Annotated in this window: 55 protein-coding genes (1 of these 55 cut by a window edge); 21 read left to right on the forward strand and 34 right to left on the reverse strand. The window is 68.5% G+C overall.

Annotated features, from left to right (window positions below):
* The 4 genes from ACLD0U_RS13170 to ACLD0U_RS13185 all read right to left on the reverse strand — a co-directional run.
* A protein-coding gene (locus ACLD0U_RS13170) for a Re/Si-specific NAD(P)(+) transhydrogenase subunit alpha (RefSeq protein ID WP_410340883.1) crosses the window boundary here: on the reverse strand, positions 1–1,090 show its 5' portion. It extends 467 nt beyond the left edge of the window; the window shows 1,090 of its 1,557 coding nt (coding positions 1–1,090); its start codon is at positions 1,088–1,090; the stop codon falls past the left edge of the window.
* A gap of 180 nt (positions 1,091–1,270) precedes the next feature.
* The gene (locus tag ACLD0U_RS13175) at positions 1,271–2,881 is read right to left on the reverse strand and encodes a cytochrome b/b6 domain-containing protein (protein ID WP_410340884.1); all 1,611 of its coding nucleotides are present in this window, start codon (positions 2,879–2,881) and stop codon (positions 1,271–1,273) included.
* Between the two features lie 2 nt (positions 2,882–2,883).
* The gene (locus ACLD0U_RS13180; protein WP_410340885.1) at positions 2,884–3,852 is read right to left on the reverse strand and encodes an electron transfer flavoprotein subunit alpha/FixB family protein; all 969 of its coding nucleotides are present in this window, start codon (positions 3,850–3,852) and stop codon (positions 2,884–2,886) included.
* Between the two features lies 1 nt (position 3,853).
* The gene (locus ACLD0U_RS13185) at positions 3,854–4,627 is read right to left on the reverse strand and encodes an electron transfer flavoprotein subunit beta/FixA family protein (protein ID WP_179409865.1); all 774 of its coding nucleotides are present in this window, start codon (positions 4,625–4,627) and stop codon (positions 3,854–3,856) included.
* Positions 4,628–4,741: 114 nt separating this feature from the next.
* On the opposite strand from ACLD0U_RS13185, the gene ACLD0U_RS13190 reads away from it, so the two are divergent.
* Both ACLD0U_RS13190 and ACLD0U_RS13195 read left to right on the forward strand, forming a co-directional pair.
* A complete protein-coding gene (locus ACLD0U_RS13190) occupies positions 4,742–5,278 on the forward strand; it encodes a MarR family winged helix-turn-helix transcriptional regulator (RefSeq protein ID WP_206551122.1) in 537 nt (178 codons plus the stop codon).
* Positions 5,278–5,736 (forward strand): SRPBCC family protein, encoded by a 459-nt coding sequence (locus ACLD0U_RS13195; RefSeq protein ID WP_410340886.1) that lies wholly within the window; start codon positions 5,278–5,280, stop codon positions 5,734–5,736. Before ACLD0U_RS13190 ends, ACLD0U_RS13195 begins: the two co-directional genes overlap by 1 nt.
* Positions 5,737–5,871: 135 nt before the next feature.
* On the opposite strand, the gene ACLD0U_RS13200 is transcribed toward ACLD0U_RS13195, so the two are convergent.
* From ACLD0U_RS13200 to ACLD0U_RS13260, 13 genes are all read right to left on the reverse strand, one after another.
* Positions 5,872–6,309 (reverse strand): putative immunity protein, encoded by a 438-nt coding sequence (locus ACLD0U_RS13200; protein ID WP_410340887.1) that lies wholly within the window; start codon positions 6,307–6,309, stop codon positions 5,872–5,874.
* Between the two features lie 8 nt (positions 6,310–6,317).
* The gene (locus tag ACLD0U_RS13205) at positions 6,318–7,109 is read right to left on the reverse strand and encodes an enoyl-CoA hydratase-related protein (protein ID WP_179409862.1); all 792 of its coding nucleotides are present in this window, start codon (positions 7,107–7,109) and stop codon (positions 6,318–6,320) included.
* A 185-nt stretch (positions 7,110–7,294) separates the two neighbouring features.
* Entirely contained in the window at positions 7,295–8,197 is a 903-nt protein-coding gene (gene mmsB, locus ACLD0U_RS13210) for a 3-hydroxyisobutyrate dehydrogenase (protein ID WP_206822409.1), read from the reverse strand.
* On the reverse strand, positions 8,194–9,390 hold the full coding sequence (locus tag ACLD0U_RS13215) for an acyl-CoA dehydrogenase family protein (RefSeq protein WP_206822410.1): 1,197 nt from the start codon (positions 9,388–9,390) through the stop codon (positions 8,194–8,196). Before ACLD0U_RS13215 ends, mmsB begins: the two co-directional genes overlap by 4 nt.
* Positions 9,391–9,399: 9 nt before the next feature.
* Positions 9,400–10,902, reverse strand: coding sequence for a CoA-acylating methylmalonate-semialdehyde dehydrogenase (locus ACLD0U_RS13220; protein WP_410340888.1), 1,503 nt, complete (start codon positions 10,900–10,902; stop codon positions 9,400–9,402).
* A 140-nt stretch (positions 10,903–11,042) separates the two neighbouring features.
* Positions 11,043–11,486: a hypothetical protein gene (locus ACLD0U_RS13225; protein ID WP_410340889.1), complete on the reverse strand. Its 444-nt coding sequence runs from the start codon at positions 11,484–11,486 to the stop codon at positions 11,043–11,045.
* A gap of 301 nt (positions 11,487–11,787) precedes the next feature.
* A complete protein-coding gene (ppsA, locus tag ACLD0U_RS13230; protein ID WP_410340890.1) occupies positions 11,788–14,175 on the reverse strand; it encodes a phosphoenolpyruvate synthase in 2,388 nt (795 codons plus the stop codon).
* Between the two features lie 22 nt (positions 14,176–14,197).
* Positions 14,198–15,034, reverse strand: coding sequence for a pyruvate, water dikinase regulatory protein (locus ACLD0U_RS13235; protein WP_224818015.1), 837 nt, complete (start codon positions 15,032–15,034; stop codon positions 14,198–14,200).
* A gap of 86 nt (positions 15,035–15,120) precedes the next feature.
* Positions 15,121–16,302: a thiolase family protein gene (locus ACLD0U_RS13240; RefSeq protein WP_206822413.1), complete on the reverse strand. Its 1,182-nt coding sequence runs from the start codon at positions 16,300–16,302 to the stop codon at positions 15,121–15,123.
* Positions 16,302–17,492: a bifunctional 2-methylcitrate synthase/citrate synthase gene (locus tag ACLD0U_RS13245; protein WP_224818017.1), complete on the reverse strand. Its 1,191-nt coding sequence runs from the start codon at positions 17,490–17,492 to the stop codon at positions 16,302–16,304. The genes ACLD0U_RS13240 and ACLD0U_RS13245 overlap by 1 nt, the downstream gene beginning before the upstream one ends.
* Positions 17,493–17,510: 18 nt before the next feature.
* On the reverse strand, positions 17,511–18,410 hold the full coding sequence (gene prpB, locus ACLD0U_RS13250; RefSeq protein ID WP_179409853.1) for a methylisocitrate lyase: 900 nt from the start codon (positions 18,408–18,410) through the stop codon (positions 17,511–17,513).
* Positions 18,410–19,927 carry an MmgE/PrpD family protein gene (locus tag ACLD0U_RS13255; protein WP_410340891.1) on the reverse strand — a complete coding sequence of 506 codons (1,518 nt, stop codon included), beginning with the start codon at positions 19,925–19,927 and terminating at the stop codon, positions 18,410–18,412. Before ACLD0U_RS13255 ends, prpB begins: the two co-directional genes overlap by 1 nt.
* Positions 19,927–20,589 carry a GntR family transcriptional regulator gene (locus tag ACLD0U_RS13260; RefSeq protein ID WP_410340892.1) on the reverse strand — a complete coding sequence of 221 codons (663 nt, stop codon included), beginning with the start codon at positions 20,587–20,589 and terminating at the stop codon, positions 19,927–19,929. The genes ACLD0U_RS13255 and ACLD0U_RS13260 overlap by 1 nt, the downstream gene beginning before the upstream one ends.
* 195 nt (positions 20,590–20,784) lie before the next feature.
* Here ACLD0U_RS13260 and ACLD0U_RS13265 point away from each other — a divergent pair, with 195 nt between their 5' ends.
* From ACLD0U_RS13265 to ACLD0U_RS13290, 6 genes are all read left to right on the forward strand, one after another.
* Positions 20,785–21,114, forward strand: a complete 330-nt coding sequence (locus ACLD0U_RS13265) for a PadR family transcriptional regulator (protein ID WP_274367736.1) — start codon at positions 20,785–20,787, stop codon at positions 21,112–21,114.
* 1 nt (position 21,115) lies between these two features.
* Positions 21,116–21,487 (forward strand): DUF1048 domain-containing protein, encoded by a 372-nt coding sequence (locus ACLD0U_RS13270; RefSeq protein WP_179409850.1) that lies wholly within the window; start codon positions 21,116–21,118, stop codon positions 21,485–21,487.
* Complete coding sequence (locus tag ACLD0U_RS13275) at positions 21,484–22,281, forward strand: ABC transporter ATP-binding protein (protein WP_410340893.1); 798 nt, start codon at positions 21,484–21,486, stop codon at positions 22,279–22,281. The genes ACLD0U_RS13270 and ACLD0U_RS13275 overlap by 4 nt, the downstream gene beginning before the upstream one ends.
* Positions 22,278–23,045: an ABC transporter permease gene (locus ACLD0U_RS13280; protein ID WP_410340894.1), complete on the forward strand. Its 768-nt coding sequence runs from the start codon at positions 22,278–22,280 to the stop codon at positions 23,043–23,045. The genes ACLD0U_RS13275 and ACLD0U_RS13280 overlap by 4 nt, the downstream gene beginning before the upstream one ends.
* 70 nt (positions 23,046–23,115) lie before the next feature.
* Positions 23,116–23,631 carry a hypothetical protein gene (locus tag ACLD0U_RS13285; RefSeq protein WP_410340895.1) on the forward strand — a complete coding sequence of 172 codons (516 nt, stop codon included), beginning with the start codon at positions 23,116–23,118 and terminating at the stop codon, positions 23,629–23,631.
* A 57-nt stretch (positions 23,632–23,688) separates the two neighbouring features.
* Positions 23,689–25,026, forward strand: a complete 1,338-nt coding sequence (locus ACLD0U_RS13290; protein ID WP_410340896.1) for a DUF222 domain-containing protein — start codon at positions 23,689–23,691, stop codon at positions 25,024–25,026.
* 63 nt (positions 25,027–25,089) lie between these two features.
* On the opposite strand, the gene ACLD0U_RS13295 is transcribed toward ACLD0U_RS13290, so the two are convergent.
* Positions 25,090–26,052, reverse strand: coding sequence for an EamA family transporter (locus tag ACLD0U_RS13295; RefSeq protein ID WP_410340897.1), 963 nt, complete (start codon positions 26,050–26,052; stop codon positions 25,090–25,092).
* Between the two features lie 48 nt (positions 26,053–26,100).
* On the opposite strand from ACLD0U_RS13295, the gene ACLD0U_RS13300 reads away from it, so the two are divergent.
* Entirely contained in the window at positions 26,101–26,628 is a 528-nt protein-coding gene (locus ACLD0U_RS13300; protein ID WP_179409845.1) for a CGNR zinc finger domain-containing protein, read from the forward strand.
* The gene (locus ACLD0U_RS13305; protein WP_410340898.1) at positions 26,625–27,644 is read left to right on the forward strand and encodes an acetylxylan esterase; all 1,020 of its coding nucleotides are present in this window, start codon (positions 26,625–26,627) and stop codon (positions 27,642–27,644) included. The genes ACLD0U_RS13300 and ACLD0U_RS13305 overlap by 4 nt, the downstream gene beginning before the upstream one ends.
* Here the strand turns inward: ACLD0U_RS13305 and ACLD0U_RS13310 are convergent.
* The 5 genes from ACLD0U_RS13310 to ACLD0U_RS13330 form a co-directional block, all read right to left on the reverse strand.
* Positions 27,637–27,996 (reverse strand): VOC family protein, encoded by a 360-nt coding sequence (locus ACLD0U_RS13310; protein WP_179409843.1) that lies wholly within the window; start codon positions 27,994–27,996, stop codon positions 27,637–27,639. The genes ACLD0U_RS13305 and ACLD0U_RS13310 overlap by 8 nt on opposite strands.
* Positions 27,997–28,073: 77 nt before the next feature.
* Positions 28,074–29,408 (reverse strand): sulfatase, encoded by a 1,335-nt coding sequence (locus ACLD0U_RS13315; protein WP_410340899.1) that lies wholly within the window; start codon positions 29,406–29,408, stop codon positions 28,074–28,076.
* A 9-nt stretch (positions 29,409–29,417) separates the two neighbouring features.
* Complete coding sequence (locus ACLD0U_RS13320; protein ID WP_224818025.1) at positions 29,418–30,347, reverse strand: carbohydrate ABC transporter permease; 930 nt, start codon at positions 30,345–30,347, stop codon at positions 29,418–29,420.
* Between the two features lie 9 nt (positions 30,348–30,356).
* Positions 30,357–31,316 (reverse strand): carbohydrate ABC transporter permease, encoded by a 960-nt coding sequence (locus tag ACLD0U_RS13325; RefSeq protein ID WP_274367746.1) that lies wholly within the window; start codon positions 31,314–31,316, stop codon positions 30,357–30,359.
* Positions 31,313–32,596 (reverse strand): ABC transporter substrate-binding protein, encoded by a 1,284-nt coding sequence (locus ACLD0U_RS13330; protein ID WP_410340900.1) that lies wholly within the window; start codon positions 32,594–32,596, stop codon positions 31,313–31,315. Before ACLD0U_RS13330 ends, ACLD0U_RS13325 begins: the two co-directional genes overlap by 4 nt.
* Positions 32,597–32,824: 228 nt before the next feature.
* Between ACLD0U_RS13330 and ACLD0U_RS13335 the strand changes: the two genes are divergently transcribed.
* Genes ACLD0U_RS13335 through ACLD0U_RS13345 form a run of 3 tightly spaced genes read left to right on the forward strand, consistent with a single transcriptional unit; the run spans position 32,825 to position 36,401 of the window.
* Complete coding sequence (locus ACLD0U_RS13335; protein WP_179409839.1) at positions 32,825–33,955, forward strand: substrate-binding domain-containing protein; 1,131 nt, start codon at positions 32,825–32,827, stop codon at positions 33,953–33,955.
* 41 nt (positions 33,956–33,996) lie between these two features.
* Positions 33,997–34,989, forward strand: a complete 993-nt coding sequence (locus tag ACLD0U_RS13340) for a Gfo/Idh/MocA family protein (protein WP_410340901.1) — start codon at positions 33,997–33,999, stop codon at positions 34,987–34,989.
* Positions 34,986–36,401, forward strand: coding sequence for a sulfatase-like hydrolase/transferase (locus ACLD0U_RS13345; RefSeq protein ID WP_410340902.1), 1,416 nt, complete (start codon positions 34,986–34,988; stop codon positions 36,399–36,401). Before ACLD0U_RS13340 ends, ACLD0U_RS13345 begins: the two co-directional genes overlap by 4 nt.
* Before the next feature lie 19 nt (positions 36,402–36,420).
* Here the strand turns inward: ACLD0U_RS13345 and ACLD0U_RS13350 are convergent, their stop codons facing one another.
* Positions 36,421–37,818: a sulfatase gene (locus ACLD0U_RS13350; protein ID WP_410340903.1), complete on the reverse strand. Its 1,398-nt coding sequence runs from the start codon at positions 37,816–37,818 to the stop codon at positions 36,421–36,423.
* Positions 37,819–37,900: 82 nt separating this feature from the next.
* Positions 37,901–38,506: a glucose-6-phosphate isomerase family protein gene (locus ACLD0U_RS13355; protein WP_179409835.1), complete on the reverse strand. Its 606-nt coding sequence runs from the start codon at positions 38,504–38,506 to the stop codon at positions 37,901–37,903.
* An 89-nt stretch (positions 38,507–38,595) separates the two neighbouring features.
* Here ACLD0U_RS13355 and xylB point away from each other — a divergent pair, with 89 nt between their 5' ends.
* From xylB to ACLD0U_RS13375, 4 genes are read left to right on the forward strand one after another with little or no spacing between them, the layout of a single operon-like run.
* Positions 38,596–40,125, forward strand: coding sequence for a xylulokinase (gene xylB / locus ACLD0U_RS13360; RefSeq protein ID WP_206821572.1), 1,530 nt, complete (start codon positions 38,596–38,598; stop codon positions 40,123–40,125).
* Positions 40,125–41,075: a phosphoglycerate dehydrogenase gene (locus tag ACLD0U_RS13365; protein ID WP_410340904.1), complete on the forward strand. Its 951-nt coding sequence runs from the start codon at positions 40,125–40,127 to the stop codon at positions 41,073–41,075. The genes xylB and ACLD0U_RS13365 overlap by 1 nt, the downstream gene beginning before the upstream one ends.
* Before the next feature lie 9 nt (positions 41,076–41,084).
* Positions 41,085–42,038 carry a shikimate dehydrogenase family protein gene (locus tag ACLD0U_RS13370; protein WP_410340905.1) on the forward strand — a complete coding sequence of 318 codons (954 nt, stop codon included), beginning with the start codon at positions 41,085–41,087 and terminating at the stop codon, positions 42,036–42,038.
* Entirely contained in the window at positions 42,038–42,994 is a 957-nt protein-coding gene (locus ACLD0U_RS13375) for a phosphotriesterase (RefSeq protein ID WP_410340906.1), read from the forward strand. Before ACLD0U_RS13370 ends, ACLD0U_RS13375 begins: the two co-directional genes overlap by 1 nt.
* 66 nt (positions 42,995–43,060) lie before the next feature.
* Here ACLD0U_RS13375 and ACLD0U_RS13380 read toward each other — a convergent pair whose 3' ends face one another.
* The 7 genes from ACLD0U_RS13380 to ACLD0U_RS13410 all read right to left on the reverse strand — a co-directional run bounded on the left by ACLD0U_RS13380 (position 43,061) and on the right by ACLD0U_RS13410 (position 50,531).
* A complete protein-coding gene (locus ACLD0U_RS13380) occupies positions 43,061–44,056 on the reverse strand; it encodes an ABC transporter substrate-binding protein (protein ID WP_206821568.1) in 996 nt (331 codons plus the stop codon).
* Between the two features lie 138 nt (positions 44,057–44,194).
* Positions 44,195–45,226, reverse strand: a complete 1,032-nt coding sequence (locus ACLD0U_RS13385) for an ABC transporter permease (protein WP_410340907.1) — start codon at positions 45,224–45,226, stop codon at positions 44,195–44,197.
* Positions 45,223–46,728, reverse strand: coding sequence for a sugar ABC transporter ATP-binding protein (locus tag ACLD0U_RS13390; protein WP_179409828.1), 1,506 nt, complete (start codon positions 46,726–46,728; stop codon positions 45,223–45,225). Before ACLD0U_RS13390 ends, ACLD0U_RS13385 begins: the two co-directional genes overlap by 4 nt.
* 159 nt (positions 46,729–46,887) lie before the next feature.
* Positions 46,888–47,757 (reverse strand): sugar phosphate isomerase/epimerase family protein, encoded by an 870-nt coding sequence (locus tag ACLD0U_RS13395; RefSeq protein ID WP_179409827.1) that lies wholly within the window; start codon positions 47,755–47,757, stop codon positions 46,888–46,890.
* A gap of 65 nt (positions 47,758–47,822) precedes the next feature.
* Complete coding sequence (locus ACLD0U_RS13400) at positions 47,823–48,242, reverse strand: RbsD/FucU family protein (protein ID WP_179409826.1); 420 nt, start codon at positions 48,240–48,242, stop codon at positions 47,823–47,825.
* Between the two features lie 26 nt (positions 48,243–48,268).
* Positions 48,269–49,243 carry an aldo/keto reductase gene (locus tag ACLD0U_RS13405; RefSeq protein WP_410340908.1) on the reverse strand — a complete coding sequence of 325 codons (975 nt, stop codon included), beginning with the start codon at positions 49,241–49,243 and terminating at the stop codon, positions 48,269–48,271.
* Complete coding sequence (locus ACLD0U_RS13410) at positions 49,236–50,531, reverse strand: L-fuconate dehydratase (RefSeq protein ID WP_410340909.1); 1,296 nt, start codon at positions 50,529–50,531, stop codon at positions 49,236–49,238. Before ACLD0U_RS13410 ends, ACLD0U_RS13405 begins: the two co-directional genes overlap by 8 nt.
* 123 nt (positions 50,532–50,654) lie before the next feature.
* On the opposite strand from ACLD0U_RS13410, the gene ACLD0U_RS13415 reads away from it, so the two are divergent.
* The 3 genes from ACLD0U_RS13415 to ACLD0U_RS13425 all read left to right on the forward strand — a co-directional run bounded on the left by ACLD0U_RS13415 (position 50,655) and on the right by ACLD0U_RS13425 (position 53,458).
* A complete protein-coding gene (locus ACLD0U_RS13415; protein WP_410340910.1) occupies positions 50,655–51,515 on the forward strand; it encodes a fumarylacetoacetate hydrolase family protein in 861 nt (286 codons plus the stop codon).
* Positions 51,512–52,264 (forward strand): SDR family oxidoreductase, encoded by a 753-nt coding sequence (locus ACLD0U_RS13420; protein WP_206821561.1) that lies wholly within the window; start codon positions 51,512–51,514, stop codon positions 52,262–52,264. Before ACLD0U_RS13415 ends, ACLD0U_RS13420 begins: the two co-directional genes overlap by 4 nt.
* 432 nt (positions 52,265–52,696) lie before the next feature.
* Positions 52,697–53,458 (forward strand): DUF559 domain-containing protein, encoded by a 762-nt coding sequence (locus ACLD0U_RS13425; RefSeq protein ID WP_410340911.1) that lies wholly within the window; start codon positions 52,697–52,699, stop codon positions 53,456–53,458.
* A 186-nt stretch (positions 53,459–53,644) separates the two neighbouring features.
* Here ACLD0U_RS13425 and ACLD0U_RS13430 read toward each other — a convergent pair whose 3' ends face one another.
* Complete coding sequence (locus ACLD0U_RS13430) at positions 53,645–54,502, reverse strand: amidohydrolase family protein (RefSeq protein WP_410340912.1); 858 nt, start codon at positions 54,500–54,502, stop codon at positions 53,645–53,647.
* A gap of 65 nt (positions 54,503–54,567) precedes the next feature.
* Here ACLD0U_RS13430 and ACLD0U_RS13435 point away from each other — a divergent pair, with 65 nt between their 5' ends.
* Entirely contained in the window at positions 54,568–55,248 is a 681-nt protein-coding gene (locus ACLD0U_RS13435; protein WP_410340913.1) for a FadR/GntR family transcriptional regulator, read from the forward strand.
* 15 nt (positions 55,249–55,263) lie between these two features.
* On the opposite strand, the gene ACLD0U_RS13440 is transcribed toward ACLD0U_RS13435, so the two are convergent.
* Positions 55,264–55,920 (reverse strand): transaldolase family protein, encoded by a 657-nt coding sequence (locus tag ACLD0U_RS13440; RefSeq protein ID WP_179409820.1) that lies wholly within the window; start codon positions 55,918–55,920, stop codon positions 55,264–55,266.
* Between the last annotated feature and the right edge of the window lie 54 nt (positions 55,921–55,974).

Here is a 55,974-nt window from a genome sequence, read left to right on the forward strand (position 1 = left end):
CACCGTCGCGCACCACGGTGACCGCGCGCTGCACGACATCGTCGAAGTCGATGGTGAGCGTGCCGTCCTTGCCCGGGGTGAGCAGCGCGACCAGGTTTGCGACGTTGGTGCCGTACAGCTGCGAGGCCTGCGCGGCCAGCCGCGAGGCGAGGTCGGTGTAGCCGAGGATGATCACGCCGTTGTCGGTGACGACGCGCTCGCCCGCCACCGAGCCCTCGACGTTGCCGCCCTGCGCGGCGGCCATGTCGACGATCACGCTGCCCGGCTTCATCTGCGCGACGTCGGATGCTGTGATGAGCCGGGGCGCTGCGCGCCCCGGGATCAGCGCGGTGGTGATGATGATGTCGACGTCGGCGGCCTGCTCGGTGTAGATCTCGGCGGCGCGGCGGTCGTAGTCGGCGCTGGTGGCCTTGGCATAGCCGTCGGTGGATTTCTCGACCGCGACGTCGACGGCCAGGTAGGTGCCGCCGATCGACGACACCTGGTCGGCGACCTCGGGGCGCGGATCGGTGGCGCGCACGATGGCGCCGAGGCTGGATGCTGCTCCGATCGCGGCGAGTCCGGCGACACCGGCACCGGCGACGAGCACCTTCGCGGGCGGCACCTTGCCGGCCGCCGTCACCTGCCCGGTGAAGAACCGGCCGAACTCATGGGCGGCCTCGACGACGGCGCGGTAGCCCGAGATGTTGGCCATCGAGCTGAGCACGTCCATCGACTGCGCGCGCGAGATACGCGGAACCGCGTCGAGGGCGAGCGCCGTGATCCCGCGCTGGGCGAGCTTCTCGATCAGTTCGGGCTTGAGCGCGGGTGAGAGCAGCGCGATCAGGGTGGCTCCGTCGGCCAGGGCGGCGATTTCAGCATCCGATGGCGGGTTCACCCTGAGGACGACGGGGCTGCGCCACGCCTGCTCCGGTGCGACGATCGTCGCACCGGCCTGCCGGTACTCGTCATCCGGGTACGACGATCGCTCGCCCGCCCCGCTCTCGACGGCCACTTCGTAGCCGAGCTTTCTCAGGGTCTGCACGGTGGCCGGGGTGGCAGAGACACGCGTCTCCTCCGGGCCTTCCCGCACGATTCCGATCTGCGTCACTGCGATCCTTCCGTCCCGACATCACTGTCGGCCTCAGCGTTTTGCTCAGACTACTGACCGATCGAGAAGGAATGAGGGGAAATCTGCTCTGTGACCGCTGAAAATCAGGCGAAATTGATCAATGGAGAAAGCGAGAGGCCCCCGTGCTCAGCACGGGGGCCTCTCAAGAAATGCGTGGCGTCAGCGCCCGGAGACCTGCCCGAACAGCTTCGCGATCGGCGCCAGCACCAGCGGGCGGGCGGCGAACCAGCCGGCAGCGACCACGACCATGGCTCCGACGAACACCCAGAAACCGGTCCAGACATCCGCATAGGCGATGCCATCGACCGAGCCCTGCGCAGCGAACATGTGGTTCAGGTTGCGCAGCGCACCGGTGAGGAACACCAGCGCGACGTGCACGATGATGAACGCCACGAAGTACAGCATGACGGGGAAGTGCAGGGCACGCGCCCACTCGACCGGGTAGGCCTTCGACAGCTTCTCGGCCTTCTTCGGCCACAGCCCCGACATGCGGAACCCAGTGATCACTGCAAGAGGCGCGGCGATGAACACCGTCGTGAAGTACGCCAACTGCTGCAGGCTGTTGTAGTTCACCCAGCCATTCTCGGTCGGCCAGTCGAGCGAGATGTACTGCAGCAGGGCCGAAAGCGCGTTCGGGAAGACCTCCCAGCTGGTGGGCACAATGCGCACCCAGTGGCCGGTGACGATGAGCAGCACCACGAAGATCACTCCGTTGACGATCCACAGGATGTCGAGCGACTGGTGGAACCACAGAGTCAGGCTGATCTTGCCCTTGCTGTTGCCGCGCGGCGCCCAGAACACGGTGGGCCGCTTCTCGGTGCGCACCCCGAGCCCCGAACGGATGATCAGCACCATCAGGAAGATGTTGAAGAAGTGTGCCCAGTTGACCCACGGCGCGAAGCCCGGTTCGGTCTCGAACGCGGGGTGGTACTCGCCGGGGTAGGCGGCCAGGAAGTCCTGCATGAACGGCAGAGTGAGGAACGCCCGCATCAGGAACACCCCGGCCGCGGCCAGCAGACCGAGCGAGGCGAGACCCAGCAGTCCGCCAATGGCCTGCGGCCACGTCGGGCGCAGCCTCGACGGCTGCGCGACGGGCTGCGAAGCGTGCCGCGGCGCGCGTCCCTGCCAGACGGTGCGGGTGAACGGCAGCGGCGTCGACAGGTCGGGGCGGTCGGATGCCACGGCCACCGCGGTCTGGGTGGACGGGGCTTCCGTCACCGGAGCCTCGGCGACAGCATCCGACGACGCGACGACCGCGGCGACCGAAGCGGTACCGGCGGGCGGCCACGGGTCGCCGCCGGCGACGCGCGGCAGGCCGCGGCGCAGCTCGGCGCCCGGCGCGGTGGCGGCGGCGGTCGCCTGGGGCGCGGCAGCTGCCACCGGGGCGACGGCCGGCTCGGGCGCCTCGGTCACGACCGGAGCGGGGGCGGCCATCGCGGGTGCCGGAGCAGGGGACGCCGGAGCAGTGGATGCCGGCGGCCAGGGGTCTCCCCCGGCAACGCGCGGCAGACCACGGCGCAGACTGGCGCTCGGTGCTACGGCGGTCGCCAGCGCAGCACTCGCCGGCGCAACGCCGCCCGATGCAGCAACAGGCTCGGCCGCGGGCGCGGCGGGAGCGGACTCCACTGGCGCGGGCGCGGCGGCAACCGCCTCCGCAACCGGCATATCGTTCACGTTGTCAGCGCCCTCGACGGTCACCTCGGTGACGGGAGGCCAGGGCTCTCCGCCGTTGATCCGCGGCAGTCCGCGGCGCAGCATCCGCGTTCCCATGGTTAGTTCTTCCGCGCTTCGAGCGCCTCGATCAGCTGCGGCACCACGGTGAAGACGTCACCGACGATGCCGAAGTCGGCGACGTCGAAGATCGGCGCCTCGCCGTCCTTGTTGATCGCGACGATCGTCTTGGCGGTCTGCATGCCGGCGCGGTGCTGGATCGCGCCCGAGATACCGAGCGCGATGTACAGCTGCGGCGACACCGAGACGCCGGTCTGACCGACCTGATGCGCATAGGGGATGTACCCGGCGTCGACCGCCGCCCGCGAGGCGCCGATGGCGGCACCCAGCGTGTCGGCGAGCTGCTCGACGAGCACGAACTTCTCCTTCGAGCCCAGGCCGCGGCCGCCCGAGACGACTCGCGCGGCACCACGCAGCTCGGGACGCGACGAGGTCTTCTCTTCGCCCACGATCTCTCCGGTGCTCGCGGCGACCGCATCGGACGCGGTGACCGCGAGCTCCTCGACCGTGAGGTCGGCGGCCTCGGCGCGGGCATCCACAGCGCCCTGACGGACGGTGATGACCGGGGCACCGAAGGTCGGGGCCGAATCGGTGAGGAACGAGCCGCCATAGACGGAGTGCTGGGCGGTGACGCCCTCGTCGTCGCGGGAGACGCCGATGGCATCCACCGACAGGGCGAGCTTCTCGCGCACGGCGAAACGTCCGGCGACATCGCGGCCGGCGATCGAGTTCGAGATCAGCACGGCATCGGGCTTCACCTGTGCATAGGCGGCCTGCAGCGCGTCAACGACCGGGACGGTCAGCTTGCCGGCGTCACCGGCGGCCGTGAGCACGACCTGCGCTCCGGCCGCTGCGGCGGCATCCGCCGCGGCGGGGCTGCCACCGACGATCAGCGCGACGGGAGCGCCGATGGTGGATGCCGCACCGATGAGCGCCGCAGTGCTGCTGGCGGCATTGCCGGCGGGGTCGACGTCGACGAGGACGAGGATCGGGTTCGCGGGGTACGCCATGTCACACCAGCCTGTTCTGTGCGAGGAACTCGACGAGCTGAGCGGCGGCGTCGCCCTCGTCGGTGATCTTGACCCCGGCCGCCCGCGGGGGCTTCTCTGCGACCGTCGTCATGATCGCGCGGGGCGCCAGAGCGGGATCCGCCGAGACGCCCAGGTCGGCCAGCGAGAGCACCTCGAGCGGCTTCTTCTTGGCCGCCATGATGCCCTTGAAGTTGGGGAAGCGCGCGTCGGGCAGCGCCTCGGTGATCGAGATGACCGCGGGCAGTGCCGCGGTGATCTGCTGCGTGCCGTCGTCGCCGGTACGGGTGCCGACGACCTGTGCGTCGGAGATCTCGATCTGGCTGAGCGCCGTCGCCTGCGCGAACCCGAGGTGCTCGGCGAGCATGGCGGGGATGACACCGCCGGAACCGTCGGTCGAGAGGTTGCCGGTGATGACCAGGTCAGGCTCACCGCGGCGGATCGCGGCGGCGAGCACCTCTGCGGTCAGCGTGAGGTCGGCGCCGCGCAGATCCTCATCGACGACGTGCACGGCAGATGCCGCGCCGATCGCCAGGGCACGACGCACGGATGCTGTCGACGACTCCGGCGCCATCGAGAGGGCGACCACCTCGGTGCCGGCGTTCTTGTCGGCGTACGAGAGCGCGGCTTCGAGAGCACGCTCGGTGATCTCATCCAGCACGACATCACCCGAACGATCAGCCAGTCCCGTCTCGAGATCGAGCTTTCGGTCACCGTAGGTGTCTGGCACTTCTTTCACCAGGACATAGATCTTCATCGAGCCTCCTTACGCCGGATTCGAGTCTACCTGCGAGCGTACCTGAGATTCAGTTCCGCAGCCGGTGAAATTGAGTATCAGTCGGACTCGATGGCGACCCGATACCGTGGCTCTATGGCCCGCCCCCGCCCTCTTCCCATCGATCCGCTCGCCGAGGCGAAGCGGCAATGGCTCGCGCACGGCTGGAACGATGCCGCCGAGGGCATGGCCGTGGTCACCTCGATCATGCGCGCCCAGCAGCTGCTGCTCGCACGAGTGGATGCGGCACTCAAGCCCTTCGGCGTGACCTTCGCGCGCTACGAGGTGCTGCGTCTGCTCGCCTTCAGTCGCACGGGCACCCTGCCGCTGTCGAGCGTCGTGGCCAGGCTGCAGGTGCACGCTACGAGCCTGACGAGCACGGCCGAGCGCCTCGTGCGCGACGGCCTGGTGCGCCGTGATCCGCACCCGCACGATGGCCGCGCCGCACTGTTGACCCTCACCGATGCCGGCCGCGATCTCGTCGAGCGTGCCACTGCCGCGCTGAACACCGAGGTGTTCTCCTCGCCCGGGCTGGCCGCCGACGACGCCAAGGAACTGGTCGGCATCGTCGCGCGACTGCGCAAGAACGCCGGCGACTTCACCGACCCGCGCCCGCTGCCCGAGCCGCTCTAATGCCGCGCTTCGTCCTCGAGCGATTCGTCCCGGCGGCGCCGTCCGAGGTGTTCGACGTCTCACTCGATGTCGGCCTGCACCTGGCATCTCAGCGCAGCCACCGCGAGCACGTCGCTGCCGGACGCACCGCGGGGATGCTTGAGGAAGGCGAACAGATCACGTGGAGCGCGCGCCACTTCGGCGTTCGGTTCCGCATGACCTCGATGGTCTTCGACGTCGACCGCCCCCACCTGTTCCGTGACCGACAGACGGCCGGACCGTTCGCTTCCTTCGCGCACGCACACGAGTTCAGTGGCGTCGACGGCGGAACTCACATGCGCGACACGATTGACTTCCGCTCCCCACTCGGCTGGGTTGGCAGAATCGTCGACGCGGCCGTCATGCGCCGCCATCTGATCGCCGTCATTACCGAGCGCAACGATGCGATCAGCGCGCGTTTCGCTGGTCCTAGCGACTGACCCACGCCCGCTGCCCGAGCCACTCTGAGCCGCTCTGGCCGCTGACCACACCGCCGAGAAACCATCTGTCGTTTGAGAAACCACGTGTGACGTGGTTTCTCAAACGGGAAGTGGTTTCTCACTGGAAGGGTGCGCTCAGTCGCCCTCGTACACGTACTGGTCGAACCGCTCAGGCACACGCTGACGCTGCCAGGCGAGCTCCTCGTCGCGCCGCTCACGGTCGCCGGGGAACGCCTTGGCCGTGTACCGCGGCACCTGGCGGGCGTGCCCGGCCATGTGCGCGACGGCCGCGGCCTGCCCGCACACCCGCGCCGCGGCGATGGCCGACGCCTCAGACGCCTCGCGCGCGGCCGCGTGGCTACCGAACGACCGCTCACGCACCTCGTCGATCGCGAGTTCTCCGCGGATGAACGCCTGCGCCGCGTCGAGCGCCTCGCGAGGTCTGCGGTCGTCGGGCCGTTCCTCGAGGAAGAACGGCAGCATCCGCTCTGCGCACGCCACGGTCCATTCCACCAGCTCGCGGCGATCGTGCTCGGAGAGTCTGAGGTCTGCGTCGTCGGGCTGGCTGTTCACGGTCGATCTCATCGGTGCTGGAAGTGAGGGGGGCGCTTCTGTCGAAAAGCGGCCATCCCCTCCTTCTGATCTGCGGTGTCGAACAGTGCGGCGAACTGCTGCTTCTCGACGGCAAGTCCCGCCTCGAGGGTCGTCTCCATGGCAGCATCCAGCGTCGCCTTCGCCGCGTACAGCGACGGCAGCGACTTCGACGCGATCGTCTCGGCGAGCGTCGTCGCCTCGGCGAGCAGATCGGATGCCGGAACCACGCGCGACACGAGGCCGATGCGTTCGGCCTCGTCGGCCGCGATCATGCGTCCCGACAGAATCAGTTCGGCGGCCTTGTAGTACCCGACCGCGCGGATGAGGCGCTGGGTGCCGCCCATGCCCGGCACGACACCGAGGTTGATCTCGGGCTGACCGAAGCGTGCCGAGTCGGCGGCGAGGATGATGTCGCACATCATCGCCAGTTCGCATCCGCCGCCGAGCGCGTACCCCGAGACGGCGGCGATCACCGGCGTGCGGACGGCCGCGAAGCGGGTCCAGGCGCCGAAGTGGTCGGTGTCGAGCATCTCGGATGCCGTCTTCGACTCCATCTCTTTGATGTCGGCCCCGGCGGCGAACGCCTTCTCGGATCCGGTGACGACGATCGCGCCGATCTCATCGCTGGCGTCGAAGATCTCGGCAGCTGCGGCCACTTCTTCGGACACGAGGCCGTTGAGGGCGTTGAGCGCCTCGGGCCTGTTGAGGGTGATCCAGCCCACCCGTCCTCGCTGTTCGACGATGATCGTCTCGTACTCGGCGACGTTTCCTTCAGGCATGTGCGCTCCCTCCGCCGCGTCCCTGCGGCGCTTCCAGTATCTCAGTCCCTCGCGCCCCCGCGCGCACTCCGCCCTCCCCACATGACTCCCGTCTATTCGTCACAAACCCCGGCTATTCGGCCCGAATAGGGGCGTTCTGTGACGAATAGACGGATGCCGGGAGATGCAGCGCGGGGTGGGGCGGGTCAGGAGTCGGTGGCTCGGATGTCGGTGATGATGCCCGAGAAGTCCCGGGCGGCGCCGTCGCCGGCCGCGAACGCGGCATAGATCTGCTGGGCGAGGCGGCCCATCCTGGCATCCGTCGATGTCTGTTCGATCGCCTGCAGCGCCAACCCCAGGTCTTTGGCCATCAGCGCGCCCGCGAAACCCGGCTGGTAGTCGCGGTTCGCCGGGCTCGTCGGCACCGGACCCGGCACCGGGCAGTTCGTCGTGATCGACCAGCACTGCCCCGACGCCTGCGAGACGACGTCGAACAGCGCCTGGTGCTCCAGCCCCAGCCGCTCGCCCAGCACGAACGCCTCGGCGACGGCGATCTGCGACACCGCGAGCACCATGTTGTTGCAGACCTTCGCGGCCTGCCCCAGACCCGGCCCGCCGCAGTGCACGATGCGCTTGCCCATCGCCTCCAGCAGCGGCAGCGCGTCGGCGAAATCGGCATCCGACCCGCCGACCATGAACGCGAGGGTGCCGTTCTCGGCGCCGACCACCCCGCCCGAGACCGGCGCGTCGATGTTCCGGTGGCCGGCGGCGAGCGCCAGCTCGTGCGCGGTGCGAGCCTCATCGACGGCGATGGTCGACGATTCGATGAACAGCGTGCCCGGCGCGGCAGCGGCGAGCAGCTCGTCCTGATAGGCGGCGATCACGTGCCGCCCGGCGGGGAACATCGTGATGACGACGTCGGCGCCGGCGACAGCATCCGCACCACTGTCCGCGACCGGGATGCCCGCATCACGCGCGGCGTCGACCGCGGCGGGCACCAGGTCGAACCCGTGCACGTCGTGCCCGGCCTTCACGAGGTTGAGCGCCATCGGCAGGCCCATGTGGCCGAGGCCGAGAAAGGCGACCTTCTTCGATGCCGACGCGGTCATGAGGCACTCCGCGCCTGAGCCCGCTGCTGCGAGGCTGATCCCGCAGGACGCAGCATCTCGCGTCCGACGATGAGTCGCATGATCTCGTTCGTCCCTTCCAGGATCTGGTGCACGCGCAGGTCGCGCACGACCTTCTCGATCCCGTAGTCCTGAAGGTACCCGTAGCCGCCGTGCAGCTGAAGGGCCCGATTGGCGACGTCGAAACCGGCGTCGGTGGCGAAGCGCTTGGCCATCGCGCAGCGCATCGTGGCATCCGGCGCCTTCTCGTCGACCGCCTGCGCACCATCGCGCACCATCAGGCGCGCGGCCTGCAGGTCAGTGCGCATATCGGCGATTGCGAACAGGATCGACTGCTTCTCGGCGAGCGGCTCGCCGAAGGCGACGCGCTCGTGCACGTACTGCACGGCGCGTTCAAGCGCCCACTGCGCGCCGCCCAGCGAGCAGGCGGCGATGTTGAGCCGGCCACCGTTGAGCGCCGACATCGCGATCGCGAATCCTCGCCCCTCGTCGCCGAGCATCGCCGATGCCGGCACCCGCACACCGTCGAGGATCACCGGACGGGTCGGCTGCGCGTGCCAGCCCATCTTCTTCTCGTGCGCGCCGAAGCTCAGGCCGTCGGCATCGCCCGGCACGAGGAAGGCGCTGATGCCCTTGGCGCCCGGCTCGCCGGTGCGGGCCATCACCACGTACACGCCGGCCTCGCCCGCGCCCGAGATGAACTGCTTCACGCCCGTGATCAGGTAGTCGTCACCGTCGCGCGTCGCGCTGGTGGTGATGTTGGCGGCATCCGACCCGGCGCCAGGCTCGGTCAGGCAGTAGCCGCCGAACTGTTCCATCGCGGTGAGCTGCGGGAGCCACTGTGCGCGCTGGGCGTCGTCACCGTAGGTGTCGATCATCCAGGCGACCATGTTGTGGATCGAGATGTACGCGGCCACGGCCGGGTCGCCCTTGGCGAGTTCCTCGAAGATCGCCACGGTGTCGATGCGGCCGAGGCCCGTGCCGCCGAAATCCTCGCGGACGTAGATGCCGCCGAGCCCCAGCTCACCGGCCCGGTGCAGCGACTCCCGCGGGAAGATGTGCTTCTCGTCGCGCTCAGCGGCGTGCGGCGCCAGCTCGGTTTCGGTGAACTCGCGCACGGCGTCGAGGATCGCCTCGCGCTCTTCGGCGGTGACGGAGGTGTTGATCATGGTCATCGTGTGTTCCTAGTTCATGGTGGGGATCACGAAGCTGGCACCGTCACGCACGCCGTGCGAGGGCCAACGACTGGTCACCGTCTTGGTCTTCGTGTAGAAGCGGAAAGCGTCGGCACCGTGCTGGTTCAGGTCGCCGAACCCGCTGCGCTTCCAGCCGCCGAACGTGTAGTAGGCGATCGGCACGGGGATCGGCACGTTCACGCCCACCATTCCGACGTTCACGCGCGCGGCGAAGTCGCGCGCGGCGTCGCCGTCGCGGGTGAAGATCGCGACGCCGTTTCCGAACTCGTGATCGGATGCCATCGCCAGCGCCTGCTCGTAGTCGGCGGCTCTGGCGATCACGAGCACGGGCCCGAAGATCTCCTCACGGTAGATCGCCATCTCGGTGGTGACGTGGTCGAACAGGGTGGGGCCCAGGTAGAAGCCGCCCTCGTGCCCGTCGACGGTGATTCCCCGGCCGTCGGCGAGCAGCGTCGCGCCCTGGTCGATGCCCTGCTGGATGTAGCCGGCGACCCGATCGACGGCCGCACTGTTGACCAGCGGCCCGTAGTCGGCGCCCTCAGACAGCGACGGACCGACGTTCAGGGCGGCGACGCGCTCGGTGAGCTTGGCGGCGAGGGCATCCGCCGTTTCTTCGCCCACCGGCACCGCGACCGAGATGGCCATGCAGCGTTCACCGGCCGAGCCGTAGCCGGCGCCGATCAGGGCGTCGGCTACCTGGTCGAGGTCGGCGTCGGGCATCACGATCATGTGGTTCTTGGCGCCGCCGAAGCACTGGGCGCGCTTGCCGTTGCCGATCGCGGTCGTGTAGATGTACTCGGCGATCGGCGTGGAGCCGACGAAGCCGACCGCCTGGATGCGCGGGTCGCTGATCAGCACGTCGACGGCCTCTTTGTCGCCGTGGACGACGTTGAAGACTCCGGCGGGCAGCCCCGCTTCGAGGAATAGCTCGGCAAGGCGCACGGGGACCGAGGGGTCGCGTTCGCTCGGCTTGAGCACGAACGCGTTTCCGGATGCCAGGGCGGGGCCCGCCTTCCAGAGCGGAATCATGGCGGGGAAGTTGAACGGAGTGATGCCGGCGACGACGCCGAGCGGCTGGCGCATCGAGTAGACGTCGATACCGGCGCCGACACCGGTGGAGTACTCCCCCTTGAGCAGGTGCGGTGCTCCGATGCAGAACTCGATGACCTCGATGCCGCGCTGGATGTCGCCCTTGGCGTCGTCAAAGGTCTTGCCGTGCTCGCTGGAGAGCAGTCGGGCGAGGTCGTCCATGTCGCGGTTGACGAGTTCGACGAAGCGCATCAGCACGCGTGCGCGCTTCTGCGGGTTGGTCGCGGCCCATTCGGCCTGTGCGGCCTCGGCATTCGCGATCACAGCGCGCACCTCGTCGGCCGAGGCGAGCGGCACGTGGGCCTGCACGGCTCCTGTGCTCGGGTCGAACACGTCGGCGACGCGTCCACCGGTCGGGTCGACGTGCTTTCCGCCTACGAAGTGGGGGATCATTCGGGTCATTGTGCTGACTCTCCTCTGTGCCTTCTTTGGCACAGTGTCATGATACTCGGCCCTCAGTGGATTTACTAGGGAGCCCTAGTAAATCCACTGAGGGCGCTCCCTCGACGTTCAGCGGGCCTCCGATTGAGAGGCCGTCCGACTCAGACGTAGTCGTCAGGATGCATCTGCCGGACACCCCGCTCGAACAGCGTGAACTGCGCCCGGAGCGGGACGTCGAGCGCCTCAGCCTGCTCGGCCATCGCACGCGCCCAGGCACGGTCGATCTCGCGCGGCTCGTGCAGTCCGGGGTGCTCCCACACCAGCACGACCTGGGCGTTGCCGGTCATCTCGCGCATGGACCCGATGCGGTGCATGAGCAGATGCCCGTGCGATACCTCACCGAGGTCGTCGACGCGCACGCTCTCGCCCGGATCCTCGGGATAGTCGGCCATCGGCATGAGCGGATCGCCGAGGCAGCCACGTTCGTCGATGAACAGCAGCCAGAACTGTCGCTGGTTCGCTTGGCGCAGGAGCAGCTCGATCATGTCGCGCAGTTGGTCGTCGGTGTGCAGCACGCGGTCTCGCGGCGATTGCTGAGTTTCCATGCGCACCACACTGTCGCGCGCGCCTCGCCGGCGTCGTCGGATTCGCCTCATTGTGGACAACTCTTCGGAACCGCCCGCCTGTGCACGAAGACTCGTCAGGAGTTCGCCCGCCGTACACCCACCGGCCACCTGCGCCCTCTAGAAAAGAACCCGCGCGACGGAAGACAGATCGGAATCGGGTGTCGTCGGAACTCGCGCCGCGGTGAGTGCGGTCGCAGCCTCCCGCCGCGGTCTCAGACCGCGAGACCCCCGCCGAATCGGGTCGGCGGGGGTCTCTTCCGTCTCAGGAATCGGATGCCGGCTACGCCGTGGCATCCACCGATCGCGCCGCCAGCCGCATCCACGTCTCGACGACGGTGTCGGGGTTCAGCGACATCGACTCGATGCCCTGGTCGAGCAGCCAGTCCGCGAGGTCGGGGTGATCCGACGGGCCCTGTCCGCAGATGCCGACGTACTTGCCGCGACGCAGGCACGCCTCGATCGCCATCGCGAGCATCTTCTTGACGGCTGGATCGCGCTCGTCGAAGGTGGATGCGACCAGTGCCGAGTCGCGGTCGAGCCCGAGCGTGAGCTGGGTCATGTCGTTCGACCCGATCGAGAACCCGTCGAAGTGATCGAGGAACTCATCGGCCAGCAGTGCGTTCGAGGGCACCTCGCACATCATCACGACCTCAAGACCGTTCTCACCCCGGCGCAGTCCGTTTGCTGCCAGCATCTCGACGACCGCGGCACCCTCGGCAACGGTGCGCACGAACGGGATCATGACCTTGACGTTCTGCAGGCCCATGTCGTCGCGCACGCGGCGGATCGCCTCGCACTCCATGTCGAAGCACTCGCGGAACTCGGGCGAGATGTACCGCGAGGCACCGCGGTACCCGATCATCGGGTTCTCCTCATGCGGCTCGTAGCGCTCCCCGCCCAGCAGGTTGGCGTACTCGTTCGACTTGAAGTCGCTCATCCGCACGATCACCGGCTCGGGCGCGAACGCCGCGGCCAGCATGCCGATACCCTCGGTCACGCGCTGCACGAAGAACTCCCGCGGCGACGGGTAGGCGGCGATGTGCTCAGCGACCTGGGCCTGAAGATCGGCGGGCAGGGCGTCGTACTCGAGCAGCGCGCGGGGGTGGATGCCGATCTGGCGGTTGATGATGAACTCCAACCGGGCCAGCCCCACACCCCGGTTGGGCAGACGCGAGAACGAGAACGCCTGATCGGGAGTGCCGACATTCATCATGATCTTGACCGGTATCTCGGGCATCCGATCGAGCTGCGTCTCCTCTTCGCGGAACTCGAGCAGGCCGCGGTAGACGAACCCGTCGTCTCCCTCGGCGCACGACACGGTGACGTCGAGGCCGTCGGGGAGCACCCGGGTGGCGTCTCCCGTGCCGACGACGGCGGGAATGCCCAGTTCGCGCGCGATGATCGCAGCATGGCAGGTGCGGCCGCCGCGGTCGGTGACGATCGCCGAGGCCTTCTTCATGATCGGCTCCCAATCGGGGTCGGTCATGTCGGCGACCAGCACGTCGCCCGCACGGAAGGCCGCCATATCGTCGAGGGAGCGCAGCACGCTGACCGCGCCCGAGCCGATCTTCTGCCCGATCGCGCGTCCAGTCGAGAGCACCTCGGCGCGCTCACCGAGCACGAATCGGCGCATGACGTTGGCGTCCGTGCGCGAGACCACCGTCTCGGGGCGCGCCTGCAGGATGTAGAGGCGGCCGTCGACGCCGTCGCGCGCCCACTCGATGTCCATCGGGCGGCCGTAGTGCTGTTCGATCGTCACGGCGTGGCGGGCGAGTTCCTCGACTTCAGCATCCGAGATGCTCAGCAGGCGGCGCTCGGCGGCCGGGACGTCCTCGAAGACGGTCGTGCCGCCCACCTGCGCACTTTCGGTGTAGCGCATCGCGACGGCCTTCTCACCCACCGCGCGCTTGAGGATCGCCGGTCGTGACGCCGCCAGCGCGGGCTTGTACACGTAGAACTCGTCCGGGTTCACCGCCCCCTGTACGACGGCTTCGCCCAGCCCGTACGAGCTGGTGATGAACACGGCGTCCTCGAAGCCCGACTCGGTGTCGACGGTGAACATGACCCCGGAGGCCCCGATATCGGAGCGCACCATGCGCTGCACGCCGACCGAGAGCGCGACGTCGTGGTGGTCGAAGCCGTTGTGCACGCGGTACGCGATGGCACGGTCGTTGTACAGCGATGAGAAGACCTGCGTGACGGCCTGCAGGATGTTCTCGATCCCCGAGATGTTCAGGAAGGTCTCCTGCTGGCCGGCGAACGAGGCGTCCGGCAGGTCTTCGGCGGTCGCCGATGACCGTACGGCCCAGGAGACGGCATCCGGGGTCGGGTCGTTCTCGACGAGGTGCGCGTAGGCGGCGCGGATGTCGTTCTCGATGTCCGCCGGAAGGGGCTGCCGCTCGATCCACTCGCGCACCGTCGCGCCGACGCGGGTGAGCTGGGTGACATCGTCGACGTCGATCGCCTCGACGGCCTCGCGGATGCGGGTGTCGAGCCCGTCCGAGGCAAGGAAGGCCCGATAGGCGTCGGCTGTGGTCGCGAACCCACCCGGGACGCGCACGCCGAGATCCGAGAGGTGCGAGACCATCTCGCCCAGCGAGGCGTTCTTGCCCCCGACCTGGGGGAGGTCCGTCATCGTGACCTCGTGGAACCACAGGATGTTGCTCATAGCGCTGCTACTTTCGCTCGGGTCACGCACGCAGCTTCATGGTCTGCATGATGACCGCGGACATCTCCTCGACGCTTTTTGTCGAGGAGTTCAGGAACGGGATTCGGTGTCGGCGGTAGAGGTCTTCGGCGCGGCGCAGCTCGAGCGTGCACTGCTCGAGGCTGGAGTAGCGCGAGCTGGGGCGGCGCTCGTGGCGCACCTGGCTCAGGCGCAGCGGCGTCGTGGTGAGCCCGAAGCAACGCGGGCCGTACTTCGCGATCGGACGCGGCAGCGCCTCGCTGCCGAAGTCGTCGTCGGTGAGCGGATAGTTCGCGACGCGCAGCCCGTGCTGCAGGGCGAGGTACATCGTGGTGGGCGTCTTGCCGCAGCGCGACGGCGCGATGATCACGACGTCGGCCTGGTCAAGAGCGCGCGAACTCTGCCCGTCGTCGTGCTCGATGGCGTACTCGACAGCACGCATGCGTGCGAAGTAGCGGTCGGTGTCGCCGAGGCCGTGGTAGTTGCCGAGTTGCTCGGAGGCCGTCACGCCGAGAGCGTTCTCGAGCTCGGTGAGGTGTCCGGCGAGCAGGTCGATGACCGTCGCGCCCGAGGCGCTGAGGATGCCGCGCAGCTGGGCGTTCTTCACGGTGATGAACAGCAGGGGGTCGTGTCCGCGCGCGACGTCGGCATCGATGCTCGCGACGACCGAGCGCGCCTCGGCGTCGGTGAGTACGAACGGGATCGTGTGCCGCAGAAAGCGGATGCCCGGAAAGTTCGCCAGCAGTGCGTTGCCGAGCGTCTCTGCGGTGACTCCGGTGCTGTCCGAGACGAAGTACGCAGCACGCGTACCGGCGACGGGCGCGGAATCAGTAGGGGGCACGTTCCCACCGTATGGAAGGAACATGCCCCCTTACCAACGAATTCACCCGAAGGTTTTCGTGGTTTTACGATTTGTGAAGAACTGCGCTACGCGAGGCGCTCCACAATCAACGCGTTGGCCATGCCGCCGCCCTCGCACATCGTCTGCAGCCCGAGCGTGCCACCCGTCTCATCGAGATGGTCGAGCAGCGTGCCGAGCAGGCGCGTGCCCGATGAGCCCAGCGCGTGCCCCAGCGCGATCGCTCCGCCGCGCGGGTTGAGCCGGTCGGGATCGGCTCCGAGCTCGGCGGCCCAGGCCAGCGGCACCGAGGCGAACGCCTCGTTGACCTCGTACGCATCGATGTCCGAGATATCGAGCCCGGCGCGCTCCAGCACCCGACGCGTCGCGGGGATCGGTCCGGTGAGCATCATCAGCGGGTCGTCCCCGACCACGTCGAAGGCGCGCAGTCGAGCCCGCGGGCGCAATCCGAGCTGCTCGGCACGGTCGGCGCTCATCATCAATGCAGCCGAGGCCCCATCGGTGAGCGGCGACGAGTTGCCCGGCGTGATGCGCCAGTCGAGCTCGGGAAAGCGTTCGGCCAGGGCATCCGTGCGGAACGACGCCGGTAGGCCGGCGAGCTTCTCGGCTGTGGTGCCGGCCCGCACCGTCTCATCGACGCGGGCCTCCGGCGCCTCCGGAACGGCGACCACCGTGCGGTCGAAGAACCCGTCCGCCCACGCCTGCGCCGCCCGGCGGTGCGACTCGGCGGCGAACGCGTCGAGTCGGTCGCGGTCGAAGCCCCAGCGCTGGGCGATCAGCTCGGCGCTGACGCCCTGGTTCACCAGACCCTCGGGATACCGCGCGCGCAGGCGCGGCGACATCGGCGAACCACCCGTGGCCGACGAGCCCAACGGCACGCGGCTCATCGACTCCACTCCCCCGACGACCACGATGTCGCTCTCGCCGGCCATGATCCCGGCGGCAGCGAAGTGCACGGCCTGCTGACTCGACCCGCACTGGCGGTCGATCGTCGTCGCGGGCACGCGCTCGTCGAACCCCGCGGCGAGCACGGCCTGACGGGCGATGTTCATCGACTGGTCGCCGACCTGGCTGACGCAGCCCAGCAGCACGTCGTCGATCTGCCCCGACTCGAGGCCGTTGCGCTCGAGGATCTGCTGCAGGACGCCGGCGGCCAGATCGACCGGATGCACGCCAGACAGCATCCCGCCAGGTTTTCCGCGCCCCACCGGGGTGCGGACCACATCGACGACGACGGCCTCGGTGCTCATCAGCCCGCGGCTTCCTCGGCGCGCTCCTGCACATCGATCGCCGCCGTGTCGGGCACGTACTCGGCGATGTGGCGCTCATCGACGCCGACGTAGGCCGACAGCGGGCGGATCAGCGCGTTCGAGGCCTGCTGTTCGAGGACGTGCGCGGTCCATCCGGTGATGCGCGCCGCGATGAACAACGGCGTGAAGGTGAGTGTGTCGTAGCCGATCAGGTTGTACGCCGGGCCCGACGGGTAGTCGAGGTTCGGGTAGATGCCCTTGCGCGAGACGAACTCGTTCTCGAGCGTCTCATAGAGCTCGGCGACATCGGGGCGGTCGTAGTGCGCGACGAGGGTGTCGAGCGCCGCCTTCATAGTGGGCACGCGCGAGTCGCCGCGCTTGTACACGCGGTGGCCGAAGCCCATGATCTTGCGCTTCTCGGCGAGGGCGGCATCCAGCCAGCCGACGACCTCGGAAGCCGATCCGATCTCATCGAAGATGTGCATGACCGCTTCGTTGGCACCGCCGTGCAGCGGGCCCTTCAGCGCGCCGATCGCACCGACGACCGCCGAATACAGATCACTCAGCGTCGAGGTGATCACCCGGGCGGTGAACGTCGAGGCATTGAAGGAGTGCTCTGCGTACAGGATCATCGAGCGGTTGAACGCGTCGACGACGACCGGGTCGGGCTCTTCGCCGAACGTGAGCCACAGGAAGTTCGCCGCGTAGTCGAGGTCGTCGCGCGGATCGATCATCGCCTGCCCACGGCGGCGACGCTGACCGTACGAGACGATCGCCGGCAGCACGGCGAACAGCTGCAGGCTGCGCTGCAGGTTCTGCTCGGGGGTGCCGACGGCATCGAGCACGTTCCCGGTGCCCGCGGTCTCGATCGCACCGATGACGCTGACGGCGGTGCGCACCTCGTCCATCGGGTGCGCGTCGAGCGGCAGCGCATCGATCGCCGCCTTCACCTTGGGCGCAAGCGCGCGGTGCGCACGCTCGGTCGCGCGGAAGTCTGCCAGCTGTGCGGCCGTGGGCAGCTCGCCGTGCCACAGCAGGTAGGCGACCGCCTCGAACGGCTGGGTGGCCGCGAGCTCCTGCACGGGATACCCCCGGTACAGCAGGCTGTTGGTCTCTGGATTGACCTTGCTGATCGCCGTCACATCGGCGACGACTCCGGCCAGCCCCTTCTTGATCTCGGTCTCGCTCATTCCGTCACTCCCTCGTGTTCAGCGATCGATGGTGAAGTTGAAGACGCCCGAGTCGAACCGGTTGTACGACTCGTAGTCGATCAGGTCGTAGAGATCGGCGCGGTGCTGCATCTCGCCGAGCTTCGAGGTCAGGTGGCCCTCGTCGATCAACGTATCAAGGGCACGACCGGTCGCGCCCATCGCGATACGCAGCATCGACACCGGCCAGATGACGATGTTCACGCCGACGTCACGCAGCTGATCGACGCTGAACAGGTCGCTCTTGCCGAACTCGGTCATGTTCGCCAGGATCGGCACGTCGACGGCGGCGCGGATCGCGGCGAACTCGTCGAGCGAGCGCATCGCCTCGGGGAAGATCGCGTCGGCACCGGCATCCACCAGCGCCTTGGCGCGGTCCTTCGCCGCCTCCAGCCCGTCGACGGCGGCGATGTCGGTGCGCGCCATGATGAGGAAGTTCTCGTCACGACGCGCATCGACGGCGGCGCGGATGCGCTTGACCGCGGTGTCGGCGTCGACGACGGCCTTGCCGTCGAGATGTCCGCAGCGCTTGGGGTTGACCTGGTCCTCGATGTGGGCGCCGGCGATACCAGCATCCTCCATCGATTGGATCGTGCGCGCGACGTTCATCGGCTCGCCGAACCCGGTGTCGGCGTCGATGATGGTCGGCAGGTCGGTCATGCGCGAGATCTGCTGCCCGCGACCGGCGACCTCGGTGAGCGTGGTCAAGCCGATGTCGGGCAGTCCGAGGTCGGCAGAGAGCACGGCGCCCGAGATGTAGACGCCCTCGAAGCCCTTCTGCTCGATCAGGCGTGCGCTGAGCGGGTTGAACGCACCGGGAAAGCGCAGCAGCTCACCCGAGGCCAGGCGCTCACGGAACGCCCGGCGCTTCTCGTGCGCGGGAACGGTCGAGTACAGCATCAGAACAGCCCCTTCGGGGCGTCGGCGGATGCCAGCAGGCCGGGCTTCGCGATGATCGACAGCTCGGCGACCTCGTCCGCGGTCAGCTCGGGCAGGCGCTGGACGAGCTCGAGGAAGCGGTCGATCTCTGCCGGCTCGAGCACGGGCTCGGCGAGGATGCGGAACTTGTTGATGTAGTTCTCGCGGGCGAACGGGCGGGCGCCCAGCGGGTGGGCATCCGCGACGGCGATCTCGTCGATCACCTTCGTGCCGTCGTTCATCGTGATCTCGACGCGACCGCCGAAGGCCTTCTCGCTGATGTCGAGCGAGTGGTAGCGCCGCGTCCACTCGGCGTCCTCGACCGTGGTGATCTTGTGCCACAGCGCGACCGTGTCCTCACGGGCGGCCCGCTCGGGAGCGTACGAGTCGACGTGGTGCCAGGTGCCGTCCTGCAGCGCGACGGCGAAGATGTACGGGATCGAGTGGTCGAGGGTCTCGCGCGATGCCGTCGGGGCGTACTTCTGCGGGTCGTTCGCCCCCGAGCCGATCACGTAGTGGGTGTGGTGGCTGGTGTGCAGCACGACGCTGTCGATGGCCGAGGTGTCGATGCCCTCGCGGTGCAGCTTGCGGGCGAGGTCGATCCACGCCTGCGCCTGGTACTCGGCCGAGTGCTCCTTGGTGTACGTGTCGAGGATGGCCCGCTTGGCCTCGCCGGCGGCCGGCAGCGGCACCTCGTAGGCCGCGTCGGGTCCGTCCAGCATCCACGCGATCACGCCGTCTTCGCCTTCGTAGATCGGCGACGGCGAGGTCTGGCCGCGCATGGCACGGTCGACGGCCTCGACAGCCATCTTGCCGGCGAAGGCCGGGGCGTGAGCCTTCCAGGTCGAGATCTCACCCTTGCGGCTCTGCCGGGTGGCGGTGGTGGTGTGCAGCGCCTGCGCGACCGCCTGATAGATCGTCTCGGCGTCGAGGCCGAGCAGGGTGCCGATGCCGGCCGCGGCCGAGGGGCCGAGGTGGGCGACGTGGTCGATCTTGTGCTTGTGCAGGCAGATCGCCTTCACCAGGTCGACCTGGATCTCGTAGCCGGTGGCGAGTCCGCGCACCAGGGCGCGTCCGTCGCTGCCGACGTGCTGCGCGACGGCCAGGATCGGGGGGATGTTGTCGCCGGGGTGCGAGTAGTCGGCGGCCAGGAACGTGTCGTGGTAGTCGAGCTCGCGCACGGCGACGCCGTTGGCCCAGGCGGCCCACTCGGGGCTGGTGCGGTGGTCGAGCTCAGCGCCGAAGACGGTGGCGCCCTTTCCGCCGGTCGAGACGGGGTGGGCGAAGGCCTGAGCCCGGGCGGCGTTGATGGGTGCGCGCGTGAGAGAGGCCGCGGCGACCGAGGCGTTGTCGATGATGCGGTTGATGATCATGTCGACGACGGCGGGCTCGACCTCGACGGGGTCGGTGGCGACCTCGGCGATCTTCCAGGCGAGCTGTCCCTCGCGGGGCAGGTTCTCTTCGGAGCGGTAGACGCGAACAGGGTGGTTGACGGTCATCATGTTCCTTCCGGGGACTCGAGCGATTCGAGGATGCTGTCGAGGGCGTTGTGCAGGTGGACGTGGGTGGCGTGGGCAGCGAGCTCGGCGTCGCGGGATGCCAGGGCGCGGGCGATCAGGTGGTGCTCGCTGGCGGATGCGGCCAGCCGCTCGGGCTTGTCGCGCGCCATGCGCCGCACGCGCACGAGGTGGGTGCGCACGGTGCGCAGCGCCGAGCTGAGGTAGTCGTTGCCGACGGCGGCGTCGAGCGCGGCGTCGAAGCGCGCGATCAGGGCGTAGTACGCGTCACGCCCCTCGGGGCGGTCGAGGTCGACGCGGGCGAACTCGTCGGCGAGCTCGCGGAACAGCACGGCATCGCCGCGCGTGGCCGCGAGCCGTGCCGAGGTCTCTTCGAGTGCGCGGCGGATCTCGAACAGCGATCGGATGTCGTCGGCGTCGAGATCGGCGACGACGGTGACTCGCGGCGATTGCTGCACGGCGAGCCCTTCGGCGGCGAGTCGGCGCAGCGCCTCGCGCATGGGCGTACGGCTCACTCCGAGGCGCGCCGCCTGTTCGACTTCGGCGAGCACGGCACCAGCGGGAAGGATGCCGGACTGGATCTCATCGAGCAGCACCGCGTAGGCGCGGTCGCTGGCGCGAAGAGACTCGACGGTGGTGCTCACGGGATCAGCGTATACACAAACCCGCGCTTATACCAGCGTCGTTCACCGACCAGCCCACTTGCGTATACATAACCGGGGCGCGGCGGGCACTGGCGCACCCCTGCGACTTTCTGCGATCCGGGGGTTGCACTCCCACTACTCAGCGGTACTATGTAGTGGTAGTCAGTATCACTGAGTAGTACGCGGAGGTGCCGGATGGGCAGACAGATGACAGAGATGCTCAAAGGCACCCTCGAGGGCATAGTGCTCGCCCTGCTCGTCGACCGACCGGCATACGGGTACGAGATCACGGCGCAACTGCGTGACCGCGGCTTCGCCGACATCGCCGAGGGCACCGTGTACGCACTGCTCGTACGCATCGAGCAGAAGGGCTTCGTCGACGTCGCGAAGGTGCCGAGCGAGAAGGGCCCGCCCCGCAAGGTGTACACGCTCAATGCGAGCGGCACCGCCGAACTGAACGAGTTCTGGATGACCTGGAGCTTCATCTCCGACCGGATCGCAGAGCTCCGCACGAAGGGAGAATGACATGGCAGCAAAGTGGATCGAAGCGGTCACCGGACCGCTCGAACAGAAGAGGAACTACCGACAGGCGAAGGCGCGCATGGACGCGCTGCCCGAGCCCTACCGCGCTACTGCGACCGCGCTGACGCGGTACCTCATGTACTACGGCGGCGTCACCGATGGCGACACCCTGGTGCAGATGTTCGTCGACCTCGCCGACCTGTGGGAACGCGCCGCACTCGACGCAACGCCGGTGTCGGCGATCACCGGAGACGACCCCGTCGAGTTCGCCGAGTCGTTCGCCCAGGCGTACACCGGCAAGCGGTGGATCGACAAGGAGCGTCAGCGCCTGATCGACGCCGTCGAGGCGGCCACGCGTGCCCAGGAGTCGTCGTGAACGCCGTGCACGCCGATCCGCGAGCGATCGACGTACGCGGCATCCGCAAGTCCTTCGGCGCACACGACGTGCTACGCGGCGTCGACTTCGCCGTCGACCGCGGCAGCGTCTTCGCGCTGCTCGGGTCGAACGGCGCCGGGAAGACGACAATGGTGCGCATCCTCTCGACCCTGCTCGCAGCGGATGCCGGTAGCGCCCACGTGCAGGGGATGGACGTGCACGAGAAGGCCGCCCAGGTGCGCGAGGTGATCAGCCTCACGGGGCAGTTCGCCGCCGTCGACGACGTGCTCACCGGACGCGAGAACCTCGTTCTGGTCGGGCGGCTGCGTCACCTCACAACCCCGGGTGACACGGCGGATGCCCTGCTGGCCAGGTTCGGCCTGACCGAGGCGGGCTCGCGACGCGCGGGAACGTATTCGGGCGGGATGCGACGTCGGCTCGACATCGCGATGAGTCTCGTCGGGCATCCGCAGGTCGTCTTCCTCGATGAGCCGACCACAGGGCTCGATCCCGAGGCCAGACAGGAGGTGTGGGCCGTGGTCGAGGAACTCGTGCGCGGCGGCACAACCGTGCTGCTGACGACGCAGTACCTCGATGAGGCCGAACGACTCGCCGACCGCATCGCGATCCTGCACGAGGGGCGCATCATCGCCAACGGCACAGTGGCCGAGCTCAAGCAGTTGTTGCCTCCCGCACGAGCGGAATACGTCAAGCGGCAACCGACACTCGAAGAGGTCTTCCTCGCGCTGGTCGGTCCGTCGACCAGCGACGCTGAGAGGAGCGATGCCGCATGAGCACGCACGTGCTCGCCGATACGGCGAGCCTCACCGGCCGGTCGCTGCGGCACATCCTGCGCAGCGCCGACACCGTCATCACAACCACAGTCACACCGATCGCCCTGCTGCTGCTTTTCGTGTTCGTGTTCGGCGGGGCCCTGCGGCAGAGCATCGGCGATGCCGCGTACATCGACTACCTGCTCCCCGGCATTCTGCTGATCACGATCGCCTCGGGGATCGCCTACACGGCGTTCCGCCTGTTCACCGATCTGCAGGGCGGCGTCTTCGAGCGATTCCACTCCATGCCGATCTCCCGCTCGAGCATCCTGTGGGCCCATGTGCTGACATCCCTCGTGGCGAACGCCATGACCCTGGCCATCGTGTTCGGCGTGGCTCTGCTGATGGGCTTCCGTACATCGGCGAGTGCGTGGGCATGGCTGGCCGTCATCGGCATCCTCGCTCTGTTCACGCTCGCGCTGACCTGGCTCGCCGTCATCGCAGGGCTGTCGGCGAAGACGGTCGACGGGGCGAGCGCGTTCTCGTATCCGCTGATCTTCTTGCCGTTCATCAGTTCGGCGTTCGTGCCGACCGACACCATGCCGGGACCGGTGCGGTGGTTCGCCGAGCACCAGCCGGTCACATCCATCGTGAACTCCATCCAGGCGCTGTTCGCGCAGCAGCCGGTGGGAGCCGACATCTGGGTCGCGCTGGCCTGGTGCCTCGGCATCCTGATCATCGCCTACGTCGTGGCGATGCGGGTGTATCGCCGGCGCATCGGATGACGACCGCGGGGCGAGTGCCAGCCCCCGCACCTCGCGACCCGTCGCGGGGTGCGGGGGCTAGCATGACGTGATGCCGCCCGACCGTCAGCGTTCGAGAGCCGTGAGGTCGGCGATCATCGCGATCGCCGGTGCCGGCGCGCTGGTGCTCGTGCTGTGGGTCGTGACGCTGTTCCTGCCCGACCCTCGACCCGCGACGATCGAGGCCGCGACCGCGACCGTGACCTCGCACCTCGATCGGATAGAGGACACCATCCCCGAGGAGGGCGTACAGGGTCGCTCGGAGCGTATCGCTCCGCTGCCGTGCCCCCTGGAGGGATCGGGCCCCCAAGTGAGGGTGCAACGCGTCGTCGACGTCGATCCGCACCTCGATCGGGCACGGTGGGCCGCGGACCTCAGCCACGAGCTCGCGAAGCAGGAGGGGTGGGTGATGCGCGTCACGACGCAGGGCGCCACGGATGCCCGCGACGACCTGCGCATCCGCATCGTGTCTCCCGACCTGACCATCGTGAACGTGATCGCCAGCGACGCCGCCGGCACACCGCGGATCACGATGCACGCCACCAGCGAGTGCACGCAGCCTGGTTGAGTGGGCGGATGCCGGTTCGGCGGTCTCGATGTCGGTGGCCCCTCTCATACTGGATCCATGACGGCGCTGATGGATGTCTCACGAGAGCAGGTGGCCACGCTCGACGAGCTGGTCGACCTGGCTGTGGACATGCAGCGCTCGATAGCCGCGATGCAGGCCGGACTCGACGGCGTGCTCGCGCTCGCGTCGCGATGGGCGCTGAGCGCCGCCGGCGACGTGGATGAGGCCGACATCACGCTCCGCACGGTCGCGGCCGAACTCGGTGCGGCGCTCCGAGTATCCGATCGCACGGTGCAGCGGCGCATGTGCGACGCCGAACTCAAGGTCGAGCGGTTCCCGGCGGTGTGGCAGGCGCAGGGCACGGGGCGGATCAGCGCCGCGCACGCGCGTGTGATCATCGACGCCGGCGTCCACCTCGACGACGCGGCGTCGCGCGACGCCTACGCCGCGCGCGTGCTGGAGTTCGCCGAAGAGGAGTCCCCGAATCGCGTACGGACGATCGCCGCGCGAATCGCCGAGCAGTACCAGCCGCGCCCGCTGGAAGAACGGCATGCGGATGCCCGCGAGAAGCGCTCCGTCTGGGTGAAGGACGCCGACGACGGCATGGCCGAACTGGGCGTCTTCGGTCCCGCCGCCCTCGTGCACGGCGCATTCGAACGCCTCACACACATGGCCACGACGGGCACCGAACCAAGCTCGGCACCCGGGGCCGCTCCGGACCCCGACGCGCGCACGGTCGCGCACAAGCGCGCCGACCTCGCGCTGGATCTGCTGCTGACCGGCGCCCCGGCGGGGCATGACACCGCCGAAGGGATGCTGGGCGCGATCGCCCCGCACGTGTCCGTCACCGTCCCCGTGACCACGCTGCTGGGCGCAGAGGGCATCAACACTCCCCCGGCAGCGCTGGATGGCCGCGCTCCGATCGACAGCGACACCGCACGGCGACTGGCCGGAGCGGCGTCCGGATGGGATCGCATCCTCACTCACCCGATCACAGGAGCGATCCTCGCAGTGGATCGGTACCGCCCGACCGCGTCGATGCGCCGACAGCTGCAGGCGAGAGACCAGCGCTGCCGCTTTCTGTCCTGCGGCATGCCCTCTCGCGAGAACGACCTCGACCACACGGTCGATGCGGCGCTCGGCGGCGCCACCGAAGAGAACAACCTCGGCGGACTCTGCCGCCGGCACCACGTGCTCAAGCATCAATCGCCCTGGCACGTCGAACAGGTCGGCGGTGGCCTCTTGGAGTGGACCAGCCCCACCGGCCGCACCTACATCGACAAACCGCCGCCCCAGAACACCGTCAGATTCGCGGAGGACAGCGAGGAATCGAGTGCCCGTCCCGGCGCAGACCCGTGGGCTCACGTGCCCGCGCAGCTACTGGCGCCTTTCTGACGTCGAACGCGCCAGTCGTGTCCGCGGCACCACGCCGCAGCAAGACTCAGCACACTGCAAGAATCAGCGCACGGCAGGCTCGGGCAACGGCTCGACGAACTCCTGCGTCGCGGGCTCACCGAGCTTCACGAGCACGACGCCGACCAGCACCAGCGCTCCGCCAAGCAGCTGCACGGTGCCGGGCAGCTGGCCGAGCAGCATCCATCCGAACAGCATCGCGGCGATCACCTCGGCGAGCGCGACGAACGACGCCAGGCGCGAGCCGAGCATGCGCGTCGAGGTGATGCCGAGCACGTATGCCAGGGCGGTGGCCAACACCCCGATGGCGATCACCGGCACGAACCACGGCACCGTCCCGAACCGGTAGGCGACGTCGTCGGTGTTCCAGGCCATCGGCAGGATGCCGATCAGACCGGCCGTGGTCAGCCCGAGCGCTCCGAGCAGCAGGCCGAGCCCTGCCAGCGCAATCGGCGGCAGCCCCGTGTCGCCGCGCCCCGAGAGCACGAAGTAGGTCGCCGCACCCACCATCGCCCCCAACGCCCAGAGGATTCCCCCGCCATCGATACGCGCCCCGGTGAGCACGTCCAGCATCAGCACCAGCCCGATGAACGCGATCGCCGCGCCGAGGACGCTGCGCCGACTCGGGCGCTCGCCACGACGGATCCAGAACCACAGCACCACGGCCACCGGTGCGGTGTACTCGATCAGCAGAGCGATCCCCACATCCATCACCGCAACGGCCTGAAAGTAGAACAACTGGGTGGCCGTGACCGCGAGCAGCCCGTAGGTGACGATCATGCCGGCATTGGCCCGCACCAGACCCCACCGGCCCCGCAGCGTCAGCACGGTCGGCACGAGCAGCACGAGAGCCGCGACCCAGATGCGTGCGGTGACGGCGGCGCCCGGCGTCCACCCGGCATCGATCAGCCCTCGCGCCCACGCGCCGGACATGCCGAACGCGAACGCGGCAGACACGGCAACCAGCAGGCCGGCGCCGACCCCCGCGCGGCGAGTGTCATGGGTCATAGTCGTCATGATCGATGACGCTACGCCCGGCGTGCGTAAGATGTCAACATGATTTTCACCGATGACACGGATGAGGCGCTGCGCGCTGCCGTCGCGCTGGTGAACTCCGCCGAACCCGTGGATGCGTTCGACCTCGAGGCGTTCCTGACTCAGCATCCCTACACCGGACGCATCGACCGAGACGAGACCGAGCTGGCCGAGCTACGCGCCCTGCGCCCCCGACTGCGCGAGATGCTGCTCGCCCCGCGCGATGAAATGGCCCCGCGCGTCAACGACGCGCTCGCACGCGTCACCCTCTCTCCCCGCCTCGCCCGACACGACGGTGCCGACTGGCATCTGCACGCCATCGCCGACGACCGCCCCCTGGCCGAACGCATCCTCGTCGAGACCGCCATGGCGCTGATCGATGTCATCCGCAGCCGCGAAGGTAGCCGTCTCACCGTCTGCGCCGACGATGACTGCCGCGCCATCGCCCTCGACCTCTCCCGCAACCGCTCGAAGCGCTACTGCTCGACCACCTGCGCCAACCGCAACGCCGTCGCCGCCTACCGGGCACGGCAAGGAGCCGGCACATGACCGATACGACACGGATCGAGACGACACGGATCGATACGACACGGACGGCGCCGCCGTTCGACTCCTGGTTTCCGGATGCCACCTTCGACGGCAGCTACGGCCACACCCTCGACACCCTGTGCGACATCGCTCCGATCGCTGCGACCCCCGCCTTCGCCGTGCAATGGCGCAGGTGGCGTGCTGAGGCACGCCTGGTCGATGCGGCACCCCGCATTCTGTCCACCCAGCAACGCGGCCGCCGCGATGTGTCACTGATCGAGCATTCCGGCGCGGACGGCACACGACTGCGCGCCTGGTATGTGGCGCCGACCTCCGGGCATCCGCGCGTCGGAGTCGTGCACAGCCACGGGTACGGCGGTCGGGACCGCGTCGAGTACGGACGCGTGCCCGCTGATGCGGCGGCGATCTTCCCGGTCGCCCGTGGCCTCGGAGCCCTCAATGCCGGCGTCGGAGCACCCGAGCCGGTCGGTGAACACGTGCTCGCGGGCCTCGCCTCGGCGGACGACTACGTGCCCGGCCTGTGTGCACGCGACCTGTGGCTGGCCGCCGACGCCCTTGTCTCGCTGGCAGGCGAACTGCCCCTTTACTACGTCGGGGAGAGCTTCGGCGGCGGCATCGGCGCGCTGGCCGCCCCATGGGACGATCGCTTCATCGGGGCCACGCTCGTGGTGCCGACGTTCGGGCACTACGACGAGCGCCTCGCCGTGCCCTGCCTGGGCAGTGGCGAGTACCAGCGGATGCGCGTGCAACAGCATCCCGAGGCCAGGGCGCAGCTACGGCTGTTCGACGCCTCAACGTCTGCGGCGTTCTTCACGATCTCCGTGCGCGTCGAAGCCGCACTGTGGGATCAGTCCGTGCCACCGCAGGGGCAGTTCGCCGTCGCCAACGCCGTGCCGCACGACCTGCTCGAACTCAGGGTGCTGCCGGCGGGCCACGCCGAATACCCCGGGCTCGGTCGCGTCCTGGTCGACGCACGACGCGAGGGCCTGGCGCACCTCGAACGCGCGCTCAGCTGACCATCCCCTCAAACAAGCCGATGCGGTTGCCGTCCGGGTCGATGATCACCGCCCACGCGCTCGTCTCGGTGATCGGCGACTTCTCGAAGGCCACCGATCCGCCCGCGGCCTTCGCCGCGGCGATCGTCTCGTCGATCGAGTCGACCTCGACGTAGGAACGCGGATGCTCGAATCCGTCCTCGCGCGGGGCGAGCCCGCCGCCCGAGATCCCATTCGGGGCCTGCCACATCGGGTACCCCTCAAAACCGGGCATCTCGGCGATCTCCCACCCGAACAGCCCGTGGTAGAAGTCGATCGCCCGTTGCATATCGCCCACCGGGATGTCGATGTGCGTGATGTCGCCGTGCGCCATGATCCGTCCTCTCGTCTGCCGACGCGGCCAGTCTGCGCCTGAGAGGGCGCGAAGACAAGAGGCTCCGGCGCTGCGCGTCAGTACGGCACGGCGAAGATCTCGTCATGCACGGCAGCGGGTGTTCCGGTCGGCAGCGGCACGAACTTCAGGAAGTCGCGGTCGTCGGTGTCGCGGCACCAGCGCAGCAGCGCGGTGCGCATCTCGTCGCGCACATCGTCGAAGGCCGACTCGACGGCGAGATTCCGCTGCTCACCGGGGTCGTTGCTCAGATCATGCAACTGCTCCCGGTGACGCCCCCAGCTGTAGACGGTGTACTTGTACGGACCCCGCACGACCGCACGCCCGCGCGTGAGAGGCGGATCCGATCGCTCGAACCGGGTCTCGACCACCACGACGCGCTCGGCAGACCCGTCGCCGACACCCAGGGCGAGCGGGGCTCCCCGCAGCTCGCCCGGTCGCGGGCATCCCGCCGCCGTCAGCACCGTGGGCAGCAGGTCGAGCCCGACCGACACCACCTCCGACCGCACCCCGGGTGAGACCCCCGGACCGCGGACGATGAGCGGAACGCGCACGCATTCCTCGAACAGTGCCGTCTTCTGGTTCCATCCGTGCGCGGCGTCGCCATCGCCGTGATCGCTGGTGAAGATCACCAATGTCGAGTCGCTGAGTCCCGCACTGTCGAGCGCGTGCAGCAACCGGCCGACGTACCCGTCGACCCGCTCGACGAGCCGACGGTAGGCAGCCCGGTACACCCGCCAGTCGTCCGCCGTGTAGTCGGCCGTGCCGTACACCTGCCCGGCGGCCACCTTCTCGAACCGCACGGCCTCGGGTTCGAATGGCGCCGGAGCGAAGTTCGCCGGCAGCGGCGGCGCCTCGCGCGCCCCTCCGGCATCCACGTCGCCGTACGGCATCGGCTGCCGCCGCGCGTACTCGCAGATGGTGTGCGGGTCATCGAAAGCGGCGACGAGCAAGAACGGCTCCTCCTCGTCTGCGCGCCCCCGCAGCCACTCCGCGCACGCATCGACCAACCCGCGATCGCCGAACGGCGCCAGCACCTCGAATCCGGCATCCGCGGGGGCACTCGCCTGGGTCGCATGCCACTTGCCGGCGTACGCGCACGTGTACCCGGCCGCCGCCATCGCATGACCGAGACCGTCGGCGCGCGCCCCCGGCTCGACGACGGTGTCGGGCTGGGCCCGGTTGCCCCCGATGCCCACCTCGTGCGGCATCCGACCGGTCAGCATCGATGCGCGCGAGGGCACGCACAGCGGAAAGGTCACATAGGCGCGACGGAAGTCCGCGCCGGCGCGGCGCAACCCGTCGAGATGGGGCGTCGCCACCCACCCCTCATCACGGTCGAGCACGTGCGCTCCGAGCTGGTCGGCCGTGATCACCAGGATGTTCGGCTGCACGTCTCAGCCCTACTTGCCCATGCCGAGCGTCAGGCCCTCGGTGAGCCGGCGCCCGAGCCACAGGTAGATCGCCAGCATCGGCAGCACGACGATGCACAGGCCGGCGAACAGGCCTCCCCAGTCGGCGCCGGAGTACGTCTGCTGCTGGATGAACGAGATCAGCGCCACCGGCAGGGTGTACTTCTCGGTCGATTGCAGCAGCGTCAGCGCCAGCAGGGTCTCGTTCCAGTGTGAGATCACCTGCAGCACGAAAGCGGTGAGGATTCCGCCCTTCGCCAGAGGCAGGGTGATGCGCCAGAAGGTACCGAAGGCCGTTGTGCCATCGAGCGCCGCCGCCTCTTCCATCTCGAGCGGCAACGAGCGGAAGAAGGCGGTCAGCAGGAACACGGTGAACGGCATCGAGACGCCGATGTAGACGAGGTTCAAGCCGATCAGGCTGTCGGTCAGGTAGACCTCGTTGAGCATGACGAACAGCGGAATGACGATCACCTGCGCGGGAATGCCGAGGCCGAGCACGAAGTACAGAGTCAACGAGTTCGTCAGCCGATTCTCGACGCGGCTCAGGTAGTACGCGGCGGGGGCGGCGAGCGCCACGGTCAGGAAGGACGACACCACCGTGGTGACGACGCTGTTCATCGTCGCCGTCGCGAAGTCGCCGACAGTCCAAGCCGTGACGAAGTTGACCGGATCCAGCGATGTCGGCATGCCCCACGGGTCTGCGAGGATCGCACGGGTGTCACGGAACGCCTGGATGACCATCCAGACCATCCAGGCGACGTTCAGCACGACGAACGCCCACAGCAGCACGAGGCCGATGCCGCGCAGCACACTGCGGTCGCGCCCGATCGCGGCCCGGTTGCGGTTTCTGCGCCGCGGCGAGGGCACGACGAGCGTGCGGGTGGTCTGATCTGACACCGGTGGTGGTGCGATAGCGGTCACGATGTTCTCCTAGAACTCGATCGCGTCGCGCTTCATCACGCGACGCAGCAGCAGCACGAGCACGGACACGAGCGCCAACGACAGCACGGCCGATGCGGATGCCGCACCGTAGGCCGGCACCGATTCGCCCGAGAACGCGGTCACGTACGTGTAGACGGCGGTGGTCCAGGTCTGGGTCGGAGGCATGCCCTGCCCCGTGGACCCGCCGAAGATCCAGATGATCTCGAAGATCTTCACCGATGAGATGGTCCACAGCACCGCGCAGGTGCCGAAGACGTCCCAGGTGAGCGGGAGGATCACGTAGCGCAACCGCTGCCAGGCATTCGCTCCGGCGAGCGCGCAGTCCTCGTAGTAGTAGGGCGGGATGCGGTCGACGCCCGCCATCAGGATCGTGGTGAAGTACCCGGTGGTGATCCAGGTCATCATCACCATGATCAGCGGGAACAGGTTGTCCTGCGCCAACCATGCGGGCGGGTCGGTGACGCCGAACGCGCCGAGCAGGGTGTTCACGAGCCCGCCGGGGTTGAACACGAAGCCGGCGAGCACGCCGAAGATCATCGCGTTGACCAGGTGCGGGAAGAAGATCACCGAGCGTGCGATCTTGCGCCCGGTCATGTCGCGCAGCACGAGCGTGAGCGCGAAGGCGATGACGAAGATCGCGAGACCGACCACGAACAGCAGCAGCAGTGTGTTGCCGAATGACCGCAGGAACAGCTTGTCCGAGAACAATCGCACGTAGTTGCCGAACCCGACGAACTCCATGGGACCAGCCCCGGCCCACTTGTTGAAACTGATCCAGATCGCGTACAGGGACGGGACGACGAACAGGATCGTGTAGAGCGCGAAAGCGGGGCCGACGAAGGGCACGAGCAGCCGGCGGCGAGCGCGATCGATCGTGCTGCCCCCGCCTCGCCGCCGACGAGCGGCGGCGAGGCGGGGAGCGGCAGGCGCCAGGGCGGCATCGGTCATGAGTTGAGCTTCCAGTAGTCGACTTGACCGGTCTTCATCGTCTCGACGAAGGCCTCCGCATCGATCTTGCCGAGCACCAGGTCGCTGACAGCCGGCCAGAAGAGCTTCTCGGAGTACCCGGGGAAGCTGATGCCGTCGTTCTGCTGGTAGTAGGAGTCGGCTGCCGCGAGGGCGTCGGTGACCGTGGACATCTCATCGCTGACAGCCGCGTCGGGACGGATGGGGATGATCTTCGCGTCGGTGCCGAGCGCGTCCTGATACTGCTTCTTCAAGAAGAACGCGGCGAGATCCTGCGCGTTATCGGAGTTCTTCGCACGGGCGGGGACGGCGAAGCCGACGAAGTCCGCACGGGCACTGCTGCCCAGTGCGGGGAAGGGGAATGACGAGTACTCGAAGCCCTCGGCGGCATAGGGACCCGTCTCGGTGGGGATCCAGGTGCCGTTGAACATCAGGGCGGCCTGGTTGTCGGACCAGGCCTGCTGCTGAGCCGGCCACTTGCTGGCGTTGTACCCGTCGATGAAGTACCCGCCCTCGACGAGTCCCTCGATCATCTGCGCGGCCTCAAGCGCCTCCGGTGCATCCCAGGCCTCACCCGTCTCGTCCGCCGCCATCTCACGCAGCGAGCCGGGCCCGGCGAGCCCCACCATCGCCGAGGTGTACCAGTAGGCGTTGTAGCCCGCGACATCACCGTCGATCGCGATCGGCGTGGTGCCGGCGGCCTTCATCTCGTCCATCACCGACAAGAACGACGCCCAGTCCTGCGGCGGGTTTTCCACAAGGTCGGGATGCTCGGCGGCATTGAACCAGATGGCATCGCTGGTGAGCGAGTAGGGCAGCATCCACGGCGCGTCCTCGCCCTCGACGGTCACAACGTCGCCGGCGAGGTACGCCTCGGGGATGAGCGAAGAGACGGCGTCGCCCTCGACCTCGGCGCCGTACGCCTCGACCAGGGGCTTGGCCTGGCCGGTCTCGGCGAGCACCGGGGCGAGCTTGGCGAACGACCCGTCGACGAGGTCGGGCACCTTGTTCGTGTTCAGCGTGGGAACGGTCTTCTTGATGTTGTCGCGTCCCTGCCACTGCACGTTCACCTCGATCCCCGTCTCCTCCTCGAAATCGGCGATGGCGTCGGCGACCACCTTCTGCTGGGCCTCACCTTCCTTCCACATCGACCAGTAGGTGAGTTCCTTCGAGCCGCCGGCGTCGCCGGACGCCGAGGCGCATCCGGTGAGAGCGAACGCACCGACGAGGGCGACTGCGGACAGTGTGCGGATCTTCGCCATCGGTTTTCCTTCCGTCTGGGAGAGGCGTCTTCGCCTCTGTCGGTCGACTCTCGCGCCGCTTGACAAGAGCATTCAAGGAGTATTCCGGAATTCATCTGCCCTCATCGCTCGAAGACCGCCGTCACCACCGGAGAACTGCGAGCGAACTAACGAGGGAATCCCCGATTACCCCTTTATTCCTTTCTTGGAAGAGAACAGAATCAGAGGAAGAACGACGGAGGTGGGGGCATGGCATCACAGCGCAGCGCAGCGGTGCGCGACGCCGAGACACGGGGGCTGAAGTTTGAGATCCTGGCCGACCAGTTGCGCCGGGGGATCATCGCCGGCACGTGGACGGCCGGGCAGAAGCTGCCGACCGAGCAGGAGCTGTCGAAGGAGACGGGTCTGTCGCTGACGACCGTGCGCCGCGCCTTCGACGAGTTGGTCGCGGAGCGGATCGTCGTACGCCGCCAGGGCGCGGGCAGCTTCGTAGCGCCCGCCCGCCCCCGCGAGGAGCGAGCACGCCGGCGCATCGGCGTCCTGCTCCCCGACACGCAGCTGTACTACCCGCGCGTGCTGCAGGGGATCGACGAGTCGCTGTCGGCGGCGGGAGCGTCGCTGCAACTGGCGACCTATCGCTACGACCCCGATCGCGAGGACGAAGCCATCGCGGCACTGCTCGAGGCCGGGGTGGACGGTCTGCTGCTCGCCCCGACACTCTCGGGCATTGCCGACCCCGCGGCCCGCGCACAGCAGCTCATGGCGCTGCCGGCACCGGTTGTGCTGGTCGAACGCAGTCTGCACGGCCTGGGGCCCGCCGACATCACCGAGCACGTCTGCTCCGACCACGCCGGCGGCGCCTACGACGCCGTCGCCCACCTCGCCAGGCTCGGCCACCGTCGCATCGCTCTGCTGACGCGGTCGCGCACCGTGACCGAGTACGGCGTGGTGCAGGGGTACCTGCAGGCCGTCACCGATCTCGGACTGACACCGGATCTGCGATTCTCGCAGTCGAAGACCGAGTGGGAGGCCGATTCCGCCGAGGCGGCCTACCGCGCGCTGCGCGACTTCGAGGCGACGGCGGCGCTGACCTTCGGCGACCGGGAGGCGGCAATGCTCGAAGGCGCCGCGCGACGCAACGGCCGGCACGTGCCCGACGACCTCGCACTCGTCTCGTACGACGACGAGGTGGCCGATCTCGCGGAGGTACCGCTGACCGCCGTCGCCCCTCCGAAGTACCGCATCGGTCGCATGGCGGCCGACGTCATGCTGCGCCGCCTGATCGAGGGCGACGAATGCCCCTTGCACCAGATCCGGCTGCGCCCCAGGGTCGTCGTGCGTCGATCGTGCGGCGCCGAGCCGGCATCCGCGACGCGCTGACCCGCCGGCCGTTTCACCCCGTACATCGAAGAGGAGATCACGTGCGCATCGGATTGATCGGGGCGGGCGCTGTCGCGCCGTTCCACATCACGGCGGCGGCCGAGAACGACGGACTCGAGCTCACCGCCGTCTGCGACATCGATGCGGATGCCGCGGCCCGCGCGGCATCCGGATCCGGCGCGGCGGTGTTCACCGACCACCGCCGGATGCTCGCCGCCGGGGTCGTCGATGCCGTGATCGTGAACACCCCGCACGCCACGCACCTGCCGATCGGCGCGGATGCCGCGGCCGCCGGCGCCCATGTGATGGTGGAGAAGCCGATGGCGACCACCCTGCACGACTGCGACCGACTCGCCGAGCTGTGCCGACAGGCGGGTGTCGGGCTCACCATCGGCCACATCCAGCACTACATGCCCGAGAAGGTCGCCGCGCAGCGCGTGCTGGCGACCGGTGAGCTCGGGGCGGTGCGGATGATCCGCGACAACCGCAGCACCGACTACCGTCCGGGATCGCGATCGGAGTGGTTCTTCTCCCCCGAGATCGCCGGCGGGGGTGCCCTGATGAACATCGGCGGGCATTGCCTTGACCGTTCCCTGTGGTTCGGCGGGGGCCGCGCGGTCGAGATGCTCGCCACGACCGTGCACCGGTTCGGCGCAGCCGTCGAGACCGACGGTGCGATGCTGCTGCGGCTCGACAACGGCGTGGGGGTGAGCATCACCGTGGTCAGTGACCCCGGTACGCGCGGTGACCTGTTGACGATCGTGTGCGACCGCGGTGTGATCGAGATCGACCCACGGGTGGGCACGACGGTGCACGCCAACGGGCGGTCGCGGGTCGTGCACGAACATCACGCCGACGACATCCAGCGCGCGTTCACCGCACAGCTGGCCGACTTCGCAGCGGTCATCGCCGGGGCCGAGCCGACCGTCGCGCACGCGCACGCGCGTCACGTGGTCGAGCTCGTGCTCACGGCGTACCGTTCGGCGGATGAGGGCAGGGCGCTGTCGCTCCTGCCTGCCGGGGTGCCCGCGTGACGAACCGCCCGAATCTGATCCTCATCGTCAGCGACGACCAGGGCCCCTGGGCGCTCGGCGCGGCAGGGAACCCCGAGATCCGCACCCCCGTTCTCGACGACCTCGCCGCCCGCGGCATCCGACTCGACCGCTTCTTCTGCGCGTCGCCGGTGTGCTCACCGGCACGGGCGAGCCTGCTGACCGGACGCATACCGTCAGCACACGGGGTGCACGACTATCTCGATGGCGCGCATGTCGGAACCGAAAGCCAGGACTACCTGCAGGAGGTGCCCACACTGACCGACGCGCTGGCTGATGCCGGCTATCGACTCGGGCTGTCGGGAAAGTGGCACCTCGGAGCCAGCGACGCGCCGCGTGCGGGGTTCGTGCACTGGTACGCCCTGGAGGGGGGCGGGAGCGCCTACCGCGACGCCGTCATGTATCGCGACGGCGTCGCCGAACACGTCGGTGGGTACCTGACCGATGTCATCGCCGACGATGCGATCGCCTTCATCGACGCCGAGCAGCAGCATCCGAATCCGTTCTTCCTCGCGCTGAACTTCACCGCGCCGCACAAGCCGTTCGCCGGGCAGCACCCCGAGCGGTTCACCGACCTGTACCGCGACTGCGCGTTCGAGAGCTGTCCGCAAGAAAGCCCGCACCCTTGGCTGCAGAGGCTGGACGGCGCCCCGATCGGCGGCGAGTCCGATACGCGTGAGGCGCTGATCGGCTACTTCGCGGCCGTGACGGCGATGGATGCCGCGATCGGGCGGGTACTGGATCGGCTGCGCGCGCACGGCATCGAGCAGGAGACGATCGTCGTGTTCCTCAGCGACAACGGCTTCAGCTGCGGTCATCACGGGTTCTGGGGCAAGGGGAACGGCACGTTCCCGATGAACATGTACGACGAGTCGGTCATGGTGCCGTTCATCGTCTCGGCCCCGGGCATGCTCCCGGTCGGCGTCGTGCACGACGACCTGCTCAGCGCCTACGATCTGCCCGCGACCCTGCTGGAGCTGCTCGGCCTTCCCTCGCACGAGTTCGAGCAGGGCCCGGGACGCAGCTTCGCGGGGCTGCTGCGCGGCGAAGCTCCCGCCCGCCCCGAGCGCCCGGTCGTCGTACACAGTGAGTACGGGCCCGCGCGCATGATCCGCACGGCCGATCAAAAGTACGTGCACCGCCATCCGTACGGACCGCACGAGTTCTACGACCTCGCCTCCGACCCTCGGGAGTCGCGCAACCTCATCGACGATGCCGCGTATCGCGATGATCAGGAGCGGCTTCGCGGGATGCTGCACGACTGGTTCGTGCGGTTCTCACGGTCGGATGCCGATGGCCGGGCACTGCCGGTGGTCGGCGCCGGTCAGCACCGTGCCCTGGGCACGGATCCCCTCGGCGCGTTCTCCGCTCCGGGGTGGGACGGGGCCGTCTGACACGCACCGCACCGGACGCTCAGGCGTTCATGGGCTCGAGGCGATAGGTGTCTGCCAGTGCGTCCGCGCCCGCCCAGTCGTCTCCGGCGGCCGTGAGGGCCTCGTGCAGCATCCGCGCCATCGTCGTCGCGAGGCCCGTCTGCGGACGGCTGCTGAGTTCGAACGGGTCGTCGTCGAGGTCGAACACCTCGACGGAGAGCCCATCCTTCGGGTCCCACGTGGCGACGATCTTCGCTTGAGGCGTTCGCAGGCCACGCACGCTGGTCGGATCGCTGCGTGAGGCGTAGCGGTAGTACATCGCCGTGTCATCGCCGGCTCCGCCCGGCTCTCCGCGCAGCGCTCCGGAGCGGTCGCGCCCCGCGACGGCATCCCCGCCGAGCGCGAGCCCGACGAGGCCGAGGATCGTCGGGGCGACGTCCATCGAGTCGACGACGACCTGTGATTCGCCTGCGGGGACGAGCTGCGGCGAATGGACGATGAACGGCAGCCGCATCGACTCCTCGTAGGCGACGTTCTTGTACAGCAGCTCGTGGCTGCCCACCTGCATGCCGTGGTCCGAGGTGAACACGATCACCGTGGGACGGTCGCCCGAGCACGCCTGCACGGCGGCGTGCAGGCGTCCGATCTGCTCATCGACGCCGGTCACGGCCGCGTAGTAGTCGCGGGCGATGCCGGCCGCCTTGTGCGCGGTCTCGGTGCCGAGGCGGACGTTCGGTCGGGGCAACAGGGTCGCGTCGTCGAGCTCTGCGTAACGCGTTCGATAGCGATCGGGTACCAGTTCGAACGGCGGATGCGGCGGATTGAGCGACAGCATCAGCGCGAACGGCTCGTCACCGCCCTGCTGCAGGAAGCGGATCGCGACATCGGTCTCGTGCTCGGCCGACCACTGATCGATATCGACGCGCTCGTGGCGCCCGGCACGGGTCGTCCAGTAGTGCGGGGTGAGGTGACGGTCGGCGGCGCCGTACGAGTACCAGAAGTCGAACCCGAACCGGCGATCGGGCGGCGACCAGGCGTCCCACACCTTCCCGTCACTGCGGCGCCCCTCGCCGAACTCCGCATCCTCATCCACGGGCGGTTCGAGATGCCATTTGCCGATGTAGCCGGTGCGCCATCCGTGCCGACGCAGCACGCCGGCCCAGGTGTCGAGCCCGCTGCGCAGACCGATGCCGTCCTGCGCGGTCTCGGAGTTGACGTTCAGGGTGACGCCGTTGTCGACCGGCCGCATGCCGGTGAGAAACATCGCGCGGTGCGGACTGCATACCGGATAGTTGCTCACCGCCTGCCGCACCAGGCACCCCTCCGCGGCGAGCCTGTCGAGATGCGGCGTGTGCACGGGGTCCTCACCCAGCAGCCCGAGCGATGACGCGCGGAACTGGTCGGCCATGATGATGAGGATGTTCGGGCGATTCGGCAAGGGGCCTCCTGGGGGTGTCCGCTCCAGTCAACTCCGCGCCGACAAGAGGAATCAACACGCACCGCCGCCGCGGCGCGTCGGATCAGCCGCGTCGGTACCCGGTGTGGTCGGGGTTGGGTGCGAGTCGCCACCCCTCACCATCAGCCAAGACGAGGTTCTTCATGCCGCCGGCATCGGCGATGAGGGCGTAGTCCTGGCCGGCGTCCGCGGCGTAGCAGAACAGGGTGACGAACGGCTCGTCGCCGGTGTTCACACTGCGGTGGATCCAGTGTCCGGGCACGTTCACCGCTTTGCCCGGGGTGAGCTCGACCGCTTCGGACTGCCCGTCGACAGTCTCGAGCAGCATGACCCCGCGACCGCTGAGGCAGTAGTACAGCTCGGCGCGGTCGGCGATGGCGTGCAGATGACCACGGGTCACGGCGAACTCCTCGCCGATGCGTCCTGGCAGCAGAGTGCTGGTGCCGACGATGAGCGCACCCGGCCCGTCCTGATACTTGTGATCGTCGACCCAGTAGACGAGCTCGGAGTCGCCCCGCTCCTCGACCGCGGCCCGCCAGGCGGCCTCGTCGCGGTAGACACCCGACATATCGCCCAAGAACTTCTCGTACCGACGGGAGCGCCCTTCGATGCCGCCCGCGGGTGAGATCTGCAGCGGGACGGGGAAATCGACGACGGTGTGAGTGCTCACGGGGACCTCCTGGTAACTTGTAATTACAGGTATACTCCCTCGTACCTCGAAACCCAAACCGCACCTCTGCCAGTGAGACAGGACGAACTGTGATCATCGCGCACGACCTCGGCACGACCGGCGACAAGGCATCGCTGCACCACGACGACGGCCGACTGGTGGCCTCGGTCACCGTCCCCTATCCCGCGCACTTCGCCGCCGGCGGCGTCGCCGAACAGAACCCGCAGGACTGGTGGGATGCGACGGTCACGGCGACCCGAGAGCTGCTCGCCCGCACCGGCACCGCGCCCGCAGAGATCGCCGGCCTGGTCGTCAGCGGACAGATGATGGGCGCAGTCCTGCTGGACTCGGCGGGAGAGCCCGTGCGGCCCGCCATCATCTGGGCCGACACCCGATCGGGTGCCCAGCAGCGCGAGCTCGAGGCCGCGTTGGGGGCCGAGCACGCCTATCGACTGCTCGGGCACCGCCTGAACCCCACCTATTCGGTCTCGAAGATCATGTGGGTGCGCGACAACGAGCCCGATGTCTGGGCACGCGTGCGTCGCACGTGCGTCGCGAAGGACTTCATCGTGCTGCGCCTGACGGGGCGTCTGGCCACCGACCGCTCTGACGCCTCGGGCACCAACGCCTACGATCAGCAGCGCGGCACCTGGTCGGACGAGGTTCTGACGGCGGCCAAACTGGACCCGGCGCTGTTTCCCGAGATCCTCGACTCCACCGCCGTGGTCGGCGCACTCACCGCCGACGCCGCCGAGCAGCTCGGCCTGCACACCGGCGTGCGGGTGGTCATGGGCGGCGGCGACGGGCCGATGGCAGCGGTCGGCTCGGGCATCGTCTCACCCGAAGATGGCGCCTACGTGTGCCTGGGCACGAGCTCGTGGATCTCGTTCGTCACCGAGGCGCCGCTGCTCGACCCCGCGATGCGCACCTTCACCTTCGACAACGTCGTTCCCGGTCTGTTTGTGCCGACGGCGACCATGCAGGCCGGCGGCGCATCGGTGCAGTGGATCGCCGAGGCGCTCTCACCGGACCCTGCCCACCCTGAGACGGGTCGGCTGACTGCCGAAGCCGCCGACGGCATCGACACCGAGGACCTCTACTTCCTGCCCTACCTGCTCGGCGAGCGCGCCCCGATCTGGGATCCGCACGCACGCGGAGCCTTCGTGGGCATCGGCCGGCACCACACCCGTGCGCACCTCGTCCGCGCGGTGCTGGAGGGCACGGCGTTCAACTTGCTCACCTGCATCCAGGCGTTCCGCGCCTCGGGCGCCGTGATCGATCGCATCGACGCCGTCGGCGGCGGGGCCCAGAGCGATGCGTACCTGTCGGTGCTCGCGGATGTCTGGGGCATTCCGGTGCGCCGGCGCACGATCGTCGAAGAGGCCAACAGCCTGGGCGCCGCGGTGACCGCCGCGGTCGGACTGGGCCTGGCCGATTTCTCGGCCGCGCGGGCGCTGAGCGAGGTCACGGCCGAGTTCGTTCCGGATGCCGCCCGGCACGCCGCCTACACACGACGTCACGCCCGCTTCACCGCCGCGTACGAGGCACTCGAGCCCTGGTTCGCGGCCGCACCGCACGTTCAGACCGCCGACATGCTGGCAGCGAGCGGAGCCCACTGATGGCTGTGATCCTCGTGACCAGCCGGTCGTTCTCGGATGGCGACCTCGACCTCGTCGAGCGGGCCGCGGCCGCCGGGCACCGCATCATGCGCGGTCCGGCGCACCACGCCCTCGACGACCTGCGACCGTTGCTGCACGGCAGCGACGCCTGGATCGCCGGCACCGGCCCGGTGACCGCCGAGCACCTGGCCGCGGCGCCGCGACTGAAGATCATCGCGCGCTACGGTGTGGGATACGAGTCGGTCGATCTGGTCGCGGCTGCGGCGCGCGGCATCCCCGTCACCAACACCCCAGGCGCGAACGCGAACGCCGTCGCCGATCACGCCGTCGGGCTCATGCTCGCGGCGCTGCGCACGATCCCGGACGGCGATCGCCGCGTACGCGCAGGCGACTGGAGCGTCCGCCGCGGGCGCGAGCTGGGAGCGGCGACCGTCGGCATCGTCGGCTTCGGTCGCATCGGCCAGGGCGTCGCCGCGCGACTGCGCGGCTTCGGCGCTCGGATGCTGGCATCCGACCCCTACGTCCCGGCCGAGGCGATCCGCGAGGCGGGCGCCGAGCCCGCCACCCTCGACGACCTGTTCCGCGAGGCGGACCTGATCACGCTGCACGCACCAGGAGGTCAACGACTGGTCGATGCAGCCCGCGCGGCGCTCCTGCGCCGCGGCACCGTGCTGGTGAACACCGCGCGTCCCGACCTGATCGACGAACACGCCGTCGCCGCCGCGCTGCACGAGGGCGTCATCGCCGGGTACGCAGCCGACACGCTCGATGGCGACACCGCGGGCGGCGCCAGCCCGCTGCTGGCCCCCGGCCTCGCCGACCGTGTGATCGTCACACCGCACCTGGCGGCGCAGACCACCCAGGCCGTCGACAACATGGGACGCATGTCGCTCGACGACGTCATCGCCGTGCTGCGCGGCGATGCCCCCGCCCACCCCGTCACCCGCTAGGAGCAGCCGATGACCACCCTCCCTCTCTCCGATGACCACGTGGCTCCCTCTGATGACTACATGGGCTTCGTCGGCGTCACCACCGGCTCGTCGTCGATCATGAAGGTGTTCCCGCTGTGGGCCGACGTCCTCGGCCTGCCGACGCGCACCCTTGTCGGGCACGATCTACCGATGGACGCCACCCCCAGCGTCTACCGCGAGATGGTCGAGCGCATCCGCGACGACAAGCACCACCGCGGCGCCCTGGTCACCACACACAAGATGAACGTGTTCGCGGCGGCATCCGATCTGTTCGACGAGCTCGATCCGTTCGCCGTCTCGTGCTCCGAGATCTCGAGCATCTCCAAGCGCGGGGCGAAGCTGATCGGACGCGCGAAAGACCCCCTCACGGTCGACCTCGCGCTGAACGACTTCCTGCCCGCCGATCATTTCGCCCGCACCGGTGCCGAGGTGATCATCCTGGGCGCGGGCGGCTCCGGCACGGCGCTCAGCTGGGCGCTGTCCGAGCGCGCGGACGCGCCCGCACGCATCACCGTCACCGCGCGCACGCAAGACAAGCTCGACCATCTGCGAGAGGTGCACCGCCAGCACGGCACTCCGGATGACCTGATCCGCTACGTGGTCACTCCGCACGCGACCGACGCCGACGCTCTCGTCGAGGCGGCCCCTCCTGGTTCGGTGATCGCGAATGCGACGGGCCTCGGCAAGGACCGCCCCGGTTCCCCTCTCACCGATGCCGTGGTCTTCCCCGAACGAGCGTGGGCGTGGGAGTTCAACTACCGCGGTTCGCTGGAGTTCCTGCACCAGGCCGCCGCCCAACGCGACCGCCGGGCGCTGCAGGTGGTCGACGGCTGGCGCTACTTCATCCACGGCTGGTCGCAGGTCGTCGCCGACGTCTTCGAGATCGAGCTGACCCCCGACACGGTCGACCGGCTCGCGGCGGCAGCGGAGTCGGTGCGCTGATGACCGCCGTGGTGCGCACCGTCCTCGGTGACGTCGAACCGGCGGCGCTGGGCAGGGTGAATTACCACGAGCACCTCTTTCAGGTCTCGCCCCTGCTGCCAGGGGACGAGCTCGATGACGAGCAGTCCTCGAGCGCCGAGGCCGCCCTGTTGCGAGCCAGTGGGTTCGAGACGATGGTCGACGCCACGCCGTTCGGGCTCGGGCGCGACCCCGCGGGGTTGGCGCGGATCAGCACCGCCACCGGACTCGGCGTGATCGCCACGAGCGGTCGGCATCGAGAGGCCCACTACGCGCCGGATCATCCGACGCGCACAGCGGACGCCGCACAGCTGGCCGCCCTGTTCATCGCCGATGTGCGCGAGGGGATGCCCGCGACCGACGCCGATCCGCGCGGACCGCGCGCGCTGTCACCGACCGGCGCGCCGGTGCGCGCCGGCATGCTCAAGGGCGGCGCCGACTACTGGCGGATCAGCGCGTTCGAGCGCACCACGCTGATGGCCATCGCCGCGGCGCACCGCACGACGGGCGCGCCCATCATGGTGCATCTGGAGTTCTGCACCGCCGCACACGAGGTGCTCGATCTGCTGGCGGACGAGGGGGTGGCTTCCGACCGCGTCGTGCTGGCCCACGCCGACCGCGACCCCGATGCCGGTCTGCATCTCTCGCTCACCGAGCGCGGCGCCTACCTCGGCTACGACGGCTACGCCCGCCCGCGCACGCGCTCGGATGCCGAGCTGCTGACGCTGACAGACACGGTGATCGCGGGCGGCGGGGGCGATCGCATCGTCCTGGGCGGCGATGTGGCACGCGCCACCCGCTACATCGCCTACGGCGGCATGCCCGGACTCGCCTATCTCGGCGAACGGTACCTGCCGCGCCTGCGCAGCGCCGTCGGCGATGCGGCTGTCGACGCGCTGATCACGACCAATCCGGCACGTCTGCTGGCCCTGCACTAACGGGCACCGCACGACAGCAGAAGGCCCCCTCGCTCACGCGAGGGGGCCTTCTGCTGTCGTGTCAGATCATTCGTAGAGGACTGCCGCGATCTTCGGGTCGTCGATGTTGTCGGCGTCGTACCAGTACGAGCCGGTGTCGTAGAACTCATCGAGCGTCTCGCCGTTGGCCGCGGCCACGGCCGACTCGACGGTGCGGGCGCCGATGCCGATCGGGTCCTGGGTGATGGCACCGGCCATCGTGCCGTCCTTGATGGCGTTGATCTGGGCCGCACCCGAGTCGAAGCCGATGATCGTCAGCTCACCCTTGGCCAGCCCGAGCTCGTTGACCGCGTTCACCACACCGATGGCCGAGCCCTCGTTGGTGCCGTAGATGCCCTTGAGGTCGGGGTGTGCGGCGATCATGCTCTTGGCGATGTCGGCCGACTTCAGGTGGTCGCCATCACCGTACTGGATGTCGACGATGGTGATGTCGGGGTAGTCGGCCTCGATCTTCTCGACGAAGCCGTCACGGCGCTCGACACCGGTCGAGTTGATCTGCGAGTGGCCGACGATGGCCACTTCGCCCTCGCCGCCGATCAGCTCGGCCATGTGCTCGGCGGCCAGCGCACCGGCGGCCTTGCTGTCCGTGGCGGCCAGGCTGAGCCCGACGTCTCCGTTGCAGGGGGCGTCGAAGTAGACAACCGGGATGTCCTTCGACTTCGCCTGCTCGAGCGGGGCGACGCACGCTTCGGGGTCGAGTGCCGCGTAGCCGATGGCGTCGGGGTTGCTGTTGATCGCGGTGGTCAGCATGTCGAGCTGCTGGGCGATCTCGGTCTCGGCTGCGGGGCCCTCGAACGTGACACGCACGCCGAGCTCCTCGGCCTTCTGCTCGGCACCCGTCTTGACGGCCTGCCAGAACTGGTGCTGGAAGCCCTTCGAGACGAGGGCGACGTACATCTCGCCGTCGTTACCGGACTCGCCCGCGGGGCTCTCGCTGACCACGTCGCCGCCACCGCAGCCGGCGAGGGCGATAGCGGAGGCTGCGACGATCGCCGCGAATGCGGTCTTCTTACCAAATCGCATGGAAACTCCATTGTTCTCTGTGTGCCGACCGAGGTCGGCGGTGTGGACATCTGGTGCTGTGCCGTGCGGATCGCTCCGCGGGTTCGGCCGGAGCCGATCGGGTGGTGGCAGGCACGGGTATCGCCGCCACCCGAGTCATCAGGTGCGCTGTCGATTGCGCAGCGAGTCGAAGAACACCGCCAGCAGCACGACGACGCCGACGACGACGTTCTGCCATTCGGGCTGGATCGACATGATCCGCAGGCCGTTGACGAGCACGCTCATGATCAGCGCGCCGATCACGGTGCCGACGATCGATCCGCGCCCACCCAGCAGCGAGGTGCCGCCGATGATCACGGCCGCGATGGCCTGCAGTTCGTAGCCCATGCCGATCTGGGGCTGGGCGGAGTCCAGTCGCGACGCGATCACGACACCGGCGACGCCGACGAACGCGCCGGCGAACATGTAGACGAAGATCGTCCAGCGGCGGGTGTTCACGCCCGAGAGCCGCGTGGCCTCTTCATTCGAGCCGATCGCGAAGGTGTAGCGGCCGAGCAGCGTCTTCGACAGCACGAGAGCCGCGACGACCGCGAGCACCAGCGTGATCAGCACGGCGTTCGGGATGCCGGGGATCAGCGTTCCCAGCGCGATGCGCTTGAACTCGGGAGCCGACGTCGAGAAGTAGATGGGTCGCACGTTCGAGATCACCAGCGCCAGGCCACCGGCGATCATCATCATCGCCAGTGTGGCGATGAACGGGGGCAGTCGCAGGATGGTGATGTTCACACCATTGACGAGCCCCATCAGCACGCCGGTGGCGATTCCGCCGAGCACGCCGACCCAGATCGGCATGCCCCAGTTCGTGATGAACACACCCGTCATCACGGCCGAGAGCGCCATGCCGGTTCCCAGAGACAGGTCGATGCCGCCGGTGATGATGACGAAGGTGGTTCCGAGTGCGAGGATCGCGATCACCGCGGTCGACAGCAGCACCGTGGTGAGGTTGCTGACAGTGAAGAAGGCGGGGCTGGCGATGGCGAAGAAGGTCACCAGCACGATCAGCGTGCCGAATGCCAGCGACTGCTGCAGCTGGCGCTTCAGCATCGCGCCGACGTCGCGCTTGTCGGTGTTCTCGTTCACGGCCTGCTGAACGACGGTCGTCGTCGATCCGGGCTGCTTCGGCGTGCTCATTGTTCTTCCTCCCCGTGGGCGGCGAGCTGCATGATCTTCTCCTGGCTGGCTTCCTCGTTGCGGAGCGTTCCGGTGATCCTGCCGTTGGCGAACACGGCGATGCGGTTCGCGACGCGCAGGATCTCGGGCAGCTCCGACGAGATGACGATGATGGACTTGCCCGATGCCGCGAGCTGCTGCATCAGACGGTAGATCTCCTCTTTGGCACCGACGTCGATCCCTCGGGTGGGTTCGTCGAAGATGAGGATGTCGCAGTCGCGCATCAGCCAGCGGGCGATGACGACCTTCTGCTGATTGCCTCCCGACAGCAGCTTGACGATCTGGTTGACCGAGGGGGTCTTCACGCGCAGCTGCTGCACGTATTCCTTGGTCTGGTTCTTGGCCTTGCGGTCGCCCATCCAGCCGATCGCATTGGCGTAGGAGTCGAGCGAGGCCAGCACCGTGTTGAACGTGACGTCCTGGTCGAGCATCAGCCCGAGCAGCTTGCGGTCCTCCGAGAGGTAGCCGATGCCACGCTTGACGGCGTCCTCGGGCTGGCGGATGCGGGCGACCTTGCCGGCGATGCTGACGGTGCCGGCGTCCTTGCGGTCGGCGCCGATCACGGCACGGGCCGTCTCGGTGCGACCAGCCCCCATGAGTCCCGCGAAGCCGAGGATCTCGCCCCGATGCAGTTGGAACGACACGTCCTTCAGCAGTGCCTTGGTCGACAGCCCCTGCACGTCGAGCACTACCGGGTCATCGAGGTGCTCACGCGCCGCGGGACGCGTGCCCTCGTCGATGGTCCGACCGACCATCATCTCGATGATCCGGGGAATGCTGATCTCGGACTTCTCGAGCGAGCCGATGTACGCGCCGTCGCGCAGCACGCTGACCCGATCGGCCAGACGACGCAGCTCGTCCATGCGGTGCGAGATGTAGACGATGCCCGTGCCGCGCTGCTTGAGCTGCTCGATCAGCACGAACAGGGTCTCGACCTCGGTATCGGTCAGCGCCGACGTGGGCTCGTCCATGATCAGCACCTTGGCGTTGAACGACAGCGCCTTGGCGATCTCGACCATCTGCTGCTCGGCGACGGTCAGCTCGCCCACCTTCTGTCGTGCGTCCAGGCGGATGCCCAGACGTGCCAGCAGCTCGTCGGTCTGCTTGTTCAGCGCACGCTCCGAAAGAAACGGACCGGTCTTGGGCTCGCGGCCGATGTAGATGTTCTGGGCGACCGTGAGGTCGGGCATCATGTTCAGTTCCTGGTGGATGATCGTGATCCCCAGTTGCTGTGCTTGCAGCGGGCTGGTCAGCTCGACCGGCTGCCCTTCGAAGTGGATGGTGCCCTCATCTCGGGTGTAGATGCCCGAGAGGATCTTCATCAGGGTCGACTTGCCGGCGCCGTTCTCTCCGACGAGAACGAGCACCTCGCCCGACCGCACCTCGAGGTTCACATCCTGAAGCGCCTGCACACCGGGGAACCCTTTGCTGATCCCGGCCATGCGGAGGATGGGTTCGGTCATGTTGCCCTACTCCCTTGGAGGTTGCGGACCCCTCTTGGAATCCATTTCAAACATCGGGTCAATTGTGCGCTTCTCGCGGTTTCGATGCAAGTTGTATCTAAATGTATCTAAGAATGCGCGGTTGCGCCAGACCTGTAATAACAAGTTGATTACAGGGCGTCAGTGCAACGCGATCGACTCCACGGCGACGAGCTTGTCGCGGATGAACCGGTTGGCGTGCGCCCCCAGCTCGTCACTATCGGTCCAGAGATTCCGCCAGATTCCGAGCATCCGGCTGAGGTCCTCGGCGACCACCGCCGACGAGAACGACTCGAACACGATCGGGCCGTCGTAGCCGATACGGCCGAGTGCTTTGAAGAACGCATCGAAGTCGACCGTGCCGGTACCCAGGTACCCGCGGTGGCTCTCACCGATGTGGACGTAGCGCAACAGCTCGGCGGCATCCAGCACAGGAGCGGTCATATCCGACTCCTCGATGTTCATGTGGTACGTGTCGAGGTGAATGCCGAGCCCCGACCGATCAACCTGCCCCACATACTCGACCGCCTGTCTCGCGGTGTTGAGCACATTGGTCTCGTAGCGGTTGACCACCTCGAGCGACACCTGCACGCCCCGCGACGCCGCATGATCGACGACGCGTGCGATCGACCGCTGACTGCGTGCGACACCGGCCTCCGAAACAGGAAGCATGTACTTCTTCATCGCCGAGTAGATCACTCCGCAGAAGTGCGTCCCGCCCAGATCGGCCAGCACATCGACCGCCCGCATCAGCAGCGCTTCACCCGCCGCGACCACCGCGGGGTCGTCGCTGGTCACATCGGTCGCATCCGACAACCCCAGTGAGGCGCTCACAGCCAGGCCGTGCTCGTCGAGCACGCGCCGCGCGGCACCGACGTCGAAGGCGAACGGGTCCATCAGGGGGAACTCGATCAGGTCGAAACCCGCCTCGGCGGTCTTGCGCACCGCCCGTTCGATCCCGGCGGCGTCGAACGTGCCCGTCCACACCAGTCCATGGCATCCGATGTTCATCACAGCTCCTTTGCTGGTTTCTCTTCACTTCTGTCTGCGTCTACGGCCGCAGCGGCCGGGAACCGTCAGGCCGACGGATGCCCGACGACGCCCTTGCGCAGCAGGGCGTTGCCGTACTTGCGGGTCTCGCCGGTGCGCACCATCAGATAGGCCCCCTTGGCCACGTCGTAGTACGCGAAACGCTCCACGAAGCGCGTGGTCTGCACCGTCGTGCCCGCGGCCGTCATCAGTTCGCGCTGCACATCGAGCACCGTCGCGTCGGCCGACTCCATCAGGTCCATACCCGGGGCGTCATCCAGCGGCAGCACCGAACGGATCGCGGCGACCACCTCGGGCGTCGTCGTGCCCGGCAGGTCGATCACGCGCGCGCCGAGCGCCCACGCGGGGAAGTGGGCGTCGGCGACGACGACCGCATCGGAGTGCCCCATGCGATCGAGGTGCAGCAGCAGTTCACCCGTCAGCAGCGGGTTGATTCCTTCGAGCATCGTCGTGTCCTTCTGTCAAGCTCCGGTCAAGCGGGAATGAGCCCCTCGGCGGCGAGGTTCTGCCACAGCTCCGCCGGAATCGGCAGCGCCGCGTACTCGGCGTTCTGCGCAAGCTGGGCGGGCCGGCTGCCACCGACGACGACCGAACGCACGGCGTCGGCCTGCAGCGGGAACTGGATCGCCGCGGCGGGAAGCGGCACGCCGTGGTCCTTGCAGATATCGGCGATGCGCACCAGACGGTCCCACAGCTGCTCGGGCAGCTGACCGTACTCGTAGCGCCCGTCACGGGTCGGCTCACTCTTCGCGAGCAGCCCCGAATTGAACACCGATGCGGCGACGATGCCCGTGCCGCGCTCATCACACGCCGGCAGCACCTCGGGCGCAGCCGGCTGCTCCAGCAGGGTGTAGCGGCCGGCGACCATGATGATGTCGAGGTCGGCTTCGCGCACGGCCCGAGTCAGGGCATCCGACACCATCGATCCGATGCCGATCGCCGTCACCGCGCCCTCGCCACGCACCTTCTCAAGCGCCGGGAACGCCTCGGCCAGCGCGAGATCGAGATCATGCCGCTCGGGGTCATGCAGGTAGAGCAGATCGATGCGGTCCAGCCCCAGGCGCTCCTGCGACTCGGCAATGCTGGCGCGGATGCCCGCCTCGGTGAAGTCCCACTCGCGACGCAGGTCGTCAGGCACATGGAAGTCGTTGTCGGTGTCGAGTCCGCCGGACTGGTGCTCGGGGTTCGGGCGCAGCAGACGCCCGGCCTTGGTCGAGACGACGAACTCGTCGCGCGGCTTCGTCTGCAAGAAGGCGCCCAGGCGCTTCTCGGAGAGCCCCAGCCCGTAGTGCGGCGCAGTGTCGAAGTAGCGGATGCCCGCATCCCAGGCCGCCTCGAGCACCGCCCAGGCCTCATCGTCGGTGAGCGGCCGGAACAGGTTGCCGACGTTGGCGGCACCGTACCCGAGGGTCGGCAGGGCCAGGTCGGTCGATTCCGCGTCAGTCAACAACGTGCTGTCCTGTCCAGGTGTACTTTGCAATGCTCTCGGCCTTCATCTCCATGCTCGTGCCGGGCTCCGTCGGCGCCATGTACGACCCGCCCTGGATGTCGGTGGGGATCACGAAGTGCTCGTGCAGGTGATCGACGTACTCGATCAGGCGCCCCTCACGCGTGCCGCTGACGGCCACGAAGTCGAACATCGACAGGTGCTGCACGGCCTCACACAGGCCCACGCCACCCGCGTGCGGGCACACCGGCTTGTCGAACTTGGCGGCGAGCAGCAGGTTGGCGATGTTCTCATTCACTCCGGCGACGCGCACCGAGTCGATCTGCATGACCTCGATGGCCTCGGCCTGCAGCAGCTGCTTGAAGATCATCCGGTTCTGAGCGTGCTCGCCGGTGGCGACGCGGATCGGGGCGACTCCACGGGCGATCTCGGCGTGACCGAGGATGTCGTCGGGGCTGGTGGGCTCCTCGATCCAGGCGGGGTCGAACTCGGCGAGTGCGTTCACCCACGCGATCGCCTCCGAGACCTCCCAGCGCTGGTTGGCATCGATCGCGATCGGGAAGTCCGGTCCGCACACCTCGCGCGCCTTGCGGAAGCGGCGGATGTCGTCTTCGAGGTCGGCGCCGACCTTGAGCTTGATCTGGGTGAAGCCGTCAGCCATCGCCTCGCGGGCCAGACGTTCGAGCTTCTCGTCCGAGTAGCCCAGCCATCCGGGGCTGGTGGTGTAGCCGGGGTATCCGGTGGCCAGCAGCTCGGCCTCGCGCTCTGCGCGACCGGGCACCGCGGCGCGCAGGATCTCGAGCGCCTCGTCACGGGTCAGCGCGTTGGTCAGGTACCGGAAGTCGACCAGGTCGACGATCTGCTCGGGCGTCATGCGCGCGAGCAGCTGCCACAGTGGCAGACCGGCGCGCTTGGCCTTGATGTCCCAGAGTGCGTTGATCACCGCGCCGATCGCCATGTGCATGACGCCCTTCTCGGGGCCGAGCCAGCGCAACTGCGAGTCGCCGATGATCTCGCGGAATGTACCGCCCATGTCGTCGAGCAGCGGTTCGATCTCGCGCCCGACGAGGTGGCCCGCGAGGGCGTCGATCGCGGCGACCTGCACGTCGTTGCCACGGCCGATCGTGAAGACGAAGGAGTGCCCCTCGATGCCGTCGGCCGCATCGGTACGCACCACCACGTAGGCCGCCGAGTAGTCGGGGTCGGGGTTCATCGCATCCGAGCCGTCCAGGCTCAACGACGTGGGGAAACGGATGTCGCTGGTGTCCAGCGCGACGATACGGCTCACAATGCTCCTTCAACGCGTCGGAGTGCCCGACGCAGATCACTTGGAAGTGTAAACATCCGATGTCTATACTGTCAACGGCGACAGCCCCCATGGCGCCCGCCCCCGAAGACGAGAAGGAGAACCATGAAGTTCGCGCGACTTGGCGAGGTCGGAAGAGAGATCCCCGTCGTCATCGACGCAGACCGCACCTTCGATCTGCACCCCGTGACATCCGATGTAGACGGCGCGTTCCTGGCTGACGAACCCGTCGCCCGCACCCGCGCCGCACTCGACGCCGGTGAGCTGACCGAGCTGACCGACGCCGACCAGCTGCGCATCGGCGCGCCGATCGCCCGCCCCAGCGCGGTCATCTGCATCGGCCAGAACTACGCCGCCCACGCCCGCGAGTCGGGCTCCGAGCCGCCCACGGTGCCGATCATGTTCCTGAAGACGCCCAACACGGTCGTCGGCCCGAACGACACCGTGACGATCCCCCGCGGCAGCGAGAAGACCGACTGGGAGGTCGAGCTCGGCATCGTCATCGGCGCGCGGGCGGCCTACCTCGACTCGGTCGACGAGGCCGCGGCGCACATCGCCGGCTACGTCGTCGCCAACGACGTCTCCGAGCGGGCCTTCCAGATGGAGGTCTCGGGCGGGCAGTGGTCCAAGGGCAAGATCGCCTTCGGCTTCAACCCCACCGGCCCGTGGCTGGTGACCCCCGACGAGGTCGACGTCGACAACCTCACTCTGAAGAGCTTCGTCAACGGCGAGGCCCGACAGGACTCGAACACCAACGACATGATCTTCGACGTGCGCACCATCGTGCACCACCTGTCGCAGTACGTCACCCTCGAGCCCGGCGACCTCATCCTCACCGGCACCCCGCAGGGCGTCGCCTTCGGCGGCAAGTTCCCGTACCTGAAGGCCGGCGACGTCGTCGACATCGAGATCGAGGGCCTGGGCGCGCAGCGCCAGGAGTTCGTCGCCTGGGAGCGTGCACTGTGAGCGGCCAGCTCGACGGACTCGTCGCGATCGTCACCGGCGGCGCCTCGGGTATCGGCGCCGCCGTCGCCGGAGCGCTGCACGCCGAAGGCGCGCAGATCGCGGTACTCGACCGCGACATCGCCCACGCCGATGCCGCCTTCGCCGCGTTCACCGCAGATGTCTCCGACCGCGCGTCGGTGGATGCCGCCGTCGCGGCGGTCGCAGAGAAGTTCGGCCGCATCGACATCGTGATCAACAACGCCGGCGTCGGCGCCCAGGGCGATATCGCCGCGAACGACGACGACGAATGGGCGCGCGTGCTCTCGATCAACGTCACCGGTATCGCGCGAGTGACCGCGGCGGCGCTCCCCTGGCTGCGGCGTTCGCCCGCCGCTGCCGTGTGCAACACGGCATCCATCGCCTCCACCACGGGACTCCCCCAGCGCGCTCTGTACTCGGCATCCAAGGGCGCCGTCTCGGCGCTGACCCGGGCGATGGCCGCAGATCACCTGCGCGAGGGCATCCGCGTCAACGCCGTCAACCCCGGCACCGCCGACACCCCCTGGGTGGGGCGCCTGCTCGACTCGGCCGACGACCCCGCCGCCGAGCGCGCAGCGCTGAACGCTCGCCAGCCGCACGGCCGCCTGGTCTCGCCCGACGAGGTCGCCGGCGCCGTGCTCTACCTGGTCAGCCCGCTGTCCGGTTCGACCACCGGCACCTGCATCGAGGTCGACGGCGGCATGGCGCAGCTGCGCCTGCGCAGCGAGTAGTCGCGCCTTCGGCCGGCTTGTCGCCCGCATTCCGGTCGCAGTTTCTCCCGCATCCGCCGTCGCGTTTTCATTCCGGTCGCAGTTTCTCCCGCATCCGCCGTCGCGAAGCGGGAGAAACTGCGACGGGAACCACCCGGCGGATGCCCTCACCGACGCACCGCGCGTCGGCGCCTGTGGATAACCGGCTCGGCACCGGCCCCGAGATGCCATCGTGGGCGGATGCCACCGCGCCCGCGCCCTCTCCCGACTCACCTTCCCACGCACTTCGCCGTGCGGGACGCCGCGGTCGCAGGAGTGAACCGCGGGCGCCTGCACCGCGCCGACCTGGATCGCCCGTTTCAGGGCGTGCGCTCCCGCCGCACGGGGTCCTCCGCCACGCCAGAGCCCGCAGATGCGTTCGCGCGCCAGCGTCACGAGCACAGACTCCGGACGTTGGCCTACGCGCCGCGACTTCGACCGAACCAACTGATCAGCCACGAGAGCGCGATCGCCCTCATCGGCGGACCGATGCCGCTCGCGCTCGACGAGAACGGCCCCCTCGACGGTGCGACCCTACCCGTGCACGTCAGCACCCGAGGCGCGGGACCGCTCGTGCGCGCGGCAGGCGTGCGTGGCCACCGAATCCCTGAAGAAGTGCCGTGGCTGGAAGGGGACGGCATCAACGCCGTGCATCCGGCGTTTCTGTGGACGCAGATGGGCTCGTGGAGCGTGCCCGACCTCGTCGCACTCGGTGACTACCTGTGCCGCCGGCACCGGCCGGGTCCCGGCCGCCCGACAGTGGGGCGCCAACCGTGGACCACGATCACCGACCTGCGCACCATGCTGGCGTCCGGACGCCGCATCGGCATTGCGCGGCTCCGCACGGCGGTGGACCTCATCCGCGAAGACTCCTGGTCCCCGCGGGAATCGCTGTTGCGATATCGCATCGTGATGGCCGGACTGCCCGAGCCCGCGCTCAACCACGACGTGTTCACCGCGGACGGCCGATTCCTGGCCTGCGTCGATATGGCGTATCCGCAACGAAAGGTTGCCATCGAGTACCAGGGCCGCCTGCACCATGCAAGCTACGCGGCCGACGTCGAGCGGATCGCCGCACTACGCGCCGCAGGCTGGACGGTGATCGAGGTCACCGATGCCCTCTACCGCCGCCCCGATGAGCTCATCGCACGCATCCGCCGGGCACTGGCCGGCTGACCTGCGCTGGCCGGCCGAGTCGCATCCGCCCTCGCCGCTGCTCGCGCCCGCCATTCCGGTCGCAGTTTCTCCCGCATCCGCCGTCCGGCTCTTCATTCCAGTCGCATTTTCTCCCACATCCGGCGCCGCGAAGCGGGAGAAAGTGCGACCGGAGCAGCCGAACCAGCCGAAGCAGCGCCCGAAACGTCAGCGGATGCCGTAGAACGTCAGCGCGTTCGACCAGAAGATCGCGTCGGCGTCGAGGTCGTGACCCGCGGCCCACTCGGCCACCGTGCGGAACCACTGCTGCCGGGAACCGACCGCGTAGTCGCTGCCGTCCGCGATGGACGACACCGGCCAGTCGCTGCCCCACATCAGCCGGTCTGGCCCGAACACGTCAAGCGCCACGTCGAGGAACGGGGTGATCTGCGCATCGGTCCACACCCCGCCGGTTTCGGCGGGAAGCCCCGACAGCTTGCAGAACACCTGCGGATGCCGCGCCAGCGCCGCGAGATCGCGTCGCCAGTTCTCCCCCGGGGCGAGCGGAGCGGATGCTGAGCCGACGGACGGCTTGCCCAGATGATCCAGCACGATCGGCAGGTCAGGCACGGATTCGGCGAGTGCCGTGACGTCGGCCACCTGCGACTCGCGCACGCACGCGTCGAACGTCCATCCCCGGCGGGCGAGCTGACGCGCTCCGCGCCGGAACGTCTCCGTCCGTGCGTAGCCGTCGGGCTCGCCTTGCAGCAGGTGCCGCACGCCCACGACTCGCTCAGACGCGGCGAGCGCTTCCAGCTGCTCGTCGGTCGCCGCTCCGCGATCCAACCTCGCCCCCGCCACGATCGCGACGACACCGGATGCCAGGGCGATCGAGTCCACCCACCGCACCTCTTCGAGCGCCTGACCGTCGATCGGTTCGGCCTGAATGAAGATCGCGGCTTCCTCGTCAACGCCGCTCAGCTGCTCCTCATTGATCTCGAGGGCTGCGAACGTCGCGTCGAGCGGCCCCGCAAGCCAGTCGTAGGCGAGCACCGTCGGGTCGATGAGGTGGAGGTGAGAGTCCATGACGCGCATGCACCCATGCTCACACACCTCACCGAGACATCCGATCAATATGCGAAGATGTGCGCATGGCTGTGACAGACGAGGCGATCGAGAAGATCAAGGCGATGATCGTGTCGGGCGAACTCGGTCCCGGCGACCGCCTGCCGCCCGAGAAGGAACTCGCCGAGCGACTCGGCCTCTCGCGCAACTCGATGCGCGAGGCGGTGAAGGCGCTCGAGGTCATCCGCGTACTCGATGTGCGCCGCGGGGACGGCACGTATGTGACGAGTCTCGAACCGCATCTGCTGCTGGAGGCGATCACGTTCGTCGTCGACATGCACGATGATGACTCGCTGCTGGAGCTGTTCGCCGTGCGCCGCATCCTCGAGTCCCAGGCGACCGCGCTGGCCGCGGGCCATGCCGGCGCCGATGATGCCGGTGCACTGCTCGACGAGGTCAACGCCGTCGATCCGCAGACCGTATCGATTGACGACCTCGTGGCGCATGACACGCACTTCCACTCGCAGGTGGTCAGCCTGGCCGGCAACGGATATCTCGCCAGCCTGATCGACGGCCTGAGCAGTCAGACCATTCGGGCGCGGGTGTGGCGCGGGCTCACCGAACAGGGGGCCGTGGAGCGCACGCTCTCGGAGCACCGCGCGATCGCCGAGGCCATCGCGAACCACGATGCGACGCTGGCGGCATCGCTCGCGAGCGCGCATGTCGCCGGTGTGGAGCGCTGGCTGTGTCAGGCGGCTCAGGCCTGACGCGGCCGGTTCTGCTCAGGCTCCGAGCCGCACCATCGCGGCGTCGAACTCGGCGGCTGACGAGTCGCTGACCGGGTGCGCGAAGAGCTCATCGAGCACGGCCGGTGCGGCCGTGAAGTAGGGCACGCCGTTCTCGCGCAGCGCGACGATGTCGTCGGCCGAGCGCAGACTCGCGGCGAGCACGTCCGTGTCGCTGTCGGCGCACACCGCCTGCATGCGGGCGATGAGTCCGTCGCCGTCGAGGCCGGCGTCGCGCATCCGCCCGAGGTAGGGGGCGATGTACCGCACGCCGATGCTGGCGCAGGCGAGCGCCTGCGCCACGGAGTAGACGGCGGTGACGAGCACGGTCGCCCCGTCGCGCACGAGGGCGGATGCCGCCGCGAAGCCTTCTTCGGTGGCGGGCACCTTGACGGCGATGCGGTCACCCAGCTCGAGCAGGCCCGCGGCGTTGCGCAGGAAGGCGTCCCGGTCACCGCCCCAGGTCTGGAAGAAGACCTCGCGTGCACCCTGGCCGGTCCAGCGCGCGTAGAGTTCTGGGATGTCGGCGGCCGTGCGGCCGCCGCGCTCGAGGATGGTCGGGTTCGTCGTCACGCCGTGGATCACGCCGGCGTCGAGCAACCGTCCCACACGTTCGACATCAGCACTGTCCACATACAGCCGCGGCGCGGTCATCCGGTCTCCTCACGCATCCAACCTGTGATTACAGGTAGGGATGCGGCTAATGTA

The organism is Microbacterium sp. 2216-1 (assembly GCF_046507855.1).
Taxonomy (GTDB): Bacteria; Actinomycetota; Actinomycetes; order Actinomycetales; family Microbacteriaceae; genus Microbacterium; species Microbacterium esteraromaticum_C.

What these genes read in the sequence shown, in the direction of transcription:
- ACLD0U_RS13175 (WP_410340884.1), bottom strand. Translation starts at nt 2,881, where the DNA reads ATGGGAACGCGGATGCTGCGCCGCGGACTGCCGCGGATCAACGGCGGA.
- ACLD0U_RS13180 (WP_410340885.1), bottom strand. Translation starts at nt 3,852, where the DNA reads ATGGCGTACCCCGCGAACCCGATCCTCGTCCTCGTCGACGTCGACCCC.
- ACLD0U_RS13185 (WP_179409865.1), bottom strand. Translation starts at nt 4,627, where the DNA reads ATGAAGATCTATGTCCTGGTGAAAGAAGTGCCAGACACCTACGGTGAC.
- ACLD0U_RS13190 (WP_206551122.1), top strand. Translation starts at nt 4,742, where the DNA reads ATGGCCCGCCCCCGCCCTCTTCCCATCGATCCGCTCGCCGAGGCGAAG.
- ACLD0U_RS13195 (WP_410340886.1), top strand. Translation starts at nt 5,278, where the DNA reads ATGCCGCGCTTCGTCCTCGAGCGATTCGTCCCGGCGGCGCCGTCCGAG.
- ACLD0U_RS13205 (WP_179409862.1), bottom strand. Translation starts at nt 7,109, where the DNA reads ATGCCTGAAGGAAACGTCGCCGAGTACGAGACGATCATCGTCGAACAG.
- mmsB (WP_206822409.1), bottom strand. Translation starts at nt 8,197, where the DNA reads ATGACCGCGTCGGCATCGAAGAAGGTCGCCTTTCTCGGCCTCGGCCAC.
- ACLD0U_RS13215 (WP_206822410.1), bottom strand. Translation starts at nt 9,390, where the DNA reads ATGACCATGATCAACACCTCCGTCACCGCCGAAGAGCGCGAGGCGATC.
- ACLD0U_RS13220 (WP_410340888.1), bottom strand. Translation starts at nt 10,902, where the DNA reads ATGACCCGAATGATCCCCCACTTCGTAGGCGGAAAGCACGTCGACCCG.
- ACLD0U_RS13225 (WP_410340889.1), bottom strand. Translation starts at nt 11,486, where the DNA reads ATGGAAACTCAGCAATCGCCGCGAGACCGCGTGCTGCACACCGACGAC.
- ppsA (WP_410340890.1), bottom strand. Translation starts at nt 14,175, where the DNA reads ATGAGCAACATCCTGTGGTTCCACGAGGTCACGATGACGGACCTCCCC.
- ACLD0U_RS13240 (WP_206822413.1), bottom strand. Translation starts at nt 16,302, where the DNA reads ATGAGCACCGAGGCCGTCGTCGTCGATGTGGTCCGCACCCCGGTGGGG.
- ACLD0U_RS13245 (WP_224818017.1), bottom strand. Translation starts at nt 17,492, where the DNA reads ATGAGCGAGACCGAGATCAAGAAGGGGCTGGCCGGAGTCGTCGCCGAT.
- prpB (WP_179409853.1), bottom strand. Translation starts at nt 18,410, where the DNA reads ATGCTGTACTCGACCGTTCCCGCGCACGAGAAGCGCCGGGCGTTCCGT.
- ACLD0U_RS13255 (WP_410340891.1), bottom strand. Translation starts at nt 19,927, where the DNA reads ATGACCGTCAACCACCCTGTTCGCGTCTACCGCTCCGAAGAGAACCTG.
- ACLD0U_RS13265 (WP_274367736.1), top strand. Translation starts at nt 20,785, where the DNA reads ATGGGCAGACAGATGACAGAGATGCTCAAAGGCACCCTCGAGGGCATA.
- ACLD0U_RS13270 (WP_179409850.1), top strand. Translation starts at nt 21,116, where the DNA reads ATGGCAGCAAAGTGGATCGAAGCGGTCACCGGACCGCTCGAACAGAAG.
- ACLD0U_RS13280 (WP_410340894.1), top strand. Translation starts at nt 22,278, where the DNA reads ATGAGCACGCACGTGCTCGCCGATACGGCGAGCCTCACCGGCCGGTCG.
- ACLD0U_RS13285 (WP_410340895.1), top strand. Translation starts at nt 23,116, where the DNA reads ATGCCGCCCGACCGTCAGCGTTCGAGAGCCGTGAGGTCGGCGATCATC.
- ACLD0U_RS13290 (WP_410340896.1), top strand. Translation starts at nt 23,689, where the DNA reads ATGACGGCGCTGATGGATGTCTCACGAGAGCAGGTGGCCACGCTCGAC.
- ACLD0U_RS13295 (WP_410340897.1), bottom strand. Translation starts at nt 26,052, where the DNA reads ATGACCCATGACACTCGCCGCGCGGGGGTCGGCGCCGGCCTGCTGGTT.
- ACLD0U_RS13300 (WP_179409845.1), top strand. Translation starts at nt 26,101, where the DNA reads ATGATTTTCACCGATGACACGGATGAGGCGCTGCGCGCTGCCGTCGCG.
- ACLD0U_RS13305 (WP_410340898.1), top strand. Translation starts at nt 26,625, where the DNA reads ATGACCGATACGACACGGATCGAGACGACACGGATCGATACGACACGG.
- ACLD0U_RS13310 (WP_179409843.1), bottom strand. Translation starts at nt 27,996, where the DNA reads ATGGCGCACGGCGACATCACGCACATCGACATCCCGGTGGGCGATATG.
- ACLD0U_RS13325 (WP_274367746.1), bottom strand. Translation starts at nt 31,316, where the DNA reads ATGACCGATGCCGCCCTGGCGCCTGCCGCTCCCCGCCTCGCCGCCGCT.
- ACLD0U_RS13330 (WP_410340900.1), bottom strand. Translation starts at nt 32,596, where the DNA reads ATGGCGAAGATCCGCACACTGTCCGCAGTCGCCCTCGTCGGTGCGTTC.
- ACLD0U_RS13335 (WP_179409839.1), top strand. Translation starts at nt 32,825, where the DNA reads ATGGCATCACAGCGCAGCGCAGCGGTGCGCGACGCCGAGACACGGGGG.
- ACLD0U_RS13365 (WP_410340904.1), top strand. Translation starts at nt 40,125, where the DNA reads ATGGCTGTGATCCTCGTGACCAGCCGGTCGTTCTCGGATGGCGACCTC.
- ACLD0U_RS13370 (WP_410340905.1), top strand. Translation starts at nt 41,085, where the DNA reads ATGACCACCCTCCCTCTCTCCGATGACCACGTGGCTCCCTCTGATGAC.
- ACLD0U_RS13375 (WP_410340906.1), top strand. Translation starts at nt 42,038, where the DNA reads ATGACCGCCGTGGTGCGCACCGTCCTCGGTGACGTCGAACCGGCGGCG.
- ACLD0U_RS13380 (WP_206821568.1), bottom strand. Translation starts at nt 44,056, where the DNA reads ATGCGATTTGGTAAGAAGACCGCATTCGCGGCGATCGTCGCAGCCTCC.
- ACLD0U_RS13385 (WP_410340907.1), bottom strand. Translation starts at nt 45,226, where the DNA reads ATGAGCACGCCGAAGCAGCCCGGATCGACGACGACCGTCGTTCAGCAG.
- ACLD0U_RS13390 (WP_179409828.1), bottom strand. Translation starts at nt 46,728, where the DNA reads ATGACCGAACCCATCCTCCGCATGGCCGGGATCAGCAAAGGGTTCCCC.
- ACLD0U_RS13395 (WP_179409827.1), bottom strand. Translation starts at nt 47,757, where the DNA reads ATGAACATCGGATGCCATGGACTGGTGTGGACGGGCACGTTCGACGCC.
- ACLD0U_RS13400 (WP_179409826.1), bottom strand. Translation starts at nt 48,242, where the DNA reads ATGCTCGAAGGAATCAACCCGCTGCTGACGGGTGAACTGCTGCTGCAC.
- ACLD0U_RS13415 (WP_410340910.1), top strand. Translation starts at nt 50,655, where the DNA reads ATGAAGTTCGCGCGACTTGGCGAGGTCGGAAGAGAGATCCCCGTCGTC.
- ACLD0U_RS13430 (WP_410340912.1), bottom strand. Translation starts at nt 54,502, where the DNA reads ATGGACTCTCACCTCCACCTCATCGACCCGACGGTGCTCGCCTACGAC.
- ACLD0U_RS13435 (WP_410340913.1), top strand. Translation starts at nt 54,568, where the DNA reads ATGGCTGTGACAGACGAGGCGATCGAGAAGATCAAGGCGATGATCGTG.
- ACLD0U_RS13440 (WP_179409820.1), bottom strand. Translation starts at nt 55,920, where the DNA reads ATGACCGCGCCGCGGCTGTATGTGGACAGTGCTGATGTCGAACGTGTG.